Annotated in this window: 39 protein-coding genes, 2 tRNA genes and 1 pseudogene; 17 read left to right on the top strand and 25 right to left on the bottom strand. The window is 65.6% G+C overall.

The features are described 5' to 3' along the window. Both WBB07_RS11260 and pknB read left to right on the top strand, forming a co-directional pair. Window positions 1-320 (top strand): annotated as a pseudogene (locus WBB07_RS11260) (hypothetical protein); the annotation flags it as partial. Continuing rightward, window positions 317-2197 (top strand): Stk1 family PASTA domain-containing Ser/Thr kinase, encoded by a 1881-nt coding sequence (gene pknB, locus WBB07_RS11255; RefSeq protein ID WP_526307640.1) that lies wholly within the window; start codon window positions 317-319, stop codon window positions 2195-2197. The pseudogene WBB07_RS11260 and the gene pknB, both read left to right, overlap by 4 nt. On the opposite strand, the gene WBB07_RS11250 is transcribed toward pknB, so the two are convergent. Further along, on the bottom strand, window positions 2181-2849 hold the full coding sequence (locus WBB07_RS11250) for an aminodeoxychorismate/anthranilate synthase component II (RefSeq protein ID WP_526307638.1): 669 nt from the start codon (window positions 2847-2849) through the stop codon (window positions 2181-2183). The two genes, pknB and WBB07_RS11250, sit on opposite strands and share 17 nt — an antisense overlap. A gap of 104 nt (window positions 2850-2953) precedes the next feature. Continuing rightward, a complete protein-coding gene (locus tag WBB07_RS11245; RefSeq protein WP_526307636.1) occupies window positions 2954-3703 on the bottom strand; it encodes a DUF881 domain-containing protein in 750 nt (249 codons plus the stop codon). 136 nt (window positions 3704-3839) lie between these two features. Between WBB07_RS11245 and crgA the strand changes: the two genes are divergently transcribed. Both crgA and WBB07_RS11235 read left to right on the top strand, forming a co-directional pair. Then, window positions 3840-4103, top strand: coding sequence for a cell division protein CrgA (crgA, locus tag WBB07_RS11240; protein ID WP_526307634.1), 264 nt, complete (start codon window positions 3840-3842; stop codon window positions 4101-4103). A gap of 146 nt (window positions 4104-4249) precedes the next feature. Continuing rightward, complete coding sequence (locus WBB07_RS11235) at window positions 4250-4672, top strand: PH domain-containing protein (RefSeq protein WP_526307632.1); 423 nt, start codon at window positions 4250-4252, stop codon at window positions 4670-4672. Window positions 4673-4750: 78 nt separating this feature from the next. Here WBB07_RS11235 and WBB07_RS11230 read toward each other — a convergent pair whose 3' ends face one another. Next, entirely contained in the window at window positions 4751-5278 is a 528-nt protein-coding gene (locus WBB07_RS11230) for a peptidylprolyl isomerase (RefSeq protein ID WP_526307630.1), read from the bottom strand. Between the two features lie 86 nt (window positions 5279-5364). On the opposite strand from WBB07_RS11230, the gene cwsA reads away from it, so the two are divergent. Continuing rightward, window positions 5365-5787, top strand: a complete 423-nt coding sequence (gene cwsA / locus WBB07_RS11225; RefSeq protein WP_526307628.1) for a cell wall synthesis protein CwsA — start codon at window positions 5365-5367, stop codon at window positions 5785-5787. Window positions 5788-6331: 544 nt separating this feature from the next. Here the strand turns inward: cwsA and WBB07_RS11220 are convergent. The 10 genes from WBB07_RS11220 to dnaA form a co-directional block, all read right to left on the bottom strand. Next, window positions 6332-6404: transfer RNA gene (locus WBB07_RS11220), tRNA-Ala, on the bottom strand. A gap of 141 nt (window positions 6405-6545) precedes the next feature. Continuing rightward, a tRNA-Ile gene (locus WBB07_RS11215) sits at window positions 6546-6622 on the bottom strand. Between the two features lie 60 nt (window positions 6623-6682). Then, window positions 6683-7477 (bottom strand): DUF3566 domain-containing protein, encoded by a 795-nt coding sequence (locus WBB07_RS11210; protein ID WP_526307626.1) that lies wholly within the window; start codon window positions 7475-7477, stop codon window positions 6683-6685. A gap of 156 nt (window positions 7478-7633) precedes the next feature. Continuing rightward, window positions 7634-10198 carry a DNA gyrase subunit A gene (gyrA, locus tag WBB07_RS11205; protein WP_526307624.1) on the bottom strand — a complete coding sequence of 855 codons (2565 nt, stop codon included), beginning with the start codon at window positions 10196-10198 and terminating at the stop codon, window positions 7634-7636. A 29-nt stretch (window positions 10199-10227) separates the two neighbouring features. Continuing rightward, complete coding sequence (gene gyrB, locus WBB07_RS11200) at window positions 10228-12240, bottom strand: DNA topoisomerase (ATP-hydrolyzing) subunit B (RefSeq protein WP_526307622.1); 2013 nt, start codon at window positions 12238-12240, stop codon at window positions 10228-10230. Window positions 12241-12462: 222 nt separating this feature from the next. Further along, entirely contained in the window at window positions 12463-13044 is a 582-nt protein-coding gene (locus WBB07_RS11195) for a DUF721 family protein (RefSeq protein ID WP_526307620.1), read from the bottom strand. Further along, on the bottom strand, window positions 13041-14195 hold the full coding sequence (recF, locus tag WBB07_RS11190) for a DNA replication/repair protein RecF (protein WP_526307618.1): 1155 nt from the start codon (window positions 14193-14195) through the stop codon (window positions 13041-13043). Before recF ends, WBB07_RS11195 begins: the two co-directional genes overlap by 4 nt. 6 nt (window positions 14196-14201) lie before the next feature. After that, on the bottom strand, window positions 14202-15095 hold the full coding sequence (gene gnd, locus WBB07_RS11185; RefSeq protein WP_526307616.1) for a phosphogluconate dehydrogenase (NAD(+)-dependent, decarboxylating): 894 nt from the start codon (window positions 15093-15095) through the stop codon (window positions 14202-14204). Window positions 15096-15124: 29 nt separating this feature from the next. Further along, window positions 15125-16330 carry a DNA polymerase III subunit beta gene (gene dnaN, locus WBB07_RS11180; RefSeq protein ID WP_526307614.1) on the bottom strand — a complete coding sequence of 402 codons (1206 nt, stop codon included), beginning with the start codon at window positions 16328-16330 and terminating at the stop codon, window positions 15125-15127. 545 nt (window positions 16331-16875) lie between these two features. Further along, on the bottom strand, window positions 16876-18393 hold the full coding sequence (gene dnaA, locus WBB07_RS11175; RefSeq protein ID WP_526307612.1) for a chromosomal replication initiator protein DnaA: 1518 nt from the start codon (window positions 18391-18393) through the stop codon (window positions 16876-16878). 619 nt (window positions 18394-19012) lie between these two features. On the opposite strand from dnaA, the gene rpmH reads away from it, so the two are divergent. From rpmH to WBB07_RS11130, 9 genes are all read left to right on the top strand, one after another. Beyond that, window positions 19013-19156: a 50S ribosomal protein L34 gene (rpmH, locus tag WBB07_RS11170; protein WP_005142265.1), complete on the top strand. Its 144-nt coding sequence runs from the start codon at window positions 19013-19015 to the stop codon at window positions 19154-19156. Between the two features lie 16 nt (window positions 19157-19172). Further along, entirely contained in the window at window positions 19173-19529 is a 357-nt protein-coding gene (gene rnpA / locus WBB07_RS11165) for a ribonuclease P protein component (protein ID WP_526307610.1), read from the top strand. Continuing rightward, complete coding sequence (gene yidD, locus WBB07_RS11160; protein ID WP_526307608.1) at window positions 19526-19843, top strand: membrane protein insertion efficiency factor YidD; 318 nt, start codon at window positions 19526-19528, stop codon at window positions 19841-19843. The genes rnpA and yidD overlap by 4 nt, the downstream gene beginning before the upstream one ends. Continuing rightward, window positions 19836-20969, top strand: coding sequence for a membrane protein insertase YidC (gene yidC / locus WBB07_RS11155; protein WP_526307606.1), 1134 nt, complete (start codon window positions 19836-19838; stop codon window positions 20967-20969). Before yidD ends, yidC begins: the two co-directional genes overlap by 8 nt. 164 nt (window positions 20970-21133) lie before the next feature. After that, on the top strand, window positions 21134-21751 hold the full coding sequence (locus WBB07_RS11150; RefSeq protein WP_526307604.1) for a Jag family protein: 618 nt from the start codon (window positions 21134-21136) through the stop codon (window positions 21749-21751). Between the two features lie 69 nt (window positions 21752-21820). Then, on the top strand, window positions 21821-22519 hold the full coding sequence (rsmG, locus tag WBB07_RS11145) for a 16S rRNA (guanine(527)-N(7))-methyltransferase RsmG (RefSeq protein ID WP_526307602.1): 699 nt from the start codon (window positions 21821-21823) through the stop codon (window positions 22517-22519). Next, complete coding sequence (locus tag WBB07_RS11140) at window positions 22414-23478, top strand: ParA family protein (protein ID WP_526307600.1); 1065 nt, start codon at window positions 22414-22416, stop codon at window positions 23476-23478. The genes rsmG and WBB07_RS11140 overlap by 106 nt, the downstream gene beginning before the upstream one ends. Then, window positions 23475-24455: a ParB/RepB/Spo0J family partition protein gene (locus WBB07_RS11135; RefSeq protein ID WP_526307598.1), complete on the top strand. Its 981-nt coding sequence runs from the start codon at window positions 23475-23477 to the stop codon at window positions 24453-24455. Before WBB07_RS11140 ends, WBB07_RS11135 begins: the two co-directional genes overlap by 4 nt. Before the next feature lie 279 nt (window positions 24456-24734). Then, window positions 24735-25499 (top strand): acetyltransferase, encoded by a 765-nt coding sequence (locus WBB07_RS11130; RefSeq protein ID WP_526307596.1) that lies wholly within the window; start codon window positions 24735-24737, stop codon window positions 25497-25499. On the opposite strand, the gene WBB07_RS11125 is transcribed toward WBB07_RS11130, so the two are convergent. From WBB07_RS11125 to WBB07_RS11090, 8 genes are all read right to left on the bottom strand, one after another. After that, window positions 25486-26712 (bottom strand): N-acetylmuramoyl-L-alanine amidase, encoded by a 1227-nt coding sequence (locus WBB07_RS11125; protein ID WP_526307594.1) that lies wholly within the window; start codon window positions 26710-26712, stop codon window positions 25486-25488. The genes WBB07_RS11130 and WBB07_RS11125 overlap by 14 nt on opposite strands. 161 nt (window positions 26713-26873) lie before the next feature. Continuing rightward, on the bottom strand, window positions 26874-27215 hold the full coding sequence (trxA, locus tag WBB07_RS11120) for a thioredoxin (RefSeq protein WP_526307592.1): 342 nt from the start codon (window positions 27213-27215) through the stop codon (window positions 26874-26876). Beyond that, entirely contained in the window at window positions 27212-28210 is a 999-nt protein-coding gene (gene trxB / locus WBB07_RS11115) for a thioredoxin-disulfide reductase (protein WP_526307590.1), read from the bottom strand. The genes trxA and trxB overlap by 4 nt, the downstream gene beginning before the upstream one ends. Before the next feature lie 119 nt (window positions 28211-28329). Continuing rightward, window positions 28330-28776, bottom strand: a complete 447-nt coding sequence (locus WBB07_RS11110; RefSeq protein WP_526307588.1) for an RsmA family anti-sigma factor — start codon at window positions 28774-28776, stop codon at window positions 28330-28332. Window positions 28777-28796: 20 nt separating this feature from the next. Next, on the bottom strand, window positions 28797-29351 hold the full coding sequence (sigM, locus tag WBB07_RS11105; RefSeq protein WP_526307586.1) for an RNA polymerase sigma factor SigM: 555 nt from the start codon (window positions 29349-29351) through the stop codon (window positions 28797-28799). 72 nt (window positions 29352-29423) lie between these two features. Beyond that, window positions 29424-33059, bottom strand: a complete 3636-nt coding sequence (gene murJ / locus WBB07_RS11100; protein WP_526307584.1) for a murein biosynthesis integral membrane protein MurJ — start codon at window positions 33057-33059, stop codon at window positions 29424-29426. After that, a complete protein-coding gene (locus WBB07_RS11095) occupies window positions 33056-35362 on the bottom strand; it encodes a hypothetical protein (protein ID WP_526307582.1) in 2307 nt (768 codons plus the stop codon). The genes murJ and WBB07_RS11095 overlap by 4 nt, the downstream gene beginning before the upstream one ends. 62 nt (window positions 35363-35424) lie before the next feature. Further along, window positions 35425-36219 (bottom strand): NUDIX hydrolase, encoded by a 795-nt coding sequence (locus WBB07_RS11090; RefSeq protein WP_526307580.1) that lies wholly within the window; start codon window positions 36217-36219, stop codon window positions 35425-35427. Between the two features lie 92 nt (window positions 36220-36311). Here WBB07_RS11090 and WBB07_RS11085 point away from each other — a divergent pair, with 92 nt between their 5' ends. Both WBB07_RS11085 and WBB07_RS11080 read left to right on the top strand, forming a co-directional pair. Then, window positions 36312-37805: a CCA tRNA nucleotidyltransferase gene (locus WBB07_RS11085; protein WP_526307578.1), complete on the top strand. Its 1494-nt coding sequence runs from the start codon at window positions 36312-36314 to the stop codon at window positions 37803-37805. Window positions 37806-37824: 19 nt separating this feature from the next. Next, window positions 37825-38331, top strand: a complete 507-nt coding sequence (locus WBB07_RS11080) for a pullulanase (RefSeq protein ID WP_526307576.1) — start codon at window positions 37825-37827, stop codon at window positions 38329-38331. Window positions 38332-38512: 181 nt separating this feature from the next. Here WBB07_RS11080 and WBB07_RS11075 read toward each other — a convergent pair whose 3' ends face one another. Continuing rightward, window positions 38513-39286, bottom strand: a complete 774-nt coding sequence (locus tag WBB07_RS11075) for a TIGR03084 family metal-binding protein (protein WP_526307574.1) — start codon at window positions 39284-39286, stop codon at window positions 38513-38515. 8 nt (window positions 39287-39294) lie between these two features. Next, the gene (locus WBB07_RS11070; protein ID WP_526307572.1) at window positions 39295-40581 is read right to left on the bottom strand and encodes an MFS transporter; all 1287 of its coding nucleotides are present in this window, start codon (window positions 40579-40581) and stop codon (window positions 39295-39297) included. 140 nt (window positions 40582-40721) lie between these two features. On the opposite strand from WBB07_RS11070, the gene WBB07_RS11065 reads away from it, so the two are divergent. Continuing rightward, on the top strand, window positions 40722-41327 hold the full coding sequence (locus tag WBB07_RS11065) for a YqgE/AlgH family protein (RefSeq protein ID WP_526307570.1): 606 nt from the start codon (window positions 40722-40724) through the stop codon (window positions 41325-41327). On the opposite strand, the gene WBB07_RS11060 is transcribed toward WBB07_RS11065, so the two are convergent. After that, on the bottom strand, window positions 41286-41678 hold the full coding sequence (locus tag WBB07_RS11060; protein WP_526307568.1) for a hypothetical protein: 393 nt from the start codon (window positions 41676-41678) through the stop codon (window positions 41286-41288). The two genes, WBB07_RS11065 and WBB07_RS11060, sit on opposite strands and share 42 nt — an antisense overlap. Window positions 41679-41716: 38 nt before the next feature. Then, on the bottom strand, window positions 41717-42503 hold a 787-nt coding region (locus WBB07_RS11055), incomplete at its 5' end, for an LpqN/LpqT family lipoprotein (RefSeq protein ID WP_526307566.1).

Genomic DNA, 42503 nt, shown 5'->3' with positions numbered 1-42503 from the left:
CCGGTGTCCTCGGCGCCCTGGCGATCGCGATCGCCGTGCTGATCGTCGTGAACGCGCGGGACAACAACCTCAATCAGCAGCAGACCCCGCCGACGGTCACCGACACGGTGACGCCGCCACCCCCCGGGGAAAGCGGGCCGCCCGGGGAGCCCGACGGCACCGAACCGCCGCCGGCCGAACCCTCGAACTGGACTCCGGACGAGGTGACCGGTCATCCTGGACAGACGCCGGGACAGACCCACTACCTGGCAGCACTGTGGCCTGACCAGGCCATTGTGTTCTCCACCGAGATCGATCCCCCCGAAACGATAGTGCGATGACAACCCCTGAGCTGCTGTCCGGGCGTTATGAGCTCGGCGAGATCCTGGGCTTCGGCGGTATGTCCGAAGTCCATCTGGCTCGCGACACCCGGCTGCACCGCGACGTCGCCGTCAAGGTGCTGCGGGCCGACCTGGCGCGCGACCCGAGTTTCTATCTGCGGTTCCGTCGGGAGGCTCAGAACGCCGCGGCTCTGAACCACCCCGCGATCGTTGCGGTGTACGACACCGGTGAGGCCGAGATGGCCTCAGGGCCGCTGCCCTACATCGTGATGGAGTACGTCGACGGTGTGACGTTGCGCGATATCGTGCACACCGACGGCCCGATGCCGACCAAACGCGCCATCGAGGTCATCGCCGACGCCTGCCAGGCGCTCAACTTCAGCCACCAGCACGGCATCATTCACCGCGACGTCAAGCCGGCCAACATCATGATCAGCAAGACCGGCGCGGTGAAGGTCATGGACTTCGGCATCGCGCGGGCGCTGGCCGATTCCACCAGCGTCACCCAGACCGCCGCGGTGATCGGCACGGCGCAGTACCTGTCCCCGGAGCAGGCCAAGGGTGATCCCGTCGACGCCCGCTCCGACGTGTACGCGCTGGGCTGCGTGCTCTACGAGATCCTCACCGGTGAACCACCCTTTGTCGGTGACTCACCGGTGGCGGTGGCCTACCAGCATGTCCGCGAGGACCCGGTGCCCCCGTCGACGCGCCATTCGGACATCAGTCCCGAACTCGATGCGGTGGTGCTCAAAGCGCTGGCCAAGAATCCCGACAACCGCTACCAGTCGGCCGCGGAGATGCGCTCGGATCTGGTGCGGGTGCATTCGGGGGAGCGGCCGGAAGCACCGCGGGTGTTCACCGATGCCGACCGGTCCTCGTTCATGACTCCGCCGGCGCCCCGCGACCGGGATGCCACCGATCACATCCCGCGCGCGCAGGCGCATTACGTGGAGCCCCCCGAGGACAGCTCCGGCGGTTCGGTGGGCAAGTGGGTGGCCGCCGTCGCACTGCTGGCGGTACTGACCGTGGTGGTGACGCTGGCGATCAACTTCTTCGGTGGCGACACCCGCGATGTGCAGGTCCCCGACGTCACAGGACAGGCCGCCGACGATGCGATCGTCGTCCTGCAGAACGCCGGCTTCCGCACCCGCACCCAGAATCAGCCCGACTCGGAGGTCCCGCCGGACCACGTCATCAGCACCGACCCGGAGGCGACAACGTCGGTGGGCGCCGGTGACGAGATCACGTTGAACATCTCCACCGGGCCCGAGCAACGTTCGATTCCCGACGTGTCCACGCTGTCGTATGAGGACGCCAGGAAGAAACTGCAGGCAGCCGGTTTCAGCCGGATCACCAGCACCACCTCGGTCTCCACACCGGAGCTCAAAGACAAGGTGCTGCAAACCAATCCGCCGGCCAACCAGACCTCGGCGATCACCAATCAGATCACCGTGATCCTCGGGTCCGGCCCCGGCAGTAAAGCGGTACCGGACTGCGCGGGCCTGACCGCCGAGGACTGCAAGGCGCTGCTGACCCAGTCCGGCTTCTCCAACACCCTGCAGGTCGACGTCGACAGCACCCGGCCGTCGGGTCAGGTGATCGGCACCAATCCGGCGTCCGCCGAGAACGTGCCGGTGGATTCGGTGATCCAGATCCAGGTGTCGCGGGGCAATCAATTTGTCATGCCGAACCTGCGCAACCAGTTCTGGGTGGACGCCGAGCCGCTGCTCCGTTCGCTCGGCTGGACCGGGTCGCTGGTCAAGCTGCCGAATGCGCAGAACAGCGGGGCGCCCACCAACGGAGTGGCGACTCAGAACCCGGGGCCGGGGGAGCGCCTCAACTTCGATTCGTCGATCTCGATCAGTTTCGCGCAGTAGCCGCGGCGACGGCGCTGGCCACCTCGGACTCCAGGCGCCGCACCAGCGTCTCCTGCGGGCTGTCGCCGCACACCGCCAGCCAGTTGGCCAGCATGCGATGCCCGCCCTCGGTGAGGATCGACTCCGGGTGGAACTGCACGCCGTGAATGGGCAGCGTGGTGTGCCGCACGCCCATCACCACGCCGCTGCGGGTCTGGGCTGTGACCTCCAGTGCGGCGGGCATGGTTTCGGGAAGGATCGTCAACGAGTGGTATCGGGTGGCGGTGAAGGGGTCCGGCAGCCCGTGGAAGACGCCCACGTTGGTGTGGAAAACGGTGCTGGTCTTGCCGTGCAGCAGCTCGGGGGCCCGGTCCACGGTGCCGCCGAAGGCCACCCCGATCGCCTGGTGTCCCAGACACACCCCCAGTAACGGGGTCTGGGTGGCCGAACAGGCTTTGACCAAGGGAATCGAGGCGCCAGCCCGTTCCGGGGTGCCCGGTCCGGGGCTCAGCAGCACCCCGTCGAAGTCGACAGCGGCCTGGTTGATCAGCTCGTCGGAGCCCAAGCGGTCGTCGTCGTTGCGCCACACCTCTGCGCTGACTCCGAGCTGACCGAGGTACTGCACCAGATTGAAGACAAAGCTGTCGTAGTTGTCGACGACGAGGACACGCATCGTGACAGGTTACCTGGCACTTCTTTGCGCCCAAACTCACAAACGGGCGCCAAAAAGCGAGGACAAGCCGCCCGTTTGTGAGTTTGGGCGGAAGCTGCCGGGCGTCAGTAGCTGATCGGTCCGGTCGGCTGGGCGTAGCGCATCCGCAACGGCTCGCTGTGCCCGACGATCTCGAGGTCGTCGTCGGTCTGCTCGGTGTATCCGAGACCGAAGCGCACCACGTACTGCTTGTACAACGTCACCAACGGCGCCGCGGCCAGGGCGGCCTGCATCTCGGCCACATCGCCGACCGCCCGGATGGTGTACGGCGGGCTGTAGGTGCGCCCGTTCAGCAGCAGGGTGTTGCCGACACATCGCGGCGCCGAGGTCGCGATGATCCGCTGATCCTGCATCTGGACAGCTTCGGCACCGCCGGTCCACAGCGCATTGAGCACGGCCTGGATGTCCTGCTGGTGGACCACCAGATCGTCGGGGGAGGCGTCGCGCGGGAACCGGCCGTTGGCGTCACGCTGGGCGTCGGTGAGGGTGACTATCAGCCCCGGCCCCCGCACCTGGTCCATCCCCGCTTCGGCACCGAGTTCTGCTGCCCGGGCCTGCATGGCTGCCAGGGCCCGGTCCGAGGACGCGCCGTGGGTGGAGTCGATCACCGTGGCCAGCGAGTCCCGCTCGGAGCTGAGGTGGTCGACCGACTGTTGCGACGCCCGGACCAGGTCGACGAGGCGCGGTGCGTCGCTGCGCCGGATGTCGTCGCCCCCCGAGACGCCGTGGGTGGCTGCCAGCAGAAGTCCCGCCAACAGGCACACCACCGGCACGCCCCAGCGCCAGGGGCCGCGGTTGGTGCCGCTGTCCGACATCCAGGCCTACCTTCGTGTTGGTTTCAGACGCGCCTGTCCGGTCTCCCGGGAATTCTCACGTCTGGGGTCTGCTGGGCTACGCTCGATGCGGTCTCTATCCATCGTCGCACCCGTGTCACTGCCCACGAAGGTAACCATGCCCAAGTCCAAGGTCCGTAAGAAGAACGACTTCAGCGTCAACCCGGTCAGCCGGACCCCGGTGAAGGTGAAAGCCGGGCCGTCTCCGGCGTGGTTCGTGGCGTTTTTCATCGGGCTGATGCTCATCGGATTGGCGTGGCTGCTGGTGTTCCAGTTGGCGTCCTCGGAGCTGCAGTGGATGGCCGATCTCGGCCCGTGGAACTATGCGATCGCTTTTGCTTTCATGATCGCCGGTCTTTTGCTGACGATGCGGTGGCGGTAGCTCTGCCACCTGGCATGTTGAATTCAACAGCGCCTCTGATCGTCTCCTAGCATGGCAACGTCCACTCTGCCAATGACACCGGTGTTATTCATCCCCATTGTGGATAGCACCTGTGGATAACTTCGTCCGCCGTGGTAAGGCCCACTATGAATGCCCTTCAGCAAACTGAATGGGGTCCTCGTCCAGCCGGAGTTGCAGCTCTGGGCATCGCCGGTCTGGCGATGGCAATCATCTGTGTGATGGTGATCACAGATCCGCCCGGACGTGTCCTGACCGGGATTGCCGCAGTGGGTCTGCTTGTGTTTGCAAGCTTCTCCTGGCGCGCACGGCCGAAGCTAGCAATCACCGACGCCGGCCTGGTCGTTCGCGGGTGGTGGACCACCAGAGTGCTGCAGCGTTCCGACATCCAACTGGTGCGCATCACGGAGTTCCGCCGGATCGGTCGCAAGGTCCAGCTACTCGAGATCGAATCGACCGACGATCGCCTCCACGTCTTCACCCGCTGGGATCTCGGTGGCAGCCCACTCCCGGTGCTCGACACACTCACCACCGCCGGTTACACCCGCTGAGACGGACCCGCCCCGACATAGTCGGCGCGCCCGTTACCGCCGAGCGGTCCCGAGCGCGCCGAGAAGACGGGTTGGCGACTACGCGATGGTGATCGACTCGATCACCACGGCGTCATTGGGACGGTCGTTGCGATCGGTCGCGGTGGTGGCGATGGCGTCGACGACCTTCTGCGACTCCGGATCGACAACCTCACCAAAAATGGTGTGGCGACGGTTCAGGTGCGGCGTCTGTCCGACGGTGATGAAGAACTGCGAGCCGTTGGTGCCCGGTCCTGCATTGGCCATCGCCAGCAGGTAGGGCTTGTCGAAACTCAGTTCGGGGTGGAACTCGTCGGCGAACTGGTAGCCCGGGCCGCCGCGGCCGGTGCCGGTGGGATCACCGCCCTGGATCATGAACCCGTCGATGACCCGGTGGAAAACCGCGCCGTCGTAGAACGGGCCCGACGTGCCGCCGGAAGCGTTCTCCCGGGAGTACTCCTTTGTGCCCTGAGCCAATCCGACAAAGTTCGCGACGGTTTTGGGGGCGTGGTTACCGAACAGCGCGATCTTGATATCGCCACGATTCGTGTGCAGCGTTGCAGTGGCAGTCTGAATGGAGCTAGTCACGTTTCACAGTCTGCCACTGACCGATCATCGCGCTGTTGGGTGGCAGGCTCTAGAGTCCACTGCAGCGTCGCGCAGAGAGGCAATTCATGACATTAAAGACCGCCAACCACCTCACTCCTCGCCAGCGTCTGGGCCGAGGACTCGCCTACACGGCGGTGGGCCCCGTCGATGTCACCCGAGGAGCTCTCGGCGTCAGTGCGCAGGCACTGTGCGGCGCGGTCTGCGCGTTGCGCCGCCGCTACCAGAGCGGTCAGCTGCGCCAGGACCTGGCCGCGGCCCAGGAAGTCGTCGAACGGGAGCTGGCGGCCGCCCAGGAAGTCGTCGCCGGCCTGCCACAGGCCATCCAGGAGGCCCGCGCCCCGCGGCGCCGTCGCCGGGCGCTGCTGGTGGGCGCCACCGCAGTCGCCGTTCTGGGGATCGGTGCGGTGGCCTTCTCGGTGATCCGCAGGTCCCGCCAGCCCAAGCCGTCGACGTTGCCCCCGAGCGTGCAGCACGACCCGAAGCCCTGACGGCGGGCATCACACCAGAGTCACCTCGCGGGATCCGACAGTCGGTCCGCGAGTAACTTCACGCTGCGTTCTCACGGTCCGCAGACCAAGGTCCGCGTCGGCCGTTTGCGGATGGTGCGGCGTGACGGCCGTGCGCCTAGCCGGCAACTCCTCTGTGGCCCTTGGCTGCGCTATGGGGATGATCGTCGAACCGCATCGGGCCTCGTCGCCTACGCACGCTCATCAGAGGTCAACTCCGCTGACGCACAACAACATTTCGATCTCCCAGGCTGACCGTCGGCCTGTGGGACCGTCCTGGAGGCCGGGGGAGTGGCAGTGCCGTAGGTGGCCTTCGGGACCGACTGCGGTGTCTGTACGGAGCTGCTGGACGGCATCCGGCCCCGTGTGCGTCAGGGGCACGTTCTCAAATAGTGCGTTCGCCTGGGCAACGGCCGGGCGACGGTACCGATTCCACTCGCTCGGTTCGGCGATAATTGATGCCGCGCCGGCGGCCTGAACGCAAAACAGGTCAGACCGCATAGGGTCTGACCTGATTGTTTATTTGTGGAGCCTAGGAGATTCGAACTCCTGACATCTGCCTTGCAAAGGCAGCGCTCTACCAACTGAGCTAAGGCCCCTGGTCGCCGGTGCGGTCCTCGGCGGTGTGCCAGACTTCGGCACGCCGTGACCGTATCACCGCCACACCCACTGCGATCATCACCAACAGTACGAGCAATCGCTTCACGATTGCTCCTTCCTGCCGGTTGTCCGTGGGCATTTGGTGGGCCTAGGAGGACTCGAACCTCCGACCTCTTCGTTATCAGCGAAGCGCTCTAACCGCCTGAGCTATAGGCCCGTACGTGGGACAACCGAGCGCCGAGATTACCTCACGGGTGGCCCCACTCCCAAACCGTGGTCAGTCCCGGTCGGCGAGGGTGACCTCAACACCGCCGACGATGTCGGTGATCAAGTTGTAAATGAACGCCCCGACGGTCGCGATTGCGCTGAGCAGAACGATGTTCAACAGCCCGATCAGCAACGCTCCACCGAAGATGGTCCCGCTGGAGATCAACTCGCCGCCGCTACCGCTGGTGCTGGTCAGAAGGTCACCGACGTTGCTGTTCAGTTTGGTCCACACGCCCATGCCACCGAGCACCAGATACAGGATGGCGACGGCGATCATCCAGACGAAGAACAACGCGACCGACAGCAGCAGCGACACCTTCAGCGCGCTCCACGGGTCGATCCGGCGGATCTGCATGCTGGCCCGTACCGGACCATTCTTGGCTCGGCTGGCGGCCTGCACCCGGCCGCCACCGCTGCGCGGCGTACCGGCTTGTTCAGAGGCCGGATTACGGGACTGTGGAGCGCGCCCGGACAGATCCGGGAGCTCGCTGGCGTATTCCTTGGTCTTGGCGGGGTCCGATTCGGTGGTCGGCTGCACCGCGGTACCGGCCAGGTAGCGCGCCGGCCGGTTCTCCGGAGCTGCGGCGCGCTGCTCCGGCCGGGGTGCGGAGTCGCCGGTCGGTCGGGGTCCGGACTGTTGCGGGCGCCCGGCACCACGCTGCCATGGCGGAACTTCACCCTCGTTGATCCGGGCCGGCGGGGTAGCGGGCCGTGACGCCCCTCCCGAGCGGTCGGCGGCGTGCCCGTTACCTGAGCCGGTGCCGTCGCCAGGACCGTTGTGGCCCGGTTCCTTCGGTGAACTCACTGTGCTCCTTCTGACGGGCCGCCGAGCGACCGCTCCAACCTCACCAGCGGGCTGCCCGCGGCTGTGTTCCCACTACACCGCTTCGCAGCGGCTACGTCCATCAAAGCGCGGTGCGGCGGTCCCCGGTAGAGGGGACCGCCGCGTCCGCGGTTGCGGTCAGTCTTCGGATTCTTCGCCGGTCACGGCGTCGGTGTCCGCGGTCACTTCGGTGGCATCGGTGTCCTCGGTCACTTCGAGGTCCTCAGCCACTTCGGTGTCCTCCGCGTTGCGCGCGATGGCTAACAGTGTGTCGCCCTCACCGAGGTTCATCAACCGAACACCCTTGGTTTGGCGTCCCGCCTTGCGCACCTGACGGGCTGCGGTCCTGATGACACCGCCGCCGGAGGTGATGGCGTACAGCTCGGTGTCGTCATCGACGATCAGTGCCCCGACCAGACTTCCGCGGCGCCGGTCGTACTGGATCGTCAAGATGCCCTTACCGCCGCGACCCTGCGGTGAGTATTCCTCGATGGACGTTCTCTTGGCGTAACCACCTGAGGTGGCCACCAGCAGGTAGGTCCCCTCGATGACAACGTTGAGCGACAGCAACCGGTCGTCGTCGTTGAATCGCATGCCCTGCACACCGGAGGTGGCCCGGCCCATCGGCCGCAACGCCTCGTCGGTGGCCGAGAATCGGATCGATTGCCCGTTGGCCGACACCAGCAACAGGTCGTCCTCGGCCGAGCACAGGATCGCGCCCACCAGTTCGTCGCCGTCGCGCAGGTTGACCGCCACGATGCCGCCGGACCGGTTGGAGTCGAAGTCCTCCAGTCTGGACTTCTTCACCAGACCGTTGCGGGTGGCCAGCACCAGGTACGGGGCATCTTGGTAGCCCTTGATCTGGATGACCTGAGCGATCCGCTCCTCCGGCTGGAAAGCCAGCAGGTTGGCGACGTGCTGACCGCGTGCGGTCCGCGACATCTCCGGCAGGTCGTAGGCCTTGGCGCGGTACACCCGGCCCTGTGTGGTGAAGAACAGGATCCAGTCGTGGGTGGAGCACACAAAGAAGTGCGCCACGATGTCGTCCTGTTTGAGCCCGGCCCCCTGAACGCCCTTGCCGCCCCGTTTCTGGCTGCGGTACAGGTCGGTCTTGGTCCGCTTGGCGTAACCGGTTTCGGTGATGGTGACAACAACCTCTTCGCGCTGGATGAGGTCCTCGTCGGTGACATCGCCGTCGGCGGCGATGATCCGGGTACGACGGTCGTCGCCGTACTTGTCGGCGAGCTCTTTGAGCTCGTCGCGCACGATGGCACGTTGCCGTTCCGGCCGGGCCAGGATGTCCTCGAGGTCGGCGATCTCGGCCTCGATCTTGGCCAGATCGTCGACGATGCGCTGCCGTTCCAGGGCGGCCAGCCGACGCAGCTGCATGTCGAGGATCGCCTGCGCCTGGATCTCGTCGATATCGAGCAGGTCGATCAGGCCGGACCGGGCGATCTCGACGGTCTGTGACGCCCTGATCAAGGCGATAACCTCGTCGAGGGCGTCGAGCGCCTTGACCAGACCACGCAGAATGTGGGCCCGCTCATTGGCCTTGCGCAGCCGGTACCGAGTCCGGCGGTTGATCACGTCGAGTTGATGATTGACGTACAACCGGATCATCTGATCCAAGCGCAATGTGCGCGGCACCCCATCGACGATCGACAGCATGTTCGCGCCGAAGCTCGTCTGCAGCTGGGTGTGCTTGTAGAGGTTGTTCAGCACCACCTTTGCCACGGCTTCACGCTTGAGCTCGACAACGATGCGCAGCCCGACCCGGTCGCTGGACTGGTCTTCGATATTGGAGATGCCGGTCAACTTGGCATCGCGGACCTGCTCGGCGATCGAGGTGATGAAGTTGTCGTGGTTTACCTGGTACGGCAGCTCGGTGATGACCAGCGAGTTGCGGCCCCGGCTGTCCTCCTCGATTTCGACGACACCGCGCATCCGGACCGAGCCGCGGCCGGTGGTGTACGCGTCGTTGATGCCTTGGGAACCGACGATCAAACCGCGAGTGGGGAAGTCGGGTCCCTTGACCCGCTCCATCACCGCGGCCAGCGTCGCTTCCTCGTCGGCCTCGTGATTGTCCAGCGCCCAGTAGACAGCCTCGGCGAGCTCCCGCAGGTTGTGCGGCGGGATGTTGGTGGCCATACCGACGGCGATACCGCCCGAACCGTTGGCCAGCAGGTTGGGGAACCGGCTGGGCAGCACGGTGGGTTCCTGGACCCGACCGTCGTAGTTCGGAATGAAATCGACTGTCTCCTCGTCGATTTCGCGGAGCATTTCCATGGCCAGGGGAGTCAGCCGGGCCTCGGTGTAGCGCATGGCTGCCGGCGGATCGTTACCCGGTGAGCCGAAGTTGCCCTGCCCGTCGACAAGTGGATACCGCAGCGACCAGGGCTGCGCCATCCGCACCAGGGTGTCGTAGATCGAAGAGTCGCCGTGCGGGTGGTAGTTACCCATGGTCTCGGCGACCGAACGCGCCGATTTGGCGTGCCCGCGGTCCGGGCGGAAGCCGGAGTCGTACATGGCGTAGAGCACCCGACGGTGCACCGGCTTCAGGCCGTCACGGACCTCCGGTAGTGCGCGGCCGACGATGACGCTCATCGCGTAGTCGATGTAGCTGCGCTGCATCTCCTGCTGGATGTCGACCGGTTCGATCCGGTCGCCTGTTTCGCCGCCCGGAGGCAACGTGGTGTCAGTCATTCAATGATTCCTTCTGGCAATCAGCGACGTTAAACGTCAAGGAAGCGAACATCTTTGGCATTACGGGTGATGAAGCTGCGACGCGCCTCGACGTCTTCTCCCATCAGGATCGAGAACAGTTCGTCGGCAGCGGCCGCGTCGTCGAGAGTGATCTGACGCAAAACCCGGACCGACGGATCCATGGTGGTTTCCCACAGCTCCTTGGCGTCCATTTCGCCCAGACCCTTGTACCGCTGGATACCGTCCTCGGTATTGATGCGCCGGCCGGCGGCCCGGCCGGTCTCGAGCAATCCGTCGCGCTCCCGGTCGGAATAGGCGAACTCGGGTTCGGAGCGCTGCCATTTCAGCTTGTACAGCGGCGGCTGGGCCAGGAACACGTGGCCGTTCTCGATCAGCGGACGCATGAACCGGAACAGCAGCGTGAGCAGCAGCGTCGAGATGTGCTGGCCGTCGACGTCGGCGTCGGCCATCAGCACGATCTTGTGATAGCGCAGCTTCGAGAGATCGAACTCGTCGTGGATGCCGGTGCCCAGTGCGGTGATGATGGCCTGGACTTCGGTGTTCTTCAGCACCCGGTCGATCCGGGCCTTCTCGACGTTGATGATCTTGCCCCGCAACGGCAGAATCGCCTGGAACATCGAGTCGCGGCCACTCTTGGCCGAGCCGCCGGCCGAGTCACCCTCCACCACGTACAGCTCGGACTTGCTGGGGTCGGTCGAGCGGCAGTCGGCGAGCTTACCCGGCAACCCACCCAGATCGGTGGCACTCTTACGACGCACCAGCTCACGGGCCTTACGTGCCGCGATCCGGGCTTGTGCTGACGAAACTGCCTTGTTCACAACGGTTTTGGCCTCAGCGGGATTGGCTTCAAACCAGTGGTTGAGCTGCTCGTTGCAGATCTTCTGCACAAACGACTTGACTTCGGTGTTGCCCAATTTGGTCTTGGTCTGACCCTCGAACTGGGGCTGTTGCACCTTCACCGAGATGACGGCGGCCAGCCCCTCGCGGATGTCATCGCCGGTGAGGTTGGCATCTTTTTCCTTGAGCAGTTTCTTGTCTTTGGCGTACTTGTTGACCACCGACGTCAACGCCGTGCGGAAGCCCTCCTCGTGAGTGCCGCCCTCATGGGTGTTGATGGTGTTGGCGAAGGTGTGTACGGACTCCGAGTAGCCGGCATTCCACTGCATCGCGATCTCGACCTCATGCCCGGTTCCCTTGCCCTCGAAATCGATGACACTGGCCTGGATGGCGGTCTTGGTGCGGTTGATGTGCTTGACGAAATCGACCAGGCCGCCCGGGTAGTGGAAGGTGCGGTGCTTCACCTTGTGGGGTGCGGCCGATTCGGCGGCTTTCTCCTCCGCCGACTTCGGCGCCTCGGCGGTATCACTGACCACCTCATCGACCACCTCGACCGCGGTGACCCGCTCATCGGTCAGCTCGATCGTCAGGCCCTTGTTCAGAAAGGCCATTTCCTGAAGCCGCCGGGCCACCGTCTCGAAGTCGTAGGTGGTGGTCTCGAAGATGTCGGGATCCGCCCAGAACCGGATCGTGGTGCCCTTCTTCTTGGTCTTCTCACCCTTGCGCAGGGTTCCGGGTACCGACTTGTCGTAGGTCTGGAACCACTCGTAGCCGTCCTTGTGGACATCGGCCTCGAGCCGCGTCGACAAGGCGTTCACCACGGAAACGCCGACACCGTGCAGACCACCGGAGACCTGGTAGGCACCCTCTTCGAACTTGCCGCCCGCGTGCAGAACCGTCATCACCACGTCGATGGTCGGAATACCGGTCGAGTGCATGGCCACCGGGATGCCACGACCGTCATCGGTGACCTCGACCCCGCCGTCTTCGAGGATCCGCACGTCGACCTTGGTGGCAAAACCCGCCATGGCCTCGTCGACTGCGTTGTCGACAACCTCCCAGATAAGGTGGTGCAGACCACGTTCACCGGTGGAGCCGATGTACATACCGGGACGTTTCCGGACTGCCTCGAGTCCCTCGAGGACCTTGATCGAATCGGCACCATACTGGTCTTGGGCAGCCACGTTGAACGCGTCTCCTTGGGGTTGCGCATGCGCGGCCGAGCACCGCGACAGGTGTTACCCCATAATCTTACCGCTTGGCCCCGACGGCACTGGTTCTCAGGCCGCGTTTCCGACCTGCTAAATGCGCCGTGCAGAAGATTTTTCGGATACAGGTGCCACACGACGGCTTACGTCACTGAAACTCGCCGCATTACGGCTCTCAGCCGATAAGATGCCAGGACCTCATCCGTAGGTGTCGCGGGGACCGCGCCCAGCGATGTGACGAGGGCCTTTCCGCCAGGACGGAGCGGTCGGTCCGGTGATCTTCAACGACGTGACCACTCCATCACCCACCGCGGCGGCGATCTTGGCCAACAGCTGCGATTGCACCATCCTGAGCTGAGTCGCCCACGCCGTCGATTCGGCGGTCACACTGAGAACTCCGTCACGCAGGCTGTGCGGTGTGGCGTGCTCGGCGATCTGTTCACCCACCACGGTGGTCCACTGCCCGAACACGGCACCTTCGGAGACTCGCTTGTTCCAGCCCAGATTCTGCGCCAGATCCCGGGTGGCGGACCCGAGGGTCTGCGGGTCACGGCGATCCGGACCCGGTCCCGACCAGGTCCGGCGCTTACCGCTGACGGTGCGTTTGGTTTGAGGTGAACGCCCGCCCCTGCCAACATCTTTGCCTTGGCTTCTGGCCGCACCCCGCGCTTCTTCGAGGGTGCGCCGCACCAGATCCATTCCGCGGAGATGGGCCAAATGCGCCGGTGGGCCGCCCTCGGCCGAGTCACCGTCTGTTGCGTTGTCAGCTTCCTCGGTCATGGTTTCACCACCGAAATCCGCCCCCTGTCAGACTCTTCCAACTCGATGTGTATCCGACGGACATCCCACTCCGACGGAACATCCTCTTCCACCGCCGCAGTCACCAACACCTGCTCGGCATCGGCGGCCACACCCGCCAGCGCCCGGCGTCTCTTGTTGTCCAGCTCGGCAAACACGTCATCGAGCAACAGCACTGGATCCGTGCCCTCGTTGCGCAGCAGTTCGTAGGAGGCCAGTCGCAACGCCAGTGCCACCGACCACGATTCTCCGTGGCTGGCAAAACCTTTCGCGGGTTGATCACCCAACCGGAGTTCCAGATCGTCACGGTGCGGTCCGACCAGACAGACCCCGCGATCCAGTTCGGCGTCGCGGCGGCGCGCCAGCGCATCCAGCAACGCGGTCTCGAGAAACTCCAGGTCCTCGGCCACACCCGACTCGTTGATGAGCTCCACCGAACTCCGGTAGCTGATCATCGCCGAGCGTGACGACGGCGCCAGGATCTGGTACGCCTTCTCGACCTCCGGCGCCAGCTCCTCGACCAATTTCAGTCGCGCCGAGATCAGTTGAGCGCCATGGGCCGCCAGGTGGCCGTCCCACACCTCGAGGGTGTCCACCACGGAACGGTCCCCGCGGTACCTGGCCCCGGCCGCCGATTTCAGCAAGGCAGTCCGTTGTTTGACCACCCGCTCGTAATCCGAACGCACCGCGGCGATCCGGGGTCGACGGACAATCGCGAGATCATCCAGATAACGACGTCTCTCACCGGGATCCCCACGCACCAGCGCAAGATCCTCGGGTGCGAACAACACTGCTCGCAATACCCCGAGGATCTCGCGCGGGCTCCGAACCGGCGATCTGTTGAGCCTGGCCTTGTTCGCCCGGCCCGCAACGATCTCGAGGTCCACCGCCAGCTCCCGGCCGTCGTTGACCACGATCGTCGACACCAGTGATCTATCGGTACCCGCCCGAAGCAGCGGAGCATCGGTAGCGACTCGATGTGAGTTCAGTGTCGACGAATACCACAGGGCCTCAATGAGATTGGTCTTGCCATGCCCATTGGACCCGATGAACACCGTTCGACCCGGTTCCAGCTCGAGATCAACGGCCTCCCATGAACGGAAGTCGCGCAATCCCAGGTGTCGAACGAACAACGGTGATTACCCGGACAGGCCGATTCGCTTGACGGCGTGGCCACCAAACTGGTTACGCAGCGCAGCAACGGCTTTCATCGTCGGCGAATCATCCTGGCGGGACAGGAATCTGGCGAACAACGATGCGGCGATACCAGGTACCGGAACCCGGAGGCGGATCGCTTCCTCCACGGTCCAGCGGCCTTCGCCGGAATCCTCGGTGTATCCGCTGATCGCGGCGAGTTCGGGATCCTCCTTGAGTGCCTTGGCCAGCAGCTGCTGCAGCCAGGACCTCACCACCGTACCGTTGGTCCACGCCTGGTAGACCGCCTGCGGACTGCTCACCAACTCTTCGGCCGCCAACACTTCGTATCCCTCGGCGTACGCCGTCATCAACGCATACTCGATGCCGTTGTGCACCATCTTGGTGAAGTGACCTGCCCCGACCTTCCCGACGTGCACAAAGCCATCCTCACGCGGACCGGGCGGGCGCAGCGTGTCGAAAATCGGCATCAGTCGCTCGACATCGGCATCGCTGCCGCCGACCATCAGCCCGTAACCCTCGGTCAGACCCCAGATGCCTCCGGAGACACCGGCATCGACAAAGCCGATTCCCTTCTGGGCCAACAGTTCTGCATGAGGACCATCTTCGGTGTAGCGCGAATTTCCGCCGTCGACGACCAGGTCACCCTCACTGAGCACTTCGGAGAGGGAGACAATCGTCTCGTTGGTGATCGGGCCGGAGGGCACCATCACCCACACAACCCGCGGACCCTCGAGAGCCTCGGCCAGCGCCGCGAGCGTCGCGACATCACTGACCTCGGGACGAGGGTCGAAACCGACCACCTCGTGCCCACCTTCGCGCAGTCGTTCGCGCATGTTGAAGCCCATTTTCCCCAGGCCGACAAGACCCAACTGCATGACGAAACCCTTCCCGTGCGGTGGTTGCTCTAGCCCGGCAAACGGACCGGCATCAGCAGATACACATAGTCAGTCTGCTTGGCAGGGAACGGGCCGTTACCCGACAGTGTCTCCTCGGTGTCCTCTGCGGACGCCGGCCGCAGCACCGCCGGCTTACTGGGGGTGGTGAAGCCGAAGGAGACCCGCTCGGAGTGCAACGAGCTCAGCCCGTCGGTGAGATAGGTCGGGTTGAAGGCGATGGTCAAGGGTTCCCCGACAAAATCCACGGCCAGATCCTCTTCGGCACGGCCGACATCGTCGGCACCGGCCGAAAGCCGCAACACACCGTCGCTGAATTCCATCCGCACCTGTGCGCCACGATCGGCCACCAGAGCCACCCGCTTGATCGCCTCGGTGAGGACGGCCACACCGATGGTTGCGATTGCGGTGTGTTCGCTGGGCAGCAGCTGACGGAACTTGGGGAACTCGGCATCGAGGAGCCGGGTGCTGCTGCGCTTGCCGTTGCTTCGGATGCCGAGGAGGCCTTCTTTGCCGACCGTCGGTCCCGACCCCAGCGACAAGTGCACCTCGGTGCCGGAGGTTCCGGTCTTGGCGGCTTCGGCGAGCGTCTTGGCAGGCACCAAGACCGCGGCTTCGATATCGGGTCCGGTCGTCGACCAGGTCAGCTCGCGTACCGCCAACCGAAACCGGTCGGTGGCGGCAAGGACCACGCTGTCACCGGAGATCTCCACCCGGATGCCGGTCAGCATCGGCAGCGTGTCGTCGCGGCCCGCCGCAACCGCCACCTGACCGATCGCCTCGGCGAACATCTCCGAGGCCACCAGACCGGTATCGGCGGGCAGCGTCGGCAGCGTCGGATAATCCTCGACCGCCATGGTGGGCAGCGAGAAGCGGGCGCTACCGCAGGTCAGTGACACCCTGGTGCCCTCGACGCTGACCTCGACCGGCTTGTTCGGCAACGCGCGGGTGATATCGGACAACAGCCGCCCGGAAACCAAAACGCTTCCAGGAGAAGAGATTTCAGCAGCAACTCGCACTTCTGCGGAAACCTCGTAGTCGAATCCGGAAATCGTCAGACCCTCGTCGGCGCCGGTGAGCAGCACTCCGGCGAGCACCGGCACCGTCGGCCGGGACGGAAGATTTCGCGCCACCCATGCCACGGCGTCAGCGAAATCGTCCCGAACAAGGCGGAACTTCAAGTCACTCAGTCCCACAGTCGTCGTGGCCACGGCCATAGCGTCCCTTCATCACATCAAATAGCCCTGCGGTCGGCGGTATCCCGGACAGGCCAGGAGACCGTCATGGCGTCAACAAATCCCAAGCCGCGCCACAACGACCGTAGCCGTAGTCGAAGAACCACCGTAGAGCTTTCTCCGGGAACTTGAAAGCTAACCGATCGGGGTGACATGTGCTTCGGGAGCCGCTCTAGGGGTACGTGTTGAACAGATGTCCCCAAGCCCCTTCTGTTAGAGAGAAATCTAGAGAACTAAATAAGTAACAGTAATAGGGGCTGTGCATGTTGGGGATGGAGTGCCTCCCTTGCAGCTGGGGACGGGTGCGTGGGTGTGGATGAAAAGTGGATGGTTGTCGGGACCAGGTCGGGCGGCTGTGGAGAAGTTGTAGTTGTGCGGCTTGCTCCCAGTTTTCCAGGATCGGGTAACCAGGTTGTGCACAGGTCGGTCCACAACGCCGGCGGAGACGCGAGTGGCTGCTGGGGCACAAAAGATTTCAAAAAAAACCGCATCCGCGGAAGGCGGATGCGGTCGGTTGGGCGATTTTTTCAGCGCTTGGAGCGCTGACGGATACGCGCGGTGAGTTCCTTCACGTGATCGAAGACCTCACGGCGATGAGTCATCTCGTTGAGGATCTTCTTCTGCGCATACATGACGGTGGTGTGGTCACGGCCGAACGCTTGGCCGATACGCGGTAGCGAGAGGTCGGTGAGCTCGCGGCACAGGTACATGGCGATCTGGCGGGACTGCGCCAGGGCACGCGTCTTACCGGGTCCACGCAGCTCCTCGACAGTGGTGTCGAAGTACTCGGCGGTGGCCGCCATGATGGTGGCCGCACTGATCTGCATGGTGCCGGCGTCGGCGATCAGGTCCCGCAGCACGATCTCGGCCAGCGATTTGTCGATCGGCGTCTTGTTCAACGAGGCGAACGCGGTCACTCGGATCAACGCGCCCTCGAGTTCCCGGATGTTGCGTTCGATGCTGCTGGCGATCAACTCCAAGACGTCATCAGGAACGTCGAGGCGCTCCATCTGCGCTTTCTTGCGCAGAATTGCGATACGAGTCTCCAGCTCGGGGGGCTGCACGTCGGTGATCAGACCCCACTCGAAGCGAGTGCGGAGTCGGTCTTCCAGCGTGGCCAGCTGTTTCGGAGGTCGATCCGAGGAGATGACGATCTGCTTGTTCGCGTTGTGCAGCGTATTGAAGGTGTGGAAGAACTCTTCCTGGATACCTTCCTTGCCCTCGATGAACTGGATGTCGTCGACCAGGAGGACATCGATATCGCGGTAACTGCGCTTGAAGGCCACCTTGCGGTCATCACGCAGCGAGTTGATGAAGTCGTTGGTGAACTCTTCGGTGGAGACGTACTTCACTCGCATCCCCGGAAAGAGCCGCTGGGCATAGTTGCCCGCAGCGTGCAGGAGATGGGTCTTGCCGAGTCCGGACTCGCCCCAGATGAACAGCGGGTTGTAAGCACGCGCGGGTGCCTCGGCGATGGCCAGGGCCGCGGCGTGCGCGAACCGGTTGGAGGCGCCGATGACAAAGGTGTCGAAGGTGTAGCGCCGATTCAGGCTGACACCCTCGGATGCCGGGGTGGGCGGGGCGTTGCGCCGCCCATTGAAATAAGACGGCCAGGTTTCGTGCGCGCTGGCCAAGGCCTCGCGGTCGTCGTCGACCTCGTCCATCTCCGCGGGCTCGACCATTGGCGTGGCGTCGGGCATCGGCGGGGGAGTGTCGTCAGACTCGTCATCGGGCGGAGCGATGCGCACGCCGAGCTCGACTCGCTGACCCAGTCGCCGGCTCAACGCATCGGTGATCTGGATGCGGAGGTGCCGTTCGATCTCGTTCTGGACGAAGCTGCTCGGGACCGACAGCAGCGCAAAGCCCTCGACGATCGTCAGTGGCCGCACCAATTTGAGCCAGGCACGTTGCTGCGGGGTGAGCGGGCGGATCAAACTTTCGCCGTTGGAACCGGACGAGGGGTAGCCCGGAGATTGATCTCCGTTGAGCTCGGAAACAACGTCGTTCCACATCGTGGCGAACGCGGGTCCGGGGTCATCGGTCAAGGACTGATCCCCCCTGGCTTACGCAGTTCACAAGCAATTTCCAACCACCTACGCTGACGACGACAACTGTCCACAAGAGTTATCCACAGGTGTGGACAGGACGATCGTAGTCGCCTGGCAGTCTAGCTGCGGCGCGATGTGGGGTCGATTCACAGACGGAAACCTGACGGTGAAACCGTGGATGACCAGGGGCTTCGATGTCTGCGGAGAGGTTGGACCCGACATCCTCGCTTCATTGTCTTGCGCCGTTTCGAGAGGAAACGGCATTGGCAGAAGCTAACAGTTTTATCTCGGGGTGCCAACTGTTCTGCAACATTCCGTAGAGGTTCCTGGCGAGTTGCCCATCGACGCGCCGAACTTCATGGACGGGTGCCTGGTCGGGGCCGTTCTTTATGGTGGCAGAGGCCCCGGAATGGGCAAGTTTGACCCAGCGCAAACGCGTCAGTACCCTCGAACAGTCGCCCGAACGTCGGCGGCACGGCAGCGAACCCGGATGGTTTGTAGATCCGTGTGAACCGCGCCGGTTTCGAGCAAGACGCATGAGCTTACCAACGGCCATCATGCTTGCCTGCAGTCGCAGGTGAGTGGTGCTGGCCAAACGCAACAAGGAGTGACAGCCGTGGCCAAGGGCAAGCGGACCTTTCAGCCGAACAATCGGCGCCGCGCGCGTGTGCATGGATTCCGGCTTCGGATGCGTACGCGCGCCGGCCGCGCGATCGTCACCGGCCGGCGCCGCAAGGGGCGTCGTTCTCTGACTGCCTGATTCGGTAGTCGGGACATTGCTCCCCGCGCAGTATCGGATGACCCGGTCCACCGACTTCGGCGCCACCGTCAAGCGGGGAGTGCGGGCAGTCCAGCCTGACTTGGTCGTCCACGTCCGTCAGGACGCGGGCGACGATCAAGGTCCCCGAATCGGCTTGGTAGTAGCCAAATCCGTCGGCAACGCGGTGATCCGTCACCGCGTTGCGCGACGGCTTCGCCATGTGGTGCGAGCTCTGATCGACGACCTCGATCCTCACGAGCGGATCGTCATCCGCGTACTCCCGGGTAGCTGCGATGCGAGTTCGGCTCAGCTCGAGCATCAACTCCGCAGCGGACTGAAGCGCTGTCACGCGGTGAGGGGCGCTCGCCGATGAAACCAGGTATCCGCCGCATGGCGACGTTGCCGGTCCGTGCACTGGTTTTTCTCATTCAGTTGTATCGACACACGGTGTCGCCGTTGCGGCTACCGACATGTCGTTTCACTCCCACATGTAGTCAGTACGCCGTCGAGGCATTGACCGAGTTCGGTCTGCTTCGGGGAAGTTGGCTGACGATTGTTCGCCTGGCCAAGTGCGGACCATGGCATCGGGGAGGATGGGACCCGATACCCGAGCACCGTCATGGTGCCGAAGATGGGGCTGCAGATAAAGATGCCGTGACCGGCGGCAGAAACGAGTCGTATGTTTAATTGGTTCAGCCTGGACATCATCTACTACCCCGTATCGGGGATCATGTGGGTTTGGTACAAGGCGTTTGCGTTCCTGTTGGGACCGTCGAACTTCTTCGCCTGGGCGCTGTCGGTGATGTTCCTGGTGTTCACCCTCCGCGCGATCCTGTACAAACCGTTCGTCCGGCAGATTCGCACCACTCGTCAGATGCAGGAACTGCAACCGCAGATCAAGGCCTTACAGAAGAAGTACGGCAAGGATCGACAGCGGATGGCGCTGGAGATGCAGAAGCTCCAACGCGAACACGGTTTCAACCCGGTTCTCGGCTGCCTGCCGATGTTGGCGCAGATCCCGGTGTTCATCGGCTTGTTCCATGTGTTGCGGTCGTTCAACCGGACCCAGGGTGGTTTCGGTCAGATCAAGTTGACGGTCGCTGAGAACGCCCAGACCGCAAACTACTTCTTCAGCCCCGCCGACGTCCGCAACTTCTTGGACGCGAACCTGTTCGGTGCACCCCTGGGCGCCACGATGATCCAGAAGACCGGTCTGGATGCTTTCACGGAGTTCAACCGGGTGTCGGTGATCTTGGTCGGCGTGCCGGTGATGATCGCCGCGGGTGTGGCAACGTACTTCAACAGCCGGGCCTCGATTGCACGGCAGAGTCCCGAAGCGGCGGCGAATCCGCAGACGGCCATCATGAACAAGTTGGCCCTGTATGTGTTCCCGCTGGGCGTGACCGTCGGTGGTCCGTTCCTGCCGCTGGCCGTCATTCTGTACTGGTTCGCCAACAACATCTGGACCTTTGCCCAGCAGCACTACGTCTTCGGCAAGATCGAAGAAGAAGAAGAAGCCAAGAAGCAGGAGGCGATCGAACGCCGCACTGCAAACGCTCCGGCACCCGGTGTGAAGCCGGTCAAGAAGAAGACCGGTGGCTCGGCGGCGCAGTCTGTCGGTGACGACACCGATGGCGATGGCAGTGGCGCAGGTGATGCTGACGCCGGCACCGACAAGGCCGCCAAGAAGACGACCACGGACAAGGCCGCGGGTAAGAACGGCAGTGCCGCCCCGACGGTTGACGGGTCCGCTGGCTCGTCCGCCCCGAACCGTCCACAACCCGGCGCAAAGCCCCGAAAACGGAAGCGCTGATTCCACAACCGATCAGCGAGACCCCCGGGATTATCTGTTGAAAGAGCGAGCAGCTGAGGCCGAGTGAGGGCCGATCTAGGACCGACACTGTGGTGCCCTGACCCAACTGGGGTCGACCGGCATCGTGAGGAAGCCACAGTGTGACTGAGAGGGATGGAAGACACATGACGGAAGCCGACACCACCGAGCAGTCTGTTGATACCGAACAGAACCTGCAGGAGCCGGACGCGCACGAAGGTCAGGACGCAGTACAGGACGAGCAGGACTCAGCGTCTGACGATCAGGATGATGCGGCCCCCGAGGGTAAGTCCGGGGACCTGGAAGATCGACTGGTCGCCGAAGGCGAGATTGCGGGGGACTACCTCGAGGAACTGCTCGACATTCTGGATTTCGATGGAGACATCGACCTGGATGTCGAAGGCAGCCGGGCCGTCGTGAGCATCGACGGTGGCGAGGATTTGGTGAAGCTGGTGGGTCGCAAGGGCGAGGTGCTCGACGCGCTGCAGGAGCTGACTCGTCTGGCCGTCCATCAGAAGACCGGCGAGCGCAGCCGGCTGATGCTGGATGTCGCCGGCTGGCGGCGACGTCGGCGTGAGGAGCTGGCCGCCCTCGGTGACAAGGTTGCCCGGCGGGTGCTGGAGTCAGGGGAGCGCGAGCAGCTTGCACCGATGACTCCGTTTGAGCGCAAGATCGTGCACGACGCGGTGGCCGCGGTGGCCGGCGTCCACAGCGAGAGCGAGGGTGTCGAGCCCTCCCGCCGTGTTGTGATCCTTGTCGACTGATCCTTCCTGGGTCAGCACACCAGCTAGTTACATAGATGTAGTTCTCGCCGTCGCAGCGATCCGGAGGGGATGTTTCACGTGAAACACGACGATGGAGCAGTCCCTCCGGAGGTGGCGGCCGCACTGTTCGGTGACCGACTGCCGATGGCGCAGCGGTATGCGGAGCTGCTCCGCTCTGAAGCAGTGGAACGCGGGTTGATCGGTCCCCGCGAAACCGAACGGATCTGGGACCGACACATTCTCAACAGCGCCGCAGTTGCGGAGCAGATTTCCGATGGAACCCGAGTTGCCGATATCGGCAGCGGTGCTGGACTGCCCGGGATACCCCTGGCGATCGCCCGCCCGGATCTGTCGCTGACGTTGATCGAACCGATGCTCCGGCGGACGGCGTTCCTTGATCTGGTGGTCACGGAACTCGAGCTGACCTCCGTCGAGGTATCTCAACATCGCGCGGAAGAACGCATCGTCCGGGATCGTGCCGGCTTTGATTACGTGACCTCTCGAGCGGTGGCGTCTCTGGACAAGCTGGCGCGGTGGAGTCTCCCGTTGTTGAAGGTGGGTGGCTCGATGCTGGCCCTGAAGGGCGAACGCGCCCCCGCAGAACTCGAAGAGTATGGGCAGGAGTTGGCTGGGTTGGGCGCGGTGGACGTGAAAGTGATGAGATGTGGCGTGGAGTACTTGGATCCGCCGGTGACCGTGGTCGTCGCTCGACGAGGAGCGGAACCCAAGCGTCGAGAGCGCGGTTCTTCAAGCAGGAGGGGTCGATGACAGGTCCATCGTCGGGGAATTCGAGTGGGAAGGTTTCACGTGGAACCACACCGGTTTCACGTGAAACATGGAGTAAACGATCCGACTCGGACACACCAATCGGCGCGGCGGCGGAACGCGCGATGCAGGTCTTGCACACTTCCAAGAGATTGCCGCGGCCACGTCACCGGCGGGTCTTCACCATCGCCAATCAGAAAGGTGGCGTGGGTAAGACCACCACCGCGGTGAACATGGCGGCGGCACTCGCTGTTCAAGGCCTCAAGACGTTGGTGATCGATCTTGATCCCCAGGGCAACGCGAGCACTGCGCTGGGCATCCAGCGCCGGCAATCCGGAACCCCGTCCTCGTACGAGGTGCTCATCGGTGAACTGCCGCTGAACGAAGCCCTGCAGCAGAGTCCACACAACAGCCTGTTGTACTGCGTCCCGGCCACGATCGACCTGGCCGGCGCCGAGATCGAACTGGTGTCGCTGGTAGCTCGCGAGAACCGCCTCCGAAACGCACTCGCTGATCTGGATGACTCGGACTTCGACTATGTGTTCATCGACTGCCCGCCGTCGTTGGGGCTGTTGACGCTGAATGCGCTTGTCGCGGCACCGGAGGTGTTGATACCCATCCAGTGCGAGTACTACGCCCTCGAAGGTGTCTCGCAGTTGATGAACAACATCGAGATGGTCAAGGCCCATCTGAATCCGCGGTTGGACGTGACGACGGTGCTCCTGACGATGTACGACGGCCGCACCAAATTGGCCGACCAGGTGTCAGAAGAGGTACGCCGCTACTTCGGCCCGAAGGTGCTGAGGACCGTGATCCCGCGCAGTGTGAAGGTCTCGGAGGCCCCCGGCTACAGCATGACGATCATCGATTACGACCCGGGATCGCGTGGAGCAATGAGCTACTTGGATGCGAGCCGCGAGCTTGCGGAGCGTGGAGCCGTATCACCGAAGGGACAAGCATGACTCAGCCGTCACGACGCAAGGGCGGCCTCGGCCGTGGCCTGGCCTCGTTGATTCCGACCGGGCCGGCGGATGGGGACACGCAGTCGCTGAGCCCGCGGCTCGGAAACGCGGCGGCCGATGTTCTCATCGGGGGACCGACACCCGCTCCCAGCGAAGTAGGAGCGGTGTATCGGGAGATCGACCCCCAGGCGATCGAGCCAAATCCACGGCAGCCTCGCCAGGTGTTCGACGAAGAAGCTCTTGCCGAGCTGGTGCACTCGATCAAAGAATTCGGGCTGATGCAGCCGATCGTGGTGCGTGCCTTGCCGGTCGAGTCGGGTTCTCCGGCGCGCTACCAGCTGGTGATGGGGGAGCGTCGGTGGCGGGCAGGCCAAGAAGCGGGTCTGGCGACCATCCCGTCGATCGTGCGGGAAACGACTGACAATGACATGCTGCGGGACGCCCTGCTGGAGAACATCCATCGGGCGCAGCTCAACCCCTTGGAAGAGGCGGCGGCGTACCAGCAGCTGCTCGACGAGTTCGGCGTCACCCACGAGGAACTTGCTTCCCGGATCGGACGCTCTCGTCCGCTGATCACCAATATGATCCGCCTGCTCCGGCTGCCGATTGCGGTCCAGCGGCGGGTTGCGGCGGGGGTGCTGTCGGCCGGTCACGCCCGCGCGTTGTTGGCACTGGAGGCGGGACCAGAAGCTCAAGAGGAGCTGGCGGCCCGGATCGTGGCCGAAGGGCTGTCGGTGCGCGCGACGGAAGAGGCGGTGACATTGGCCAATCGGGCCGACGGACCCGGTCCCACCCCGACCCGGCGCAAGCCGATTCAGATGCCCGGCTTGCAGGACGTGGCCGAGCGGCTGTCCGGAGCCTTCGATACCCGGGTCACCGTCAGTCTGGGAAAGCGCAAGGGCAAGATCGTGGTGGAGTTCGGGTCGGTGGACGACCTGCAGCGAATTGTGGATTTAATGCAGCAGAACAAGGTTTGAGAGCGGCGAATTTCCAGGAACGGTGACACCGGGGAGAAACGTCACTGTGACGTTGGGAGGCGGCGGAGTGCGTGACGTACATCTACAGTTCGGAAAACCGCTGCCCTCCAACAAGATTGATTTCGAGGCCCAGTTCGGCCGGCGAAAGCAGACTGCTCCTGGCAGGGTGCGGTCGTTCTCTCCTATTCTGGAGGGGCTCGGTGTGTGTTCCGGCTCGTGAGTTTCGGTACGCACTGACCAACGGCGTATGACCGCACCGCAGAAAGGCCTGGGAAGCTAGTGTCTGCTCGAATATCGCCGCTACGCCTCGAAGCGTTCGAGCAACTGCCCAAACATGCGCGCCGATGTGTGTTCTGGGAGGTGGATCCGGCAACGGTCCTGGGGGAGGACCACCTCACCGATCCTGAGTTCGAAAAAGAAGCATGGCTGTCGATGGTCATGTTGGAGTGGGGCTCGTGCGGACAGATTGCGACCGTCGCCCCCGCGCCCGGCAACGACGACGTCACCTTCCCCGGAACCGGTGAAACCTCCTGCCTCGGGTATGTGCTGTACGCACCACCGCATGCAGTCCCGCGTACCCACCATTTTCCGACCGCACCCGTCAGTGCCGACGCAGTGCTGCTCACCTCGATGGGGGTGGAACCCGGACAGGCAGCCGACGGGCTGTCGCACAGCTTGGTCGCCCAGGTGGTCAGTGAGTTGGTTCGCCGCGGGGTGCGTGCTCTGGAAGCATTCGGCAGGACCGCCGACGCGATGGAATTACTGGATTCTTCTACGGCTGATCCCAGTGTCAGCGCTGCGATCCGTGCGTTGGGAGACTGCTCGTTCGATCAGTGCATGATCGACGCCGACTTCCTTCAAGAGGTCGGGTTTGTGGTGGTGTCCCACCACCGCTACTTCCCGAGACTGCGCCTGGAACTCGACAAGGGTCTCGGGTGGAAGGCAGAAGTGGAGGCGGCCTTGGAGCGGCTGCTGGAGAGCGCCCAACTCCAGGCACCTGTCGGTGCCGGAGCCGGCCAGGTGTTGCGGGTCAGGAACTGCTGAGCCGGCCCGAAGCCTGCTCGAACGCCATCTCGTGAGCCAAGAGCTCCGCAAAGGTGAAAGTCCCGGTGGGACGGTCGTTCTTGCCGAGCAGATACAGACGCTTCACCGCAGCCAAGACACCTTCGGCGATGGCATCCCTGGTCTGCGAGGACACCATCATGGCGCGGTCGTGCGGATTGGTGATGTAGCCGACGTCGACCTGGACGGTGGGCATCCGGGTCAGGCGCAACAGGTCCCAGGTCCGACCATGTGTACGACAGTCGCGTAATCCGGTACGTGCCACCACTTCCCGCTCGATGAAGCTGGCGAGATTTCGCCCGATGGTCGAGACCGACCCATGCGAATTGCCGAAGTGGAACGTCGCGACCCCGTTGGCCTCCGGACTCGGCTGGGTTGCGCACCGCAGGCTGATCATCAGGTCGGCGCCAACAGCATTTGCGGTGGCGGCACGTTCGGCATCGGTGGGGCTGTGGTTAGCCGGTCGCGACAGGAACGTTTCCATCCCGATCGCCGTCATCCGGCCTTCGAGCCGACTTGCCAAGTCCCACAGCACATCCGCTTCGCTGATCGGACCGTCGGGGCCATGGGTGATCAAACCGTGGTCGGTGCCACCGCGGCCCGGATCGATGATGATGCGTTTACCGGAAAGCTTGGGGCCGGAGCGCCGGACCTGCTCCTCTTCATGGATGGCGTGCGGTGAACCACCGGTTACCCGTGAGCCGAGAAAGTACAAGGACCGCAACGTTTCTGGCCCACAGACGCCGTCGGAGGCCAGCCCGTACTCACGCTGGTAGGAGCTCAACGCATTGTGCGTCTGCAATCCGAAATGCCCGTCGACCATGTCGGTGTAGAACCCGAGGTCCTGCAAACGTGCCTGCAGGGTTGCCACATCATCGCCGTACATCGGTGCACCGAACTGGTGATGCAGCGTCCGGGCCCCCAGTCGGTACGAGGCCTCTTTGAGGGCACGATAGGTGGCTTCACCCACGATCCCGTCGACCAACAGCCCACGGCGCTGCTGGAAGGCACGCACGGCATGGTCGAGGTCGGCGTCGAAGACATGGACGGCGACGTGGCGCCCGGTGGTGAGGTTGTCGTCGGGATTCTCGATCAGGCCCAGCGCTGACAGCGCGGCCCTGATCTCGGTGACCGCGACACCGCGATCGCCCTGACGTAGAACGTCAGAGGAGTTTCCGCGGTGCGGACTCGACATGTGCAAGGCCCTTCGGTCACAGTGGTCAGCGGCCGAAAAGCAGCCAACCACAGAGGCAGACTGGGCACAATTGTCGCAGATCCACACTCGTTTTCGGAAAATACCAGGCGAGCGCGCGTGCCGCGGGACCCGTCGGTTCAGTCGATCAGAAGATCAGTGTGTCAGGAAATCACATCGGCAAGCTCGCGCAAAAGCGCAGCCTTGCCTTTGGCTCCGACGATCCGCTTCACAGCCTCACCGTTCTGGAACAAGATCATCGTCGGGATCGACACGACCTGGAAATCCCGTGCGGTCTCCGGGTTGGCATCCACATCGATCTTGGCGACGGTGAGCTGACCGGCCTTCTCGCTGGCGATCTCCTCGAGCACCGGGGCGACCATCTTGCACGGTCCGCACCAGGTCGCCCAGAAGTCGACCAGCACCGGTGTGCTGCTCTTCAAAACGTCCTCGGCGAACGAATCGTCGGACACGGTGACGGTGGTGCTGTTCTCGCCTGCGCTCATCGGGGTGCTCCAATCAGATCGGTTGACTCGGAATCGGACGTCTCGTGGTCGGCCAGCCAGCGTTCGGCATCGATGGCTGCCGAACAGCCCATGCCGGCAGCGGTGATCGCCTGCCGGTAGGTGTGGTCCACCAGGTCGCCGGCGGCAAACACACCATCGACCGATGTCGCCGTGGTGCGGCCCTGTACCACCACGTAGCCCTCGGGATCGAGGTCCACGAGGCCGCGGACCAAGCTGGAGCGGGGATCGTGTCCGATCGCCACGAACACGCCGGTGACCGCAAGCGTCGACTCCTCGTCGGTGACGGTGTTGCGTACCCGCAGCCCGGAGACGGTGCCCTCACCCTCGACCGCCACCACTGCGGCGTTGGTGACAAAAGTGATCTTCTCGTTGGCACGGGCCCGGTCCAGCATGATCCGCGAGGCCCGGAACTCCTCGCGGCGGTGCACGATCGTGACGCTACGGGCGAACTTCGTCAGGAAGGTGGCTTCCTCCATCGCGGAGTCACCGCCACCGATCACCGCGATGTCCTGATCCTTGAAGAAGAAGCCGTCACAGGTGGCGCAGGCACTGACGCCGCGGCCCAGCAGTTCCTGCTCCCCGGGAACACCGAGATAGCGTGCCGCCGCACCCATGGCAAGAATCACGGTGCGGGCGCGGTAGACCTCGCCGCCGGCGGTGGTGACAGTCTTGACCGGGCCCTCGAGCTCGACGGCCTCGACGTCCTCCATCTGCAGGTCGGCGCCGAAGCGCAACGCCTGCTCACGCATCTCGTCCATGAGCTCGGGGCCCATGATGCCGTTTTTGAAACCCGGGAAGTTCTCCACCTCGGTGGTGGTCATCAAGGCGCCGCCGAAGGACGTGCCCTCGAACACCACCGGGGACAGGTTGGCCCGGGCGGCGTACACGGCCGCGGTGTATCCGGCGGGGCCGGAGCCGATCACGATGACGTCATGGATCGACGTCGTCTCCTTGGCGGACGAGGTGTCAGTCATGCGGGCCTTTCTTCAACTCGGTCGGCAACCAGGAACATCGCCGGCTCGGTGCCCGACGATTTGCTCCTACCGACGCTGCTTCTTAAACAACAGGGTATGCGGGCATGTTCCCTGACGCGTCACCGCCGGGTGACAGTGGTGTCGGCCAACAATCCGGTGTGTGCCGCAGTGCACTGGGGACTGACCGCAAGCGCATTGATCACCATGGTGTCGTCGTCCCGCAACAACAACACCACAGCCGGCCGGTGGTTGATCTCGACCGGCCGGGCACCGAGCAGGTACCCGGCGTCTGGGTAGCCCAATCCATCCAGGCACGAGGTGAGCCGCGCCGGATCTTGCAACGGGCCCAGTTGTGGCGGGCTGTCCAGCATGGCCAGCAGTTCAGCCTCGGTGAGCGGGATGACCGCTGCGGGGATGGTCACCGTCAGCGACCGGGCGGTGGTGAGGGTGCCGGTGGTTGGGGCGACGGGGTCGCGCAGCAGGGTGGGGACGGCGACAGCGACAGCGGCCAGGGCGGCGCCGGCCCCGACGATCAAGGTTGCTGTCCCCGTTGTCTTTCCGCGCACCCTGCCAGTGTCCGTCATCGTCAGGCGGCGGCGTCGGCCAGTAGGTCGGCCAACCGGGCGCGCCCGCGTGCGCAGCGGCTCTTCACGGTTCCCTCGGCCACACCGAGCAGGCGGGCCGCATCAGCGATCGAATACCCGTGCAGGTCAACGGCTGCCACTGCGGCCCGTTGGTCGGCTGACAGCGCGGCCAGTGCCCGACGGACCACCAGGACGGTGTCGACGCTGCCGATGGTGTCGGGTGCGGCCAGGTGGGCGACGTCGAGAACGGCGGGCTGCTGCGGTGGCCGGCCACGGAATTGATCGAGGCATTTGTTGACCACGATCCGGTGCAGCCAGGTGCTCACAGCCGCCTGCCGGCGGAACGCCGACGCGCCCCGGTGGGCAGCCAGCATCGCCTCCTGCACCGCGTCGGCGGCATCTTCGGGGCTGGGAGCGCGACGGCATGCCACCCGGTGCAGCTGCCGGTGGTGGCGCCGGAACAGCTCCTCGAAGGCGTAGGGGTCGCCGGACACGTGCGCGGCGAGCAGATCGGCATCGCTGCGCGGGTCTGGTGGCTGTGCTGCGGACGTGGACACCGACCGGACGGTAGGTACCGCGGCAGCGACCGGCACTTCACCAGGGCGGGGCCCTGTGGACAGGGGCCGGGGTCAGGCAGCAGCCCGAACGGTGATCTCGTTGATGTCGGTGCGGCTCTCCCCGCCGGTGCTGCCCATCTTGGAGATCCACACCAGCAGATACGACGTGGGCGCCGTGGCGTTCACCGCGATGGTGTTGTCCCCGGGCTGCATGGTCTGCGGCTGGGTGAGCGCGGTGGTGTCCTCGAGGCTCGACGGGTTGGCCGTCGTCGCTGCGCGGATCTGGACCTGGGTGCCGGTGCTGGTCAGTCCCAATGACACCGATTGCACCCGGGTCGACGACGGCAGCTGCAGCATCAGGCCGACACCGTTCTTGAAGCCGGGGAACGGATCGGGGTCGGAATAGGTGTCGGTGGGCCACACAGTGGCCTTGTTGCCGTCGATCGCCAGCCCTGCCAGGTCGGGATTGTCGGCTTCACCTTGCGGTGAGAACACCGTGGCGGCGACAGGTTTGACCACGTTTCCAGCGGCGGCGGCCTGCTGTTCGGAGGTCCCATCCGACGGGTTGAGGCCGAGCTGTTCGCCGATACTCGTACCGCCGACGTCACCGAAGATCCGGCTCAGCACGGTGGCCAACAGGACAAGGACAACAACAACCACCACCGCGCCGGCACCGAGACCGATCAGCAGTCCGCGCCGTCGCTTGGCCTGCTCGGTCGGGTCGTCGGAGGATCCGAGGCGACCAGCCAGCCCCCGCTGAGGTGGATCGGAACGGACCGGCTCGAGCAGGTCGGTGCGATCAGCTTCGGCTGTTGCCTGCTGAAGAAGATTCAAAAGTGTTGGTGCAGTGCGGATTCCGGCACCAGGTTGGACGGACCGAGCGGCAGCGGCCGAGATCTGGAACGGGATGTCACGGTCGATGGTGCGGGGTTCGACGGCATGGCCCGCGTCATCGAGGTCTGCGGGTTCCAGACCGCTGGGGGTACCGCTCTCCGGCAGCGGCCAACGATTGACCAGCAATGCATACAGCACCGCGCCGGTGCCGCGGATGTCGTCCTCGGGACTGGCATCGTCGAGAGTGGCCGGGAAGGCCAGCGCGACATCACCTTCGATGCTCACCCGGACCCTGCTGGCGTGGTCGATGGACAGGGCAACCCCGGCTTGGTGTGCGGCGTCGGCAGCGGCGGCCAGAGACTGGATCGCCCGGGCACCGCCGATAGCTGACGGCGCGGTAGCGGCGACCTCCTGCAGCGACCCACCGCGGATCCACTCGGACACCACCAGCCCGCCGGCGCCGGACCGCGCCACATCCAGGACGCGGGCGATTCCGGGCATCTCGAACCGGCTCAGTTTGAGTGTCCGGGTGAGGATCGCCTGCAACTGGCTTTCGGGCAGGGTGCCGTCGGGGTCGACAAACGTCAGCGCCACCTGGCGGTCCAGCGCGGTGTCCAGCGCCTGCCAGAACTGCAGGTGGGGTGGGCCGCCGTGGAACACCAGCAGCCGGTAGCGGCCACCGGCGATGCTGGCGCCGGCGATCAGGTGCACCTCGTCTTCGGCGGCGCCGTTGTCCAGAACGGGTTCACGAGGGGTATCGAAAGCCAGGGGTTCCCGAGTGGGATCGCCGGCAAAATCGGCGCCCGGGCGGGCCGGCGCCACCGGCGGCGCGACGGCACCTACCTTCTCGGCGTCGGCAGCTTCGTAGTCCGGCTGAAAGGACTCGGGCTGGAAGTCCGGCTCGAACCCGTCGGCCGGCTGCTTCGGTAGCTTGGTGGTCGGAGCATTGTTTTCGGGGCTGCCCGAGGTTTCGTCGCTCACCGTCGGTCCTTTCCCCAGCTCCCCTGCGGCCACTGCCGGAGGCCCCGACTGGCCATGCCTGGCAGGCATTGTCCTGTGATCAGGGTACGGGACCGCTACCCCCGTCGACGACGAGTCACGCCGTACCGCAGCAGATGTGGGACTCCGTCCCAAACGTCGACGCACCGCTGCGGTGGCCGCCAGCGCCTCGGGCACCTTGGCCCGCAGCAACACCACCGCAACGATCGACAACATCAGGACCCCGAGCAGCAGCAGCCGCAGCAGCGATCCGACCCCACCGGCGTTGGTGGTCAACGATTCCAGCCCCAACAGTTGGTCGGCGGCATGCGCCACCATGCCGGCCAACAGCGAGGCGGCGGTGGTGACCAGAACGGTGCGCACCACAGGCAGCTCGAACATCCGCCCGCCGGTGGGTAACAGCGTCCTGCGCAGCAGTATCGCGCCCACCACGGCGCCGGCCGAGAAGCCCAGCCCGTTGGCCATCCCGAGGAACCCGGCGACCATGTCGGGGTTGTCGGTCACATGCGGTGCCGCCAGCGAGGCGGCGATCTTCACCGCCGTGATCACCACGATGACCGCGATCGGTATCCAGGGCTGCTCCCGGGCATAGAACACCCGCAGTTGCAGCAGCACCAGCGAATACGGGATCAGGGTGAATGCCGACAGCGCGATCGACAGGCCGAGATAGTTTGCGTCGACCGACCCGAAGTTGCCGTAGGCGAACAGCGCGCTGCCGATCGCGGGACCACCGACCGTCATGAACGCCACGATCGGGATCAGGGTGACCATCGTCAGCCGGGTGGCCAGGGACAGGTCGGCCAGCACCGCCGGGGTGTCGTTGGAGGCGGCGTTGCGGGACAGCCGCGGCATCACCACCGTGAGCACGGTGACGCCGATGATGCCAAACGGCAGCATCAGCACCAGCCAGGTGTAGTTGTAGATCGCCGGCCCGGACGCGGCCGAGGTGCTGGCGATCTGATTCCCGACGATCAGCCCCAACTGGCTGATCACCACGTAGAGCACCATCGCCGAGGCCATGGCACCGAACCGTTTGAGCCGGTCGTCGATACCCCACAGCGGGCGCAGCGAGATCTTCTGCCTGCGGATGGCCACGAACAGCACGGCGGTCTGGGCCACGACGCCCAGGGTGGTGCCGATTCCGAGGACCAGCAGCTTGGCGTTGCCCATCTCCACCGGGTCGATGGACAGCTCACCGGGCACCGCCAGGTACACACCCAAGGTGGCGATCGCCACCAGGTTGTTCACCACGGGAGCCCAGGCGGGTGCGCCGAAGATGTTGCGGGTGTTCAGGATTGCCATGAAGACCGAGGACAGCCCGTAGAAGATCACCTGAGGCAGCAGCAGATACGCGAATGCCGTGGTCAGCGATTCGTTGACCTTGGGGTCGTCGCCCAGCATCAACCGGACCAGCAGCGGCGCGCCCAGCACCGCGAGCACGGTCGTCACCAGCAGCAGCGCCGTCGCCAACGTCACCAACCGGCGGACGAATGCTGTTCCGCCATCGGGATCGTCACGTTCGGCCCGGGTGAGCACCGGCACGAAGATGGCGGTGAAGGTCGCTTCCAGCACCAGCGCGGCGATCAGGTTCGGCAACTGGTTGGCGACGGTGAACGTGCTGGACAGAGCGGCGCCCAGAATGGCTGCGAGCAGCACGATCCGGATGAATCCGGTGAGCCGGCTGATCAGCGTCGCAAACGCCATACCCCAGGACCGTGAGACCACCGCGGAGTCCGACATCTCGGGGCGCGCCGCCTTGGTCCGAGGCGCCGGGGCCACCGGCACCGGCAGGGACCGGGTGTCGCGGGCCGGGACTCGTCTCGGGGGCTGGCGGCGGGGTCCGTCACCGCCGGGCGATTGCGATTCTGGTCTCATGCGCGGCTGGGTTCGGGAGGTGTCGGGCGGTCCAGGTCGGCGCGGTCGGGCTGGCCGCGGAACCGGTGCCACAGCCGTCGACCGGTCAGCAGCGCCAGCACGGCCCCGGCGGTGCAGGTGATGAAGAACAGCACCTGGCCGTAGGCGTTGGAGTTCACCGACAGCCGGACGGGTTCGCCGAGGGGTAGTCCGTCCGGGGTCCGCAGCGAGGCATCGACGGCCACCCGCTGGGTGAAGTGGACTTCGATGGGGACCCGCAACGGCAGATAGCCGGGCGGGAGCTCTTGCTCCCCGATGTCTTCGACCTCCATCCCGGGCGGAACCTCCAGATCGAGACGGACCCGGATCGGCACCGCCAGGTCGTTGCGCAACGCCAACGGCAACGGGCTGCGTTCGGTGGCCAACGTGTACGCGCCTCCGGGGTTGACGATGGTGACGGCACCGAAGAGGTCTTCGATGGTGGTGCCGACGATGTTGAGGCGCTGGCGGGCCGCGTCGTTGCGCACCTTGGCGGGCTCGGATTGGCTGATCGCGCGCAGCATGTCCTCACGCAGCGGTGCGGTGTAGGCCACTCCGGTCAGCCCGGTCTGCGGGTTGGTGGTCAGCGCGGACGTCAGACCCCACAATCGGCCCAGCTCCCCGGCGATCTGGCCGACCACCGCGTCGTCGATCCGGCCTTGCGGGTTGGTGTCGGCGGTCGCCGACACCGGCTGCAGCGGTCCGGCTTGTGCGGTGGCCTGGGTGATCAGCTCCGGCAGCGGCCGGGGGATGGCCAGACCGGAGCGGATGCTGGTGGCCAGGGTGGTGAGGATCGCCCGCGCGTCATCGGGGGACAGGTTCCACGTCAGCGGCGGCATCAACACCTGGGCGCGGGGCAGCGTCTGCGGGTGCAGCGGCCGCCACAGCATCGAGGCCAGCGCGTCCTGGCGCCGGGCCAGGGCGGTGGCGCGGTCCAGGGGCACGGCCAGGGAGGAATCCAGGTACGACGGCGATCCGGGCGCGTCTCCCATCCCAGCCAGCGCGGCGCCGACCGTCGGGTCGAACGGCGTCGCCACCACCTGGGCCGACAGCCGTTTCGGGCTCAGGTCGGCGGTCAGGAACACGCCGGTGGTCTCGTCCTGGGCGCCGGCGTCGGCGGCCGCAATGGCGACCGTCGGCCCGTGGGCGCTGAGCAGCTGCACTGTCCGGCTGGTCAACGGGCCGTCACCGACGAGGGTGACGCCGCGCACAGAGGTCACGCCGAGGATCTGGTCGACCAGGTCGAAGACGGTGCTGGTGGCGAACATGCCCAGGTTCGGGTTGCGCACTCGATCGACGGCGTCGAGGTCGGCCTGCGCGTACGGGGTGGCGGTCACACACATCCGGCCGGCCAGCTCACGCAGCCGGTCCAGCCATGCGGTGGCCGCGGCCTGGCCGGTGCCGGGCTGGCCGGGGGCGGCCAGTGGGGCTCCGTTACCGGTCACCACATAGCCGGAGGTCATCGCATTGACGGTGACGAGCAGGTCCGGGTCGACGGCCAGGCACAGCGCACGGGTGACTTCGCCGCCTGGGTCGACAGTCGGACCGGTGGCGAACTCGGCCGCCGACAGCAGGGTGTCCAGCCGCCCACCGGCGGACAGTGACCTCGCCAGCGAGTCATCGGTCAGCCGCACCGGGCTGGTCCCACCCGGAACGCCGGGTGCCAGCTGGGGGCGGTCGGCCAGGGGCCACAGCATCGTCACGGGGACCGGCCGGGAGGTGTCGGGGGCGACGATCCCGCCGACATCGCCGGTGTCGCTGGTGTCGACGGCCGCATCGTCGCCTCCCGCGGGCAACCCCAGCACCGGAAGCAGGAATCGGGCGTCATCCAGGCGGGCGGGGGCGCCGTAGTCGGGTGTGCCGTTCACATTGACCAGCAGCGGATAGACACCGGGCGCGTCGATGCCCAGCGCGGGTTCGGTATCCGAGCGCAGTGGATAGGACAGCGTGAACGGCGCCGCCTGACCCTCCTGCAACTCCTCGGAGATGGTGATGAACTGCCCGACGGGAATGAACTGGTCGTTGGTGCCGTCGAGGTCGGTGCGCAGCTGCGCGGAGTTCTCGACGGCCGGCGCGCGTTCGAGCCGGGTGACGATGTCGCGGACGGGTCGGTCGCCGACATTGGTCACCGTGCCGGACACCGTGACCGTCGGGTCACCGGTGGTGGTCACCGATTCGGGGGTGATGCGGTCCATGCTGATCAGCAGGAAAGGTTTGTCGCCCGGGTCACCGGCGGCGGCGCGCGGTAGCGCGGCGGGCAGGACCAACAGGGCGAGCAGAGTCAAGATCGTGACGATGCGAGGCGCCGTGATCGAGAACCTGCTCGACGGGTGACGGCGCCGCGCGTTCACGGTGCCGGCCCGCAACCGTTGGTCCGGCCGGCCGTCGGTTCGTCCGGTTGTCGGCGCCGGGCCCGGGAGTGTGTCTGGGGGCGACGGCGGGGGGCACTGCGGGGCAGCGGCGGCAATGATCCCGGGCCATCGGTCTGAAGCTTGTGGATCAGCTCACCAGCCACTTCGGCGAGCCGTCGCTCGTCGGCATAGGCAAGCCGCGAGGGTAACTCGTTGACCGGCACCCACGCTACTTCGGTGACTTCGACGTCCTCGTCGGAGAGTTCTCCGCCGGAGAACCGCAGTAAGTAGTGGTGCACGGTCTTGTGCACCCGCCGGCCCTCGGTGACGAACCAGTAGTCGATGCTGCCGAGCGCGGCCAGGACCTTGCCCTCGATACCGGTCTCCTCGGCGACCTCCCGGATCGCTGTCTGCTCGGCGGTCTCACCTTGTTCGATATGGCCCTTCGGCAGCGACCACAGCATCCGGCCGCGCCGATCGGTACGGCCGATGAGTGCGGCGACTTGGGCTTCCAGCGGACCGTCGAGGCCGTCGATGACCAGGCCACCGGCAGAGATCTCGTGCACGGTACGCAACCGGGCGTTCTTCTGGTTCTGCCGGGGACGGCGAGGTTTGGCCCGCTTGGCGCCGGCAGCGGGAACCGGCTGTTCGGGAGCGGCCTGCTGCTCGGCAGAGCTGCCGGCAGCGGCGATATCGGTGCTGTCAGGAGCCGTTTCCGGGGGTCCGGCGGCACGACGACCTCGACGGCGACCGCGGCGCCGTCGAGGTTTGGCTTGTTCGCCGTCCGACACCCAAGCGATAGTAGCTGGCGTGGCTGCTGCCTCCGCTGTCACTCGCCGGTCGGTGACAGACCGATCCGCGCAGCCATCTAGGCTCATCGAACGTGCCTGATGTCGACCCGGCTAGCGCTCCGGACGCCGAACTGTTGGCCCGTGCTGCGGTCACGCTGAACGGGCACGGTGAAGTCTTGCGTGGGCTCGGTGCCGCGTTCGAGGCTGCCGGTCGCCAGTTGTACCTGGTGGGTGGTCCCGTGCGGGACGCGCTGTTGGGCCGGCTGCCCGCGCCGGGTGACGGTGTCGCCTATGACCTCGATTTCACCACCGATGCCCGACCCGACGAGATCCAGAAGCTGCTGCGGCCGTGGGCCGAGGCCCTGTGGACCACCGGGATCGAGTTCGGCACCATCGGGGCGGCCCGCGCCGGGGTGCGGGTCGAGATCACCACGTTCCGCGCGGACAGCTACGACCAGGTGTCCCGTAACCCGCAGGTCCGTTTCGGTGATGCCCTCGAGGACGACCTGGTGCGTCGTGATTTCACCGTCAACGCGATGGCGGTGCGGATCACTGCGGCGGGGCCCGGTGAGTTCCTCGATCCGCTGGACGGGTTGTCGGCATTGCGGGCCCGGGTGCTGGACACACCGGCAGCGCCGGAGGTGTCGTTCGGCGATGACCCGCTGCGGATGCTGCGAGCGGCACGGTTTGTCTCGCAGCTGGGGTTCGAGGTGGCGCCGCGGGTGAGGCTCGCGATCGAGCAGCTGGCTCCGCAGCTCGCGCGCATCACCGTGGAGCGCATCGCCGTCGAATTGGACAAGACCATGCTGGGGGCCGATCCGGTGGCCGGGATCGAGCTGCTGGTCCAGACCGGCCTGGGGGAGCAGGTGCTGCCCGAGATCGGTGCCATGCAGATGGCCATCGACGAGCATCACCAGCACAAGGACGTCTACCAGCATTCGTTGACGGTGCTGCGGCAGGCCATGGACCTGGAGGAGGACGGGCCGGATCTGGTGCTGCGGTGGGCCGCGCTGCTGCATGACATCGGCAAGCCCGGTACCCGGCGCCACGAACCGGACGGCGGAGTGAGCTTCCATCACCATGAGGTGGTCGGCGCCAAGATGACCCGCAAGCGGATGCGGGCGCTGAAGTACTCCAAGCAGATGGTCGACGATGTGTCCCAGCTGGTGTACCTGCACCTGCGGTTCCACGGCTATGCCGATGCCAAAGGCGCGGGGAAGTGGACCGATGCCGCGGTGCGGCGGTACGTCACCGACGCGGGGCCGCTGCTGCCGCGGCTGCACAAGCTGGTGCGCGCCGACTGCACCACCCGCAACAAGCGCCGTGCCGCGCGATTGCAGGCCAATTACGACCACCTCGAGCAGCGGATCGCGGAGCTGGCCGCCAAAGAGGATCTGGCCCGGGTTCGGCCGGATCTCGACGGCAACGAGATCATGCGCCTGCTGGACATCCCGGCCGGGCCGCAGGTGGGCCAGGCGTGGCGGTACCTCAAAGAGTTGCGGATGGAACGCGGGCCTCTCGACTACGACGAGGCGGTCGCCGAACTGGTGAAGTGGTGGTCCGAGCAGGGGAACCCGACTTCCTGATTCCCCGTCAGAGACGGGTATGGATTACTGCTTGGGTTCCGGGGACGGCTCTGCGGCGATGTGGTCGGGGGTACCCGATGTCGACACCGATGGCGATGGCGTCTTCGACGGTGTGCTGCTGGACTTCGATTCCGACGGTCTGCGCGATGATGCGTTGGCCGATCTGGACGGTGACGGGGTGGCCGACCACGCTGTGCTGGACATCGGCGCGGGGGAGAGTTGGTTCACCGACGACGGGACGGGTACCTGGGCGGTGCCGCTGGAGTCGGTCGGTACCCGCGGTGACCCGATGCGCTGGCTGAGCCTCGACGGCATCGAGTCCACCGGCGGGCCGATGGTGGATTTCGACGGCGATGGGTTGGTCGACGATCAGCTGATCGACTCCGACGGTGATGGGTTGGCCGACCGCGTGCTGGCCGATGATCTGCGCACCGGCTATGTCGACATCGACGGTGACGGCCGCTGGGATGTGAAACTCGTCGACACCGATGGTGATGGTGCCGCCGACGCCGCCGCCACCCCCTGAACCCCCTGCCGAGCGAGCGAGTCTGTACGCCAACACGCCGTCAAATCTGTACAAACGCGTGCGCTCGCCGGTCGCTCAGCGGCCCACGCTCAGGCGCGATACGGCGTGGCTCCGCTTCGCGCAAGCGCTCAGCGGCCCACGCTCAGGCGCGACACGGCGTGGCTCCGCTTCGCGCAAGCGCTCAGCGGCCCACGCCGGGCGGCCCCGCGAAAGCCTGTGCGATCGCCAGCCATTGCTCTGCCTCGGCGCCCACGGCCGTCACATCCAGCGTGGCGCGGGCCCGTCGCTGCGTCACCAACAGGCAGAAATCCTCGGCCGAACCCGTCACGCGCTGAGCCGCGTCGGAGGGGCCCCAGGTCCAGCTCTCACCGTCGGGCCCGGAAAGTTCCACGTGAAACGTTGCCGTCGGGGGAGTGAGGCCGTGGACGGTGAAAGCGAAGTCGCGAGTCCGCACTCCCAGATGCGCAATGGACCGCAGCCGCGAGGTCGGGACTCGCTGAACACCGAGGGTGTCGGCGACGTCGAGGCCGTGCGCCCAGGTCTCCATCAGCCGTGCGGTCGCCATCGAAGCGGCACTCATCGGCGGACCGAACCACGGCAGTTTGTGTCCGTCCGGCACGGTCCGCAGCGCGGTGTGCAGCTGTGCGCGGGCGGTTCGCCAGGTCTGGAGCAATTCGCGAGGGTCGGTCTGCGCCAGGTCGGCGGCAGCGGCGTCCACGAATCCCCTCGGGTTGGACAGGGCGGCGGTCAGCACCTCGGCGAAGGCAGCCGGGTCGGTCGCTGACAGGGCCGCCACTTGGTCGGTCCACAGCAAATGGGCGATCTGATGTGCGATGGACCACCCCGGTGCCGGTGTGATCAGGTGCCAGTCGGCGGGGCTCAACGGTGCCACCAGCGTGTCGAGCTCGGTGCTTTCGGCTTCCAGCTCTGAGATCAGCGGACCCGCGTCGGCCATGAGCCACCTTAACCGGCGACGGCCCGGCGTCCGAGGAACACGTGCAATGCCAGCCCCAGCAGGTAGATGCCGGTTCCCGCGACGATGAGCCCGGGCGGTGGATCGTCGTTGGGGATGACGGAGGCCGCCACGGTGGTGGCGGCGATGAACGCCAGCCAGAACAGTGAATCCTGTACCGCGAAGACGTGGCCGCGCAGGGCGTCGTCGACGTCGATCTGCATGGCGGAGTCGGCGCACAGTTTGACTATCTGGCCGGCGGCGCCGAGCAGGAAACCGCAGCCGACCAGCAACGGGAGGTACATGCTGACGGCCGCCACCTGGACGGCGGCCGCCGCCAGCAAAGCTCCGTTGGCGGCCCGGAACCGGCCCCAGCGTTTGACCAGGGCCGGGGTGATCGCGGTGGCCAGAAACGATCCCGAGCCGGTGGCCGCCACGAAGATGACCGCGGAGCCCAGCCCGGCGACCGCGACGCTGGGGGTGTCGATGTGCCGGACGATGACCAGGACCACCAGGGTGTTGATGCCGAAGACCATGCGGTGGGCGGCCAGCGCGGTCAGTGTCGCAGCGACCGACGGCACTGTGGCGACCGTCCGGAATCCGTGCACCCAGCCGGTGGAAACGGTGTAGAGGACCGAACCGTGGATGGCCCGTATCGTGTCGTCTGGTCCGAGGATGTGGGCCGGAAACCGCAGTGCCAGCAACAGGGCCAGGCCGACGGGCAGTGCCACCATGAAGATGATTGCCGCAGATCCGGCGTCGTTGGCGCCGAGCAGCCAACGTGGCAACAGCATGAAGTTGGCGCCCAGGAAGGTCGCTGCGGCACCGGTTGCGGTGGCTACGGAGTTCATGGTGACCACTTGCCCGCGGGGCACCACGTGCGGCAGCGCCGCCGAGAGCCCGGAGGCCACGAACCGGGTGAAGCCGTTGACGATCAGGGCGCCGCACAGGATCGCTACGTCGCCGGCTCCGGCGGCCAACAGGACACCGACGCCGAGGATCAGCACCAGCCGTCCGAGGTTGGCGCCGACGAGGACCATCCGGCGATCCCAGCGGTCCAGTAGTGCCCCGGCGAACGGGCCGAGGATCGAGTAGGGCAAAAACAGCACGGCGAACGCCCCGGCCACCGCCCACGCGTTGGCGGCGCGATCCGGATTGAACAGCAAAGCTCCGGCGAGGGCCGCCTGGAACAGTCCGTCACCGAATTGGCTGGCCAACCGGAGCTCCAGCAGCCTCCAGAATTGCGGCAGGCCACGCACCGAGCGCCAAAGGGTTACGGCGGCATGCGCGTCAACCACTGAACCTTCTTCCCCTGCACTTTCCGCGCATGGTTACCGGGTGGACCCGATCGAGCCGGGACCCCGGTCCAGCCTACAAATATCTGGTCCCACGGAGATTGTTCGCCACGACACCGGGGTGCTGGTGCCATGATGTGTTCGTGGCTCAGTCGGAAGATCCCGAGGATTTTGTCGCTCCCGCGGCGCACCGGGTGCGCGCTGGAACACTGCTGCTGGCCAATACGGACCTGCTGGAGCCGACGTTCCGGCGCAGTGTCATCTATGTCGTGGAACACAACGACGGCGGAACCCTCGGCGTGGTGTTGAACCGGCCCAGCGAGACCGCGGTCTACAACGTGTTGCCGCAGTGGGCGAAGCTGGTGGCCAAACCGAAGACCATGTTCGTCGGCGGCCCGGTCAAGCGTGACTCGGCACTGTGCCTGGGGACGCTGCGGGTCGGGACGGACGCCCAGGGGGTTCCCGGGTTGCGTCATGTGGCGGGCCGCATGGTGATGGTGGATCTCGATGCCGATCCGGACGCGGTGGCGCCGGTGCTCGAGGGGGTGCGGATCTTCGCCGGCTATTCGGGCTGGACCATCGGTCAACTCGAGGGCGAAATCGAACGCAACGACTGGATTGTGTTGTCGGCGTTGCCTTCTGATGTGCTCGTGGAGCAGCGGGTGGATCTGTGGGCGCGGGTTCTCAGACGTCAGCCGATGCCGATGTCACTGTTGGCGACTCACCCGATCGACGTCAGCCGCAACTAACGCGGCGCCGGTACCGCACGACAGCGTGCACGAGCCGCAGCTGCTGGTGCAGTCAGCGGCCGGTGGCTGTGGCCGGGTGGCAAATCGGGCACCTTGCCAGCAACCTGCGGCCAGCGTGCCCAGCGCGCCGAGTACACAGACGATCAGCACCACCAGGGCGATGGGGGCGGGTGCTGCCAGGGCGACCACGCCGCCGGCGGCCAGCATCACCGCTGCGGCCAGCTGCACGGGGGCGACCGCGCGCAGCACTTGCTGGGTCAGGTCGGCCGACCGCGGTCGGGTGAGTGTCCACACCCCGGACCCGGCCGTCGCTAGTGCCGCGAACAGGCACACCACACCGGCAATGAGCATGCGACCACCTTACGAGGTCGGCGCGGTGGGCCACACAGCTAGGGCGCTACCGGGGCGGCGGGTACCGGAGGTGCAACTGGTGCAGCGACCGGTGGTGCCACTGGTGGGGCGACTGCGGGCGCGGGCGGCAGGGCCGCAGCCGGTCCGGTGACCCGGAATCCGTTGGCGATGGCATCGGTGGCGTCTGCGGAGGCGACGGCCTGGTTGACGGCGGTGGTCACCGACAGGGTGACGAGGTATTTGTCGGCGCCGGAGGTGGCCAGTACGTGGCGCCGGGAGGTGTTGAGGGCCATGTCGTTTTCCCGGTAGGCGCCCTCGATGAGCGAGGACGGGAAGCCGCCGAACGGTGCCAGGGAGGCGGCGGTTGACTGCCAGCCGGTCAGCTTCTGGCTGTCGATGAAGCCGTGGGTGATCGCCTCGTTGGCGTCGAAAGCGCCGCCGGCGAGGCGGTAGATGACTACTTGGGCGTTGGAGGTGTACAGCCCGTCGCCGCCGACGCGGTCGGCGATCACGGCGAAGGCGTCCGGCACGTTGGGGTCGGGCACCTGCGTCCACCCCGACGGCATCGGCAACGTGATGTGGAGGCCGGTGAACGTGCGTGGATCTTGTGGTTGGAGGGTGACGCCCTTGGCGGCCAGGAACTCCTTGATGGTGCCCGATGTGGCCGGAATCAAGGCGGGCGTGGCCGGTACGGCGGGCGCGGCCAGCGTGGGTTGTGCGACCTGCTGGAGCTGTGGGGCGTACTGCGGTTGCGGTGCCAGGTTGGCGGTCGCGGCGGCCGGCGGGACGGCGGGCACCCCGACAGGTACGGGGCCGACGCCGGAC

Source organism: Mycobacterium sp. (assembly GCF_049647605.1).
In the GTDB taxonomy this organism is placed as follows: domain Bacteria; phylum Actinomycetota; class Actinomycetes; order Mycobacteriales; family Mycobacteriaceae; genus Mycobacterium.
Note: the sequence above shows the minus strand (reverse complement) of the source record. Positions and strands in the feature narration are given on the sequence as shown.

What these genes read in the sequence shown, in the direction of transcription:
- WBB07_RS11135 (WP_526307598.1), top strand. Translation starts at nt 23,475, where the DNA reads ATGACTCAGCCGTCACGACGCAAGGGCGGCCTCGGCCGTGGCCTGGCC.
- gyrA (WP_526307624.1), bottom strand. Translation starts at nt 10,198, where the DNA reads ATGACTGACACCACGTTGCCTCCGGGCGGCGAAACAGGCGACCGGATC.
- yidC (WP_526307606.1), top strand. Translation starts at nt 19,836, where the DNA reads ATGTTTAATTGGTTCAGCCTGGACATCATCTACTACCCCGTATCGGGG.
- WBB07_RS11080 (WP_526307576.1), top strand. Translation starts at nt 37,825, where the DNA reads ATGGATTACTGCTTGGGTTCCGGGGACGGCTCTGCGGCGATGTGGTCG.
- WBB07_RS11245 (WP_526307636.1), bottom strand. Translation starts at nt 3,703, where the DNA reads ATGTCGGACAGCGGCACCAACCGCGGCCCCTGGCGCTGGGGCGTGCCG.
- WBB07_RS11195 (WP_526307620.1), bottom strand. Translation starts at nt 13,044, where the DNA reads ATGACCGAGGAAGCTGACAACGCAACAGACGGTGACTCGGCCGAGGGC.
- cwsA (WP_526307628.1), top strand. Translation starts at nt 5,365, where the DNA reads ATGACATTAAAGACCGCCAACCACCTCACTCCTCGCCAGCGTCTGGGC.
- WBB07_RS11125 (WP_526307594.1), bottom strand. Translation starts at nt 26,712, where the DNA reads ATGTCGAGTCCGCACCGCGGAAACTCCTCTGACGTTCTACGTCAGGGC.
- gnd (WP_526307616.1), bottom strand. Translation starts at nt 15,095, where the DNA reads ATGCAGTTGGGTCTTGTCGGCCTGGGGAAAATGGGCTTCAACATGCGC.
- WBB07_RS11250 (WP_526307638.1), bottom strand. Translation starts at nt 2,849, where the DNA reads ATGCGTGTCCTCGTCGTCGACAACTACGACAGCTTTGTCTTCAATCTG.
- yidD (WP_526307608.1), top strand. Translation starts at nt 19,526, where the DNA reads ATGAAACCAGGTATCCGCCGCATGGCGACGTTGCCGGTCCGTGCACTG.
- WBB07_RS11150 (WP_526307604.1), top strand. Translation starts at nt 21,134, where the DNA reads ATGACGGAAGCCGACACCACCGAGCAGTCTGTTGATACCGAACAGAAC.
- trxB (WP_526307590.1), bottom strand. Translation starts at nt 28,210, where the DNA reads ATGACTGACACCTCGTCCGCCAAGGAGACGACGTCGATCCATGACGTC.
- WBB07_RS11060 (WP_526307568.1), bottom strand. Translation starts at nt 41,678, where the DNA reads ATGCTCATTGCCGGTGTGGTGTGCCTGTTCGCGGCACTAGCGACGGCC.
- crgA (WP_526307634.1), top strand. Translation starts at nt 3,840, where the DNA reads ATGCCCAAGTCCAAGGTCCGTAAGAAGAACGACTTCAGCGTCAACCCG.
- WBB07_RS11075 (WP_526307574.1), bottom strand. Translation starts at nt 39,286, where the DNA reads ATGGCCGACGCGGGTCCGCTGATCTCAGAGCTGGAAGCCGAAAGCACC.
- dnaN (WP_526307614.1), bottom strand. Translation starts at nt 16,330, where the DNA reads ATGGCCGTGGCCACGACGACTGTGGGACTGAGTGACTTGAAGTTCCGC.
- WBB07_RS11140 (WP_526307600.1), top strand. Translation starts at nt 22,414, where the DNA reads ATGTGGCGTGGAGTACTTGGATCCGCCGGTGACCGTGGTCGTCGCTCG.
- WBB07_RS11235 (WP_526307632.1), top strand. Translation starts at nt 4,250, where the DNA reads ATGAATGCCCTTCAGCAAACTGAATGGGGTCCTCGTCCAGCCGGAGTT.
- trxA (WP_526307592.1), bottom strand. Translation starts at nt 27,215, where the DNA reads ATGAGCGCAGGCGAGAACAGCACCACCGTCACCGTGTCCGACGATTCG.
- murJ (WP_526307584.1), bottom strand. Translation starts at nt 33,059, where the DNA reads ATGAGACCAGAATCGCAATCGCCCGGCGGTGACGGACCCCGCCGCCAG.
- pknB (WP_526307640.1), top strand. Translation starts at nt 317, where the DNA reads ATGACAACCCCTGAGCTGCTGTCCGGGCGTTATGAGCTCGGCGAGATC.
- rsmG (WP_526307602.1), top strand. Translation starts at nt 21,821, where the DNA reads ATGTTTCACGTGAAACACGACGATGGAGCAGTCCCTCCGGAGGTGGCG.